Genomic DNA, 56,760 nt, shown 5'->3' with positions numbered 1-56,760 from the left:
TGAGGAATGATTTTTCAGAATTTCCTCGTGCATTGAGAGAGCGACCGACCCTAACTTCAGTTGTTGGTTCAAACCAGGTGTTCTGGAGAGTTAACCAGAAGATAATAGCGCGGAACGCCAGCGTTAAAGATTCTTAGTACGGGAACTACTACTCTGCTTAGTCCGCGAAGGGCGCGCTGCTGGCGGCTTGGCCAACTCGCGGAGACGCGCCGCCTGCTCTCTGCCGGTGACGGGAAGTTTCTGCGGGTCGATGAGTCCGACCTGCGCCAGCAGGCAAGCCTGGTCCCAATAAATGTGTTCGTGGGCGACCTTGCCATTCTCCATTTTCATTACCACCACGTGCGGCAGTTCGACGTATTTCCCGGTGGGCGCAATGCCGGGAAGCATGTATTCGATGACGATGTCGTGGGTGAAGCACAAGATCAGTTCATCGACCACGCAATCGTGGCCGACGGTGCGCGAGATGGGAACGACACGGATATCCGCGGGCATCTTGCCAACGAAAAATCGCCGGTAGAAATCATCAACACCAGCGCGGCCGTAACCGCCCTTGAGCACCGGAACATTGTGCACGTAGGGCTCCTCGGTCATGGTGCGCATGGTGGCATCGACGTCACGGTCTTCAAACTCGCACTTGACGTGCAGATCGAAGACGGAGCCGAGATCCGGTTTGGGGGCCTTCCTGCTGCGTGCCGGCTTCACCACAATTCTCCTTCGAGCGCTTTCGATTTCAGAGCTAGTCCGTGGCCGCGATTTGGTATTGCTCCAGTTTGCCGTCGGGCAGCTCGAAGGTCCATACGCGCAGCGCGCGGTCCGCGAACTTCACCCGGTAGACGCGAAGGACCATGCCGCCGCGCAGCGACTGGTTGGTTTGTGAAAAGTCCTTAGGCGTGCCCAGCGGACCGAGGCTGGAGGCGAAGTCCGCAAGTGCCTGGTCGCTGAAGTACGAGTTAGCGTTATCGGTAAAAAGCGAGCGATTGATCTCGCCCTTCTGTAGCCCGCTGAAAATCTGCTGCGCCTGTTGCAGCGAGCGGGCGGTATCGATGTCCTGAAGAGCAAGCGTGGCCAGCCTTTTGGCGATATCGCCGGAAGCGCCGGCCGCGTCCTGATTGGTAAGCACGACGACAGCAACATCATCGTCCGGGAAAACGGTATTGGTGGCGGTAAATCCGGAAACCTCGCCGCCATGGGTGAGCACGCGGTGTCCGGAGTCGGAGCGCACCGCGACGCCGAGCCCGTACTGCGTGCCCAGGCCGTTAGCGAGCACGGTTTCAGTCTGGAATTGCTGGTAGGAGGCGGCGCTCATCAGCTTGTGTGCCAGCAGCGCGACATCCCATTTGGCGAGATCCTCTGCCGTCATGGCAAGTTCCCCGGCAGCGTACATCCAGCCGCTGCCTTCGTCGGGGGCAACGCGCGCCGGGCCCAGGCCGTAACGCATGTAGCCAACGGGATCGGACGGGCCGAGCTTGTTCTGATCGAAATCGACCACGCTGGTCATCTTCAGAGGGCTGAAAATGTTGTCGCGCAGGAATTCGTAGTAGGGCCTGCGAGTCACCTTTTCGATGATGGCGCCGGCGATGGTGTATCCGGTGTTGCTGTACTGCCAGCGGGTACCGGGTTCGAAGTCAAGGGGCTTGCGGCCCCAAGTCTGCATGATCTTTTCCGCCGTGGTCGGCTTCAACATGGCGGGCATGACATAGTCCTGCGGCCAGAAATCCGAGTAGCCGGAGGTGTGAGTCAGCAACTGGCGGACCGTGACCTGGTAAGCGCGCGTCAGGTTAGGGAAGTATTTGCCGATCGGGTCGTCGAGCGAGATCTTGCCTTGCTCGTGCAAAAGAAGCAGCGCGACGGCGGTGAACTGCTTGCTGATCGATCCGATGCAGTAACGCATGTCGGGACGGGCTGGTGTCGGCGGCTCCAAACGCGCTTCGCCGTAGGCTTTGCTATAGGCGATTTGACCGTCTTTGACGATGGCGACAGATGCGCTGGGCACCCCGCTGGAGGCGAGAATCTCGGTCGCGGCGGCGTCCATCTGGTGGCGAATGTCATCGGGAATCAGCGGGCGCGGCTGCTGGGCATGAGCTGCAAGGAAGGCAAAAACCAGGAAAAACGCGACACGCAGGCGCATGTTGGACTCCGGAAAAACGGGCAGTGTAGCACGGACGATCGGTGGTGACCGCGAAAGCAGCTAGTCGCTGCCGGTGGTGTGCACGGAGGCGGCGCGGGAGGCAGGTTCGGCGGGGGATTCGTTGCGCAAGCTGATAACGCGCCCGCCGGGCCCGAAGCGATAAGGTTCACCGCGCCAGGTGAAGTTGCGGCCGGTAAAGCTGGCCAGCCAGAAGAAGAATCCCAGCAGATCGCGGACGGGATAAAACCAGAGATAGCGCGGGACTTCCGGATCCTGTACCACGCCCCAGCCGACCACCAGCGCTTGCAGCCAGCGGTTCGCCAAGCCCCAGCCGAGCAGCGTAAGTGCAAGCGGCCAGTATCCCCAAGCCGCGGCGACAATGAAGCCCAGCAGCGCGAACGGTGTTGCGAAGGTCAGCCCGTTGCCGATGTGGCCGGCGGGGCGCGAGAAGCGGGTGCTGCGCATCCAGCGGATCTGGCGGCTGATCATGGCGCGGTTCAGCGTGATGTGGTCAATGACCACGTGCGACAGGACCACCCGGTAACCGGCGGCGTCGATGCGGCGGCCGATTTCGTAGTCGTCGGAATGGTAATCGGCGAGCACGCGGATTCCGCCAATGCGCGCGAGTACGTCCTTACGGGTGGCAGTAGTTGGACCGAGGGCGAACTTCATGCCTTCCAGCAGATCGGCGGCGAGCACGCCGGAGGTCAGTTCAACGGAAAATCCGGCCGCTTCAAGCCGGGACCAGATGCCTCCGCTGGGCTTGCCGCGATAGATGCACGTGACCAACCCAACCTGGGGATCGCGTAGCGGTTCGACGATGTTGCGCAGGTAGTCACGCGGCACGCGGACGTCGCTATCGCCGATGACCACGATTTCGTGCTCGGCGGCTGCAATCATCTTGTGCTCGGAATAGACGCGCGGATTCGGCCAGATAGGTTCGCCGGAATAAACGCAGCGCACCTTCACGTTGGGATAGCGCTGGCGCAAGCTGTTGATGACAGCGATGGCAGGATCCTCGGGCGTGCGCGCGCCGAAAATCAGCTCAAACTTGGGATAGTCCTGCTGAAAAATCGATTCCAGATTTTGCTCGAGCATGGGCTCGAGGCCGAATACAGGCTTGATGATGCTGGCGGGAGGCCACTCTTCATCGACGAGCCGCGGAGAGGCTGCCCCAGCGATGCGGGCTCTTGCGCGAAAGCGTAGCGCGGCCACCATGACCAGCACCAGAAAGCCGGTCGAGCTAACAAGCCCCATGATGGCGACGAACAATAGAAACTGAGGCATCACGCGCTGGCCTTATCCTATTCTTCACCGTAACACGGGAGCAACTGGAAGCACTCCGTGAGTAACCCGAGAATTGTAAAGTTTTGTATTGGTAATTGCGAGTGCAGCGTCGTCAAGGGGGTGAGACAACGACTCTGGAAAAGCGAGTTGGCGCTTCCGACCCGCTTAGCTGCTCGCGCTCTTGTCGGCCTGCACCGGGCGGACAATCTGGTTGTAAATCGCCAGGGCCACGGCCGTGATCAGGCCGACAGCTGTGACGGCGAGCCACAGGTTGCGCGGGTGGCCTGTCACTTCCCCGTAGTGATGTGCCAGTTGTCCGCCAAACCATCCACCAACTAGCGATCCAATTCCGATCGGCAAGAACGCAAAGCCCATGTAGGTGCCCTGCTGGCCGGGGGGCGCGAGCCGGGAGATGTATTCGTAATAGCGCGGTGACTGGATGATCTCGCCAAGCGCGAGCACGATCAGCGATAGCACCACGCCCGTGATGCTGGGCCGAAAGGCGAGTATCAGCCACGAGATCGATGTCACCACGGTGCCGAGGATCACCGACGGAAAGGCCGGGATCTTGCGCGTGATGAAGTTCACCGCAATGGTGAAGCAGATGACCACCAGGCCATCGGTGATGAGAATCGCTTCTACGGGCGCGCTGGCGTCGATGTAGTTATGAATATAGCCCGGAAGGCTGATGTATTGCTGCCAGAAGACAACCCAGTAGCCGGTGAACAGAACCAGGAACCACATGAAGCGGCTCATGCCGGCCATGGCAAGAACGAGAACGATGATCCACACCCACCACGGCACCGCCACGCCGGCGAGCGAAGCGCCAACGAGCACGATGGCGACCAGGAGCACCGGCAGCACCAGCTTGTAATTTCCCAGTACAACGCAGAAGTTGTGCGCGACCTCGGCAATCGAGGGCGGAGGAGCTTCGCCGGCCTTGCGCGGATCGCGGAAGAAAATCAGGACTACGAAGAACATGGCGAAGACGCTGAGGGCGGCAACACGGTAGACGTTTTCCACCCCGAGTTGGCGATGCGCCCAGGAGGCCACCAACGGGCCGGCGGCGCCCCCGATATTAACCATCGTGTAATAGATGGAATAGCCGATGGAGCGCACGTTCTCTTTCGAAGCGCGCGCCGTGGTGCCGACCACGCATGGCTTTACCAGCGCCACTCCGAGCGCGGGAAGAATAAGGATGAAGCCGACAAACAGGCCGAGTGGAACGGCGGACCGGACCGGGGCGAGCCAGGGCGCGCCAATGGAGCCGATCAGGAAGTAGGCGGTAGCGAGAATGAAGTAAGCGATGGAGAGGGCGCGGCGGAAGCCCAGACGGTCGGCTGTGGCGCCGCCGAAGATCGCCAGGAACCACACCATGCCGCCGAAAATGCCGGTCAGCGTTCCGGTTTGCTGGGTGGAGAAATTCAATTTCCCTTGCAGGTAGAGGGCGAGCGAGGAAAACGCGCCGTAGTAGGAGAGGCGCTCGAAAATTTCCGTGATGTTGGCGACCCAGAAGGGGCGCTCGAAGCCGGTGCGAATCTCGCGCACGCGCGAAGCGAAGGTCAAATTGGCCTCCTCGTATGACGGGAGTCGGTTGCTGGTCCCTCGGGTACTACCAACTGCAAGTTCCGGCTGCGCGAAAGCGCGCTTCCACCTCGGCGGCAGTGAGGCCGGAAACCCGAATGAGCTTGTTACGGCTGGTCTGGCCCGCGGCTATGGTAATCGAGGAACGCGGCAGCTTCAAAAGATCGGCGAGAAATTCAATGCAAGCGGAATTCGCCCTGCCTTCCAGCGGAGGCGCCGTTAGCGAGAGCTTGAGCGCGTCGCCGAGTTCGCCGGTGATGGCATTCTTCTTCGCGCGCGGATGAAGACGTACGGTGAAGGTGGCGCCGGCTGCAGTGTCGTGCACAACCATGATTTTCTACTTAACCATAAAGGACACAAACGATCACGAAGGAAAATGCGTTCGTACTGCTTCGTGCGTCGTGGCCGGATGCTAGTATGGCGGGTCGAAGGTGAAGGTGATGGCGACAGGCGGCGCGGGGCAGGAAAGCGAACTCGCGAAAGCGGCGCGGGAAGCGTTGGGGCGTGCGGCCCTGGCGGCGGTTGCGCTGGTGGTCGCCGTACTGATCCCGGCGCCGATGTGGGCGAGAATTCTGATCTTCTTCACCATCCTGTTTGTCGCCGGAATGATCATCCGGGTACGCAAAGCGCACCACGCTGCTAACCCAAAAACCAGGTAACCACGAAGGACACAAAGGGGCGCGAAGGCCTGTTTCTCGTTGGTTGCTTCTGTTGTCGGCCGCGCTCACCGGCCTGACCTCGTAACGTAAAACCCCCGGGCCTGCCCAAACTCGAACCATGCCGGGGCACGCGTTCCTTCGTGGTCCACTGTACCCTTCGTGGTTTACGCTTTTGCACGGCCACCGAAGATTGCCGTGCCCAACCGCACACAAGTGGAGCCTTCCTCGACGGCGACTTCAAAGTCGTGCGACATGCCCATGGAAAGCACGTCCATGCGGACGCCAGGAAGATTGCGGCGGGCGATGTTGTCGCGAATTTCACGCAGACGGCGGAAGTAGGGGCGGGCGCTCCGCGGATCGTCGGTGAAAGGCGGAATGGTCATGAGGCCGCGGAATTCAAGGTGATCGAGGCGGGCCGCCGCTTCCAGCAATTCGCCAAAGCCCGTGGAAACCGGATTCAGCCCGCTCTTCGATTCTTCGCTGCCCAGATTCAGTTCGATAAGCACAGGCAGGCGCTTGCGCAGGTGCGCAGCGGCTGCGTTCAATTTGTCGGCGAGGCGAAGCGAATCCACGGAATCTACGGTGGAGAAAATCTCGACCGCCTTGGCGGCCTTGTTGGTCTGCAGATGGCCGATCATGTGAAATTCCGCGCCGTCGAGATCGCGCACCGTGGCAGCCTTTTCCGCAAACTCCTGCACGCGGTTTTCGCCGAACAGACGCTGGCCGGCGTCATGGGCGGCGCGGATGGCGTCAGGACCGAAGGTCTTGGTGACTGCCATCAGCGCGACTTCGTCGGGAGAGCGGCCGGCGCGGCGTGCGGCGGCTGCGATGCGCTCGCGGACGGCGGCGAGGTTTTCTTTGATCGTTAAAATAGGTTTCACGTTTCCAAGTTTCACGTTTCACGCTGCACAATCCGTGAAACTCGAAACGTGAAACGTGAAACCTGTGTTTTCAATCGTCATCACATAATCGCGGTCGGCGGCGCCGGTTCGTCAGGGCTACCGGCATTGGCGAGCGGCAGCTTGATCATGACGCTCACCAGCAGCGCGAGGCCGATCAAGCCGCTGATCCAGGCGTCGCCAATCTTGACGTCGGGCATGGTGTGGCCGGTGCCGACGATGGCCGCAATCACCAGGCCGCAGAGCGCTTCGCCGGCGATCAGGCCGGAGGCGGTGAGCACGCCAGCGTTTTCGACCCGCGCTTTCTGCGCGTCATTCAAGCCGCGGCGATCGCGGAGCAGGTCGGTAATCCAGCGAATGACGCCGCCGACGAAAATGGCGAACGTGGTTTGAAGAGGCAGGTACATGCCAACGGCGAAGAGCATGGGACTCTTCACCTGCACCATGATCAGCGCGAATCCCATGAAGATGCCAACCACGACCAGCGGCCAAGCCATGTTGCCGCCGACAATGCCCTGGCCGAGCATGGCCATCAGGCCAGCTTGCGGGGCGGGCAGGGCGGCGCTGCCAAAGTGATAGGCCTTGTCGAGAATCATCAGCGGGAAGAACAAAACCAGGGAGGCGACGATGACGCCGAACATATCGCCAATCTGCATTCGCGAGGGCGTGCCCCCGAGGATGTGTCCGACCTTGAGGTCCTGGAGCATCTCGCCGGCCACGGCGGACGAGACGCAAACCACCGCCGCCACGCCCAGCACGGCGGCGACCCCTCCGGTTCCACCAACTCCGAGCGCGACCATCAACAGCGCGGCGACCACCAGCGTGCACAGCGTCAAGCCGGAGACAGGATTGTTGGAGGATCCGATCATGCCGCACAGATTTCCGGAAACAGCGGCAAAGAAGAAGCCGAGCACGATCATGACGACCGCGGCGACGATGGCGCCCGTCATCACCTTGCCCCCGGGTATGTTGCCCGCGCCGGAGATAAAGAACCAGTAGAGCGCGATCATGGCCACCAGGACGATGGCAACGCCGAGGAAAACAACCTTGGCGTTCAAGTCCTTTTCGGTGCGGTCGGTGACTTCATGCACGGCGGCGGATTTTTTCAGGTCGGAGATGGCGCGGCTCATGCCCAGGCCGAGTTGCTTGCGCATTCGGAAGAGCGTGAATCCTGCCCCCACCAGCATGCCGCCAACCGCGATCGGGCGAACGATGGCAAACCACATGTTGTTGGCCAAGCCGGCCCAGTCCATGGTGGCTCCCGCGGGCAAACTAGCCTGGATACCAGGCCCGAGGAAGTAGACTAGCAGTGGAACCAGCAGCCCCCAGGCCACCACGCCGCCGGCAAAGTTCAGCGCCGCGAGGCGAGGCCCGATAATGTAGCCGACGCCGAGATAGGCGGGGCTGATGGCGGGCGTGTCAAACGTGGTCATGCCGCCGGTGGCGACGATGGGCGCGGTGGCGGAGCGGCCGACGCGCAGTCCCTGCGCCATGGTCGGAATGCGGACCAGGATGGTGCGCACATACCAGAACAGGTTGATCTGGCTCAGAAAGTACATCACGGCGCCAAATCCCATGTTGGCGAACAGGATTTTTGCGGCCTTGGCGCCTTGTTGCCCGGCTTTATGAATTTCGGAGGCGGCCACCGATTCGGGGAAAGGAAGCTCGGGGTCTTCGACCATCACGCGGCGGAGCAGGGTGACGAACAGGATGCCGAGCAGTCCGCCCAGCACCATCAGCGCCACTGACTGCCAGTATCTTCCGGTGCTGAGCGCGGGATTTCCGGCATCGTCGCGCCAAAGGCCGGCAATCACAAAGGCGGGGATGGTGAACACTGCACCGGCGGCGACGGATTCGCCAATCGACCCAATGGTGCGGGCGATGTTTTCTTCCAGGATAGAGCCTTTCACCAGGCGCAGAACTGCCATGCTGATGACGGCTGCCGGATAAGTGGCGGCAATGGTCATGCCCGCGCGCAAACCGAGGTAGGCGTTCGCCGCGCCAAGGATTCCAGTCATGAGCAGGCCGAGCACGATGGCGCGCCCGGTAAATTCGGACATCTTCATGGTCGGCGGCACGAAGGGCTGGAATTTTTTCGGCGGCGCCTGGTTGATGGTGGTGCTCATGGAGGAATCCTCGATTCAGGGACCCGGGAATGATGGCCGGGCCCGATGACAGCCTGCTGATTCTACGCTGGTCGTAAGCGGGTGGGAAGATTGCAAACCGCACACGCCGCTGACGTCAGGTGTGCTGAAAGCTACTGCGGGCGGCGGTTACGAAACAAGTCCGAGTTGGGCAGTTTTCGTCACCACAGTGCGCGCCAGTAGCTGCACGCGGAACTCCTCAATCCAGCCATCGTCCCAATGGCTATGTCCTGAAAATGAGGCGGCCCCAACTTCGGTAATTGGAGGCCCGTTGCCGCCCGGAGGGCAAGTAGCTATACTAGAGCTGCGGCACGATGGGCCGTCTTGGTCGTTGCGCCGCGAGGAGGGTCGTCTTCAGCAGTAGCGGGGACTCAACCCGGTCGGTCGCGGTACCCAGCCGCAGAGGGCGTTCGTTTGTCTTTTCCTTAGCTGACGGAGCGCTATCCGTCCTGTTTCCTTCACATTGCAGGTTTTGCCAAGCGCCGCTCACGCGCCTGTCGAGGGTGCCAGTCTGCGAAGCTTGTCTGGAGGCCATCCGCCCCAATGAGGCAGCCGTGTGCGCTGCCTGCGGCGAACGGTTGGTCAGCCCGCTGCTGTCGGAGCGCGACGGCTCTCCCTTGTGCCTGCAGTGCATGCAGAACGAGCCGGCTTTCGCCAGGGCCGCAGCCTACGCCAGCTATGACGGCGGCATGCGCGACCTGGTTCACTTGCTGAAGTATGAGCGGGTGCGCCCAGCGGCGAACGTATTGGGCAGAATGCTGGCGGAGGTGGTGGCCGACTTGTCCCAGGCGTTCGCACCGGAGCCGCCGGTGGTGATCGCGGTTCCGCTACACGCGTCGAAGATGCGGGAGCGTGGCTTCAATCAGTCGGAGCTGATCGCGCGGGCCATGCTGAAGCTGAAGCCGGCGGCGCTGGACGTGAAACTGAATACCACCGCATTGGTGCGTAGCCGTGCCACGGTATCGCAGACAGGATTGACGTCGCCGCAACGGCGGGAAAACGTCCGCGGCGCCTTCCACGTGGCTCACCCCCACCAGGTCAGCGGGCGCGACATCTTATTGATTGACGATGTTTTCACCACCGGAACGACGGTCTCGGAATGTGCCCGTGTGCTATGCCGGGCAAGAGCGAAACGGGTTTTTGTCGCGACCGTGGCACGGGTGTTGAAGCCGGAAGCGCAGCGTGTCGATATTTCCGGGATGGAAGATCCGGAGTTCACAGCCGCGGAAGAGTCACCGCGGGTGATGGCGGCGCGCGCGTGAGGAGTCTTTCAGTCGCTCAGTCATTCGTTTTTTCGTGCGGCCGATTGAGAGACTGACAGGCTGAGCGACTTACAACTATGTCAGGCGGCAAAGGACACATTTCGGGACACGCACATCGCAAGCCGATGGTAGATGCGACGCCGGCGCCGGTCTCGGAGAGCAACGGACACGGCGTGATGCACGCGCCGGTGCTGGTGCTGAACGCATCGTACGAGCCCATCAACGTGTGCGCGGCAAGGCGGGCGATCGTGCTCGTGCTGAAGGGCGTCGCCATGACGGAAGAGGAAAACGGCCACTTCCTGCATGCCGCGCGGCTGGCTATCCGCGTGCCTTCGGTGATTCGCCTGCTTGAATACCGCCGCATCCCGCATCAGACGCGGGCGCTGTCACGCAAGAACATCCTGCTGCGCGACCGCAACAGCTGCCAGTACTGTGGCGAACTGCTGGCGTCCAGCGACCTGACACTGGACCACGTAGTGCCGCGCTCGCGCGGGGGATTGTCGACGTGGGAAAACCTGGTGGCGTGCTGCCACAGCTGCAATCGCCGCAAGGGAAACCAGCTTCCCCTGGAAGCGAACATGAAACTCATCCGCGAGCCCCGCGCCTTCAATCTGCATACCAGCCGTCATATCATGCGGCTGCTCGGACACTCCGACGCGAAGTGGAGGAAGTACCTCTTCTATTGATTGCCGAACTGCAGAACGGCAGAATTGCCGAATTGAAAATTCAGCATAAGCTCCGGTGAATCCGCATCAAGCAAACCCGCAATTCGACTCTCAATTTCGACATAGGTAATTTCTTCCAGCTACTCTGGATGATGTTCCTGTCCTTCCTTTTGCCACAAGTGGGTACCGGGATTCCTAACTCGACGAATCGCCACACCCCGTAAATCCTACAGCTCTGGAAGCGTCGTGATGGTTAAAGACTTAGCTTGCAACCCACAAGCTAATGGGTGGAATGGAAACTGCACCGAGAAGGGAGAGCTTCGCCGCGAAACTGCAGGCCTCCGGCGGCGACCACCTTAGATTTAATCAGCCTTACTGGGAGCAACATGGCGGAAACTGTGATGGATCAGATTGTTTCGGAGTTGAAGCGGGCGGGGACGGAGTATTACCCGGATCATGGCGAGTTGCGGGCCGTCCGCGTGGTTGGACACACTCCGAAAAACGATCACTATATCTATGACATCGTGATCGATTTCGCCGAGGGCAGCGAACGGCTGGCGGCCAAGGTGTATCGCGGCAGCAAGTGCGGGCAGCAAGGCGCGCGCGGAATGGCGAAAGTGGAAGCGGGGAACCTGGCGCAGGTCTACTCCGTTTTTCAGAATCGCCGGCTCGCCGGGGTACCGCGGCCGGTCGGGGATTTTACGGAACTCGGCGCGGTGGTGTCGGAAAAGCTCACCGGACTGCCGCTGCAATCCATCATCATGAAGGCGGCGCTGCTTCCCGGCTATGCCGACCGCGGCATCCTGAGCGAGGCGGCGCGGCAGACGGGCGCGTGGCTGAAGAGCTTTCACCGCGCCACCGCCGACATGCCGGAGCCGTTTGAGCCCAGCGGCCTGTTGAAGGATTTGGAAAAGCTGTGCGACAGCTGCCGCGGCGAAGGACTGGACGCCGAGGCCGTTCATACCATCATCTCGGGGACGAAGACGATCCTGTCTCGCAGCAAGAAGGCGCTGCCCTCCTCGGCGGTGCTGTGCGATTTTACTCCGCTGAATGTGATCATCTCCGAAAAAGGCATCGGCTTTTCAGATTTTGCCAAAATGAAGCCTCGCGGCAGCTCCTATCACGATGTCGCGATGTTCCTCGCCTCCGTCGAGGCCCTGGAAAAATATCCCTTCTGCAACCGCATGATCACCGCCGAAGTGCAGGACGAATTCCTCCAGGCCTACGGCGTCACGCAAACCGAACAGGCGATCCTGCGCGTGCTGAAGATGAAGGCGCTGCTCGCCATGTTTGCCCAGGGACGCGGCGTCAAGGAAAGTGCGGTGCGCAAGAAAGTCATGTGGGCCACGGTGATGAAGCGCTTTATCCAGCAGGCTGCGCAGCGTAGCATGGCGCCGGCAGCGTAGAGGACTTAAAGGGGCTAGGGCTAGAAGTTAGAAGCTAGGCTGAAGAACCAAGCGTGCCTCCCCTGGCCCCTTTTCTCCAAGCTTCATTTCGCTTAATCCGGATGTCTCACGCGATACATCCGCAACTTGCCGTCGGAATAAATCAGCACTCCGATCTTGGCCAGGCCGTCGTCGTACTGGCGGGCGTTGTAATTCCATACGTAATCGTAATCCTGCTGGATGTCGCCCCAGTCCGGTGTTTCCGTGTATTCCAAGTCCCAGAAACCGTCGAGCGTGTAGGACTCCTGAGTGATGACCAGCGGGTTGAGACCGCGGAGTTCGAACAGGTACGGCGAAAACCAGTGTTTGCGGATCACGCCGTAAGCCCAGAAGTGCGCGAAGGAGTGAAGCAGGGGATCAGTGTCGGGCTCGGCCTGGACGATGGGCAAAACGCGCACATCCCGCGGCGTGACCGCGAAGGAGCGGGCAAGGCCGGCGAGTTCGGGCTGCGCAGCGCGGTAGTTTTCAACGACGTTGCCCACGCGCAGCAGGAACAGCGCGAGCACGAGCGGGGCCAGGTACCATCCGCGCCGTCCCGGTTTCACGACGGCAAGCAGTACTGCGAAAAGAATCGGGAGCACGCGGAGATCAAGGTCGGCACCGTCGCCGTAGGCCGCCGGCACTCCCCAGTACAGCACGAGCAGAATGATCGAGACCGCGAGCCACATTCGGTTCCAGCGAACTTCGCGGTTACCTACCCAAGCCAGGAGAAAATAAGCGGCGAACGCAGCCAGGGTGAGGTAATCGAGGCGCTCGGAATAACCCTGCATCAGTGCGTGCATGCGGGTGAGCTTCTGGTGCAACGTAAGGAAAACGAGGCCAGACCGCTGCTTCTCGATGACACGAGACGAGAGCAGGTAAAAAGCGGCGCCGGGAGCGAACATGAGCCAGGTCGGGAAGAGAACTTGCCACAGCGGGAGCATGGTCCCGCTGTGCGCTTTCGCTTCGCCCGCTCCAGGTTCGTGCCGGAAATGAGCCATCACGCCATAGCCGGTGACGGCGATGCCGGTAATGGCGAACGCGATCAAGTGCGAGAAAAATAGCGCGGTCACGGCAGCCGTTGCTTGCAGCCAGAGCAGGGGACGCGGACGCGCCAGCCACTTCAGCCAGAGTCCCATCGCCAGGAAGCTGAAGCAGATCGCGACGTAAAAATTCAGGAACGCAAGCAGAAAGAAGATGTTGTGGGTGGCCACAAGTCCCCATAAGGCGACGGAGTCCTGCCCGGGATTGGCCTGCCGCAGAAAAAACCAGGTAGAGAGCGGAAAGGCGAGCAGCATGAGCGACAGGTAGACGCGCCCGGCCAACTCGACTGGCAGAAACCATTGCAAGACGCGCATCGAGACGTCCATCGCCAGATACGGATACAGGCCCCACTTCGCTCCGTACCACTGGTCGAACGGGAAGGACGGGTCGTGGAGATGCGCCAGCACATAGCTGCTGGCAAGATGATTGGGATAATCGAGCAGCGGTGGATATGCCACCACCCAGATGGGAGAGATGACCAGCGCGGCGAGGACCAGCAACGCCAATGTGCCAGCAATCTTCAGCGACATGCGCGTCAAATATAGCTACACAATGGCGAATTGACGATTAGAGATTGGCAAAGGCGGCGGAGCGCTTTCGGCAAAAGAAAAAGCCCGCTCGCGGCGGGCTGAAAATTACAGTCGGGAAATGGAAAGCTACTGCGGCGGCTTCTGCTGCTGCGCCTGCGGCTGTCCGGACCGGGGTTGCTGCTGGCCGCTGGGCTGACCCTGCTGATCGCTCTGGCCTTTCGGCAGCTCCTGGCCTTCATACGTGATCTTCACGTTGGAGCCGAAGCGCTTGTAGTTGGTGTACTTCACGATCTCGCGGATGTGCACATCGCCGCCGGAGAAGTGGAGGTCGTCATCGGCCTTGGTGTAGGTGGGAAACCAATAGCGCCCGTCCACCTGCTCGCGCCAGGTAGTGAAGGCGGGAAACAGGTTTTCGCCACCTTGGCCCCTCTTGCCGGTGCGAATGTCGGGCACGGTCTTGCCCTTGGTCTTCACGATCTGGAAATCGTGGTCGTCCACCCAGATGCGTCCCTGGAAATAGCGCTTGTTTTTCTCAATGTTCTTGGGGGCGATGTCAAAGACATAGCAGTGCAGTTCGTCTTCCTGCTGCTGTCCGGCGTACATGATCTGGTACTCGGGAATCTCGTCGGAGGTGAGCACGAACGGCAGCCGGTGCTGGATGTCGTCCACGTCTTCCCGTGTCATCGATACGCGTTGCAGCGAGGACTGCGGAGCGAAGACGACTTTTTCCTGGCGGCGGCCCTTGTCGTCGAAAGTGACGTCCACCACCTGGTGGTATTCGCCGTCCACGGTGCTGCCGTCCAGCGTTTGCACCTTCACGTCCTGACGGTAGGTGTAGTTATCGCGCGCCTGCTTGAACTCTTTTTCTTTGGCAGCAAAGCGCTGGATGATCTGGTCAACGGTGATGCCGGTTGGCTCTGCCGAGCTCAATTGGCCTTCCTGGGCGAGCACGGGCAGAGTGAACGCAATTGCGAGCAACGAAAACAGAACAAAATGTCGTTTCATACGATTGGGAGAACCCCGGGATCAGCGGAAAAGTTTCGTTTTTGTCCTATTGAAATTAGATGCGCCAGAGCGGCCTCGGGCGCAAATCTGCTGACTCCAGTATAGGCCGTCGGTGATCGAGAGGGCAGCCCCGAAAGAACGTCGCAGGCCACAATTATCCTGAAAGAGAATCCTGGGGGTACCTCCTGATTGCTGATCACCGATTACCGATCACCTGACTGCACCTGCTACACTTTCCGGTTTTCTCCGCTCGATGGAGCGCGCTCGCCCTCGAGCGCAAGCGAGGCCCCTTTTCACTCTGAAAGTTGCCGACGACGCAATGGCATTGGCTTCGTCGACGTGTGCGATCCGCCGGACCCGAGCGTGTGCAGGGTGAAGCTTACAGTTTGTCCGCCGGCAGTGACTTGGATGTCGATGCGCACGGCGCCCCACGCGTCGGGAATCTGGGGCGTGTAGCCGGCCTGGCCCCAGCCATCGGACGAAACTGTGACATCGGAGGTATAGAGCGCCACCGGTTGCCCTCCACGACCGGTCACAACTTCTCCTGCCTGCTGCAGTGATGGGGCGGACTGGGCGCGAAAGACGGCGACGTGAAAATGCACAGCCACGCCGGAGATGGAGTTCGGCGGCGTGTTGCTGTCGGACAGGCGCACCTTTACCGGAAGAAATGTCTCGCCCGGGGTCAAGTACTGCTCGTCGCCGCCGGCCTTCAGCAATTGCACTCCGCCGACGGAGCTGACCGGATAAACATAGAAAATATCGCATGCTGTCTGCGGTGCGACCCCGACGCAGGCGCTGACTCGCACCTCGGACATCAGGTTCACCAAGGTCAGGAAGGAGCGGGCTTCACCCGCGGAATCGGTGGTCAGCGTCGTCGCCGTCAGGGAACCGGAGCCGAGCAGTACCTGAAATTCCACCAGTCGTCCGGAAAGGGCGGCGCCGTTACCGAGGACGCGCGCCAGCAGCGGCACCGAAGCGGTGGTGTTGGCCGCGACATACATCCTCGGCGGCGCCGCGGAGATCAGCAGCGAACCGCTCACCCCGTTGACGGTCGCGGAAACCGACTGTCCATTGGCAATCGCCGCCCTCACCGTCGTCGGCCCGGCGGACTCTACTCGCATCCAGACTTCGGCTTCCCCGATGCCGTCGGTGGCGATAATGCAGGTCGTGGTGTTGCAGGGCAGCAGCGACACTGAAGGCCCGGGCGCGGTGAAAGTGACGGCAGCGCTGGGCACAGGGGCGCCATCGGAGGCAAGAACCCGCACCCGAAACGGGTTTGGGGCTTGAGCGCCGACCGGCACTGGCGGATTGGAACCAACCAGGAGTTGCAGCGAGCTGACGCCGCCTCCACCGTAGGTGATCGCGGCGATGATCGACGCGCTGGCCCCGGTGGCCGAATCGGTGAGAGTGAGATCTTTCACTCCCTCCGGCAGCGCCGGCGCGGAGACGAGCAGTTCGTCCACTGAGTAAGAGAGCACAGCCGCGTCTGCCGTGCCGACTTTCACGCTCATACCCGGAACGAATCCCAGCCCGGTCACGTGCAGGACGGTGCCGGCGGTGGCTTGCGCCGGCGAAACCTCTTTGAGGTAGAGCAGGCGGGCGCGGTAACGGAAGTCGGGACGGCCATCGCCACGACCGTCGGCGATCGCGAGTTTGTAGGTTGCAGCCGCGGAAATCGTGGCTTGGAGCCGCGTGGTGGCGCCGGCGGCGTTGAACCAGGTCTGGGCGGCAAGCGGCGCATCCGACTGCAGCGCATCCGCCGCCCACAATCCGAGTACCGGCAGTGCCTTGGTCGCACCTGGGACACTGGAATCGTCGAGCCCGGTGACGTCCATGGTGAAACTGCGATGGGCGCCGGCGTTCAGCGCGTACCAGTCGTAATCGCCGTAGTAGCCAAGCGTTGCCATCCAGTGACCCGCTCCCGGAATAGACGCGGGCTGGGCAAACGAATGAGGCTCGCTGCTGTCCTGCGGATCGGAGGCGGCGAACTGCAGGACGATGTCCTCAACTGCGTCACTGCCCCGGCTGACAGTCACCACTCTGGGCGCCGCGGTGCCCGATGGCGTCACCTGCGACAGCTTGTAGGGCCCGACTGCCAGCGCGCCGACGTAGGCGGGATTGACCGCTTCGATGGTGAGCTGATATTGCGCGCTGCTGTAGCCTTGGGGAATCTCCAGCCCGGCCAGATCGTAGGAGCCGCGCAGCGCGGGGTCGTCGGAGCCCCAGTGGTCGAAGCGGTCCCCGGTTGCACCGGCGAAACCAGTGACCTGGTTGCCGGCGTTGCCGCGAAAGAGAAAGCCGGAGACCGACGCGGCGCCGAGGGCGTGCGACGGCGTCCCGGTTGTCGGGTCAATATATCGTGCAACGATATTAACGCCCTGCATGCCTGCGCCCGGCATCAAATCCCATGCGGGAAACAGGATGCGGCCACGAATCCGCGCCGTGGTCGTCGCCAGGACGGATTTGCCGGTGAACTGCGAGAGGTTGTCGCTGGTCACAGGATAAAGCCGCGAGATGGCGGCGCGGTCGTCCAGGCGCAACTGGTCGGCGTTGTAAGTGCAGCCGTAGGAGGCGCTGCACAAGCTTCCTGCGGGATGCATGAGCGGATAACCGGCCTGATCGTCGGAGGTGGGAGAGGGCGAGCCGGTGAAGACGTTGTCATTCAACTGCGACCAGTCGAGGCCGAGAGAGCGTCCGATCATGCGCACCAGGGCGTAGCGAAGCAGTGGCAGGTCGGCCGAGGTGTGCGCGCAGCTGCCGTTCAGGATGAGCAGCGCGTGCGCGATGTGGCCGTCCGCGGTGAAACGGTCGGGACCTCCCACGACGCCGTTGTTCACGCAGTTCTGGGAAGCAGTGGCGCCGAGCAGCGCGTCAATCACCTTCCCGTCGGCGTCGTAAACGATGGCGAACGGCTTGGCGGATGTCGGTTGGATGTCGGCCGGGATCGCCAGCACGGTGCCGGAGCGGCTGACATTCGCGCCGCTGACATCTTCGTCCAGTTGGCCCGCTCGCGAGGCGCCCAGCGCTGCAGTAGAAACCGAAGTCCAGCGCGAAAAAGCGTCGGCGACAAACTGGTTCGCCGCCGCTCCGGGCAGGGTTGCGCTGAGATCGCCCTGGTCCGTGTAGTAGGAGATCCGGCCGCCGGACCAGGCGAGCGGAGTGCCGGTCAGTCCTGGACTAAAGCCGGTGCCGGCGACATAGAGCGGGCCGCCGGCGTCGGCGTGCGTGCCGAGCAGCAACAGAAGCGTGAGGAGAAGAACGATGAGGACAGCGCGACTCCGAAACCAGCTACCGCGGAAACACCAGCGGCCCGGCCGGTTCTGCCGGGCGCGGGATGATCGCAAATCCTGGATCGGGTACATCGTCATTCCAGGTTCAGCGCCCGGTGCGTTAAGCGGGAAGGTTTCCTCGCCGGGATCGGCCGGGTGTGCTGGGGCACAGGCGGTGGAAGAGAGTCAGCCGAAATTTCCAGCGCCAATGTAGCCAGCGAAATTGGCGAATCGCCCAACGAGATGCGACCGCGAGCGCCTTCCACCGTGGTGGTCAGGCCGAGTCCCCCGGATGGCGCATAGAGAAACAGCAGCAGGTTTTCGCCGACGCGGTATCGGTCGCCGGAGGTCCACAGCCCGGCCCATTCGCTGATGGTGAGCGATGCGCCGGGCGTGGCGCCGCGCAGGGCATCGCTGACGCGGAAGGTCACGCGCACCACTCCAATGTCGCTGGGAGCGGCAGGCGGGACCGCCTCGATGCGATCGACCGTGCCAGTGAAGACAATGCCGGCCTCGCGCGCCAGCTGTTGCAGCTCCCGATCCTGTGCGCGCGCAGGCGAAGCGAGCCACAGCATGACGAGTAAGAATGGGCCAATATATCGTTTCACGAGTATTAGGGTGCCAGGGCGCTAAACAATTTTGCTACTGCGGAAGTGTAGGAAGCGGCTGCGCCGCATGCAATCCAGCAACGCTCTCGCGAACCAAAACTCGTTCCGAAACGGAATCCCCGTGGTTGCGCAAGAGCAAGTCCAGATAAGCATCGCAGCCTGCTTGGCTGATGTGTGCTTGGAGGTGTCTAGGACAAATCCCGCCCGGCGGCCGAAAGGTGCGCGCCCCCAAGCAGCAGCAGGCCGGAAAGAAAAGCCCAGAAGATCAGCGTCACCGAAATCGAGAACGGCCCGTACACTTCCTGGAAGTTCAGCCAGGGCAGGGCGAGGACATATGCATATTTGGCCAACTCCCAGCACAAGCCGGCGATAAACGCGGCGGGCAGGACGGCGCGCACCGGCACCTTGCCGTTGGGAAGCACCCAGTACACCAGGAAGAAGATGGCGATGCTGGCGGCGCTGGCGAAAACCTTCATCACGATCTGCGAAATGTGGGCGACGATCCACCCCCTCCAGCCATAATACGAAGTCGTGCCCAGCGCGTGCTGCAGCAGCAGGGTGTTGCCGGCGGTGAGCGCGATCGAGATCAGCGCCAGCAACCCGCAGCCGATGGCGAGCAGCAGCGCGACCACCTGGTTCCACAGGTAAGACCGGTTCCTGGCAAATCCCCAGACATGGTTCAGTGCGACCTCCAGCGGCAGGAAAATTCCGGTCGAGCCGATCAGCAGCATGACGACGGAAAAGATCTGGATGCCGCGGCGCGCTCCCGCCATTGCTTTCAGGTTGCGGATAACGAAATCCTGGCTGCTGGGAAGGTAATCGCGCAGCAGCCGGACCACGGTCTCGTACATCATCTGCGAGTGAAAGACGCGGCGCGTCACCACCAGCAAGAGCACGACAAAGGGAAAGAACGACAGGATGGCATTGGCGGCAACCGAGAAGGCGAAGGTGTGGACCTCGGTGCGCATCAGAAATTTCGCCGTCGGCGCCAGCTGCCGAATGACCGGCGGAAGGTTCGCTCCCGGTGGAATCGCGGCACGCGGTGGCGCCCCCATGGCGGCGAGAATTTCCGGTTCCCTGGTGGCGCGCGGTTCGGAGCCCATCGAGCTGGATGCTATCACTAAAATTTAAGATCCTGAGTACCACGGCGCGCCAGACCCCAGTACTCGGTACTCAGATATTCAGTACTCAGGATTGCCAGGCTCGGATTTTTTTGTCGCGGAAATGTAAGTTCCTGTTATTATGCCCTGCCGCCCCGCAAATGGTGCAGTCCCGGCGCGCTCTTGCCGCCGGAACGGCCGGAAACGCGCGGCGCGCTTGTGGATTTGGGTTGATGTGTAGGTGCTTGCAGTCGGATTCGACGCACGAAGAGTTCTGGGCTCCCGAGCTTCGCCGCCCGTCACAGACGAGTGTGGCAACCGGGGGCCTTTTCCTTTGGCGCGGCCTCCCGTTGCCGGCCCGCTCGGCCCTACAACTCCCGCAACGGTGAACGGGCGCCTGATATTCAGTGCGTACCCGCCGCCGCAAGGGAGATTACTCACCTGTGCTGAGGCGAAAGGAGTGCTGCTGTGAGAGAGAAGGGTACTGTGAAATGGTTCAATGGAGCCAAGGGGTACGGCTTCATTCAGCGGTCCACCGGGGAGGATGTGTTCGTGCATTTCTCCGCCATTCAGGAAAACGGTTACCGCACCTTAAATGAGGGCGAGACAGTCGAGTTCGACCTCCTGAAGGGGCCCAAGGGATACCAGGCGGCCAACGTGGTTCGCGGCTAGCTCCATCCCCCCGGGCGGACACCCGGATCTCAACCCTCTCGGCTCGGCCGGGAGGGTTTTTCTTTGCTGGGCCAAACGCCGGCCGGCAGCACAGTACTTTTCCTGATGAAGGTGAACCACGGAATCGCTAAAGACTTCAGGCGCAAGCGGCCAGTGTCACCGGCTGACCGGCTTGCGCCCGAAGCTGTGCCTATGTCAAGGCCTGCAGTTACTTGTTAGCCGTCATGCGGTCATAGATAAATCCGGCTGCGCCTCCGGAGAGGGCGCCTATCGCAGCTCCTCTACCGCCGCCGGCAAGGGCGCCGATGGCCGCACCGGTGCCTGCCGACCCGGCCACGATCAGTGCCGACTTCTCCGTCGAGCGATGCTGCCGGACCGGTTCGCCGTAGGGATCGCGCGCCACCGGGCGGTAGGAATCATTGGCCGTAGCCGAGTAGCTGGCATGGCTGTCAGTGGAATTGTTGTCGGCCGCAGCACGACCCGCGGGCGGCCGCACGTACGGCGACGGGCGATCGTTATTCTGCGCCGGCGCGCCGTTATATGTCGCCGGTTGCATGACCCCGTCCTGGTTCTGCGCCTGCGCAGACGGCGGATTCATCAGCCTGGGTACCGCCCACAATCCAAGCGCCGATACCAAGACGGCGGTGATCACTGAGGAAACAATCGCCGTGCGTACCACTGTGGACTTCATCTCTTCCTCCCCGGCTGAGCCGGAGCCCAGCCGCACACGGAAGGAATGATTGCAGGAGCGTCTCCAACCGTAATGTGCTGAAAAAAAAGCTTGTTTTCCCTTCAGCGAGCTTCCGTTTCATGTAAATTATGCCATGTAGTAAGTAATTACTTACATAGAGAGTTGTATCTGAGTCCATACCTGTGTCAGAGGCATTGCGGTTCTACAATCCTCTGAATGAAATGAACAACATCGTTCAGTGGTTTCGGGATTTCCGCGACTACGCCACGGAGGTATGGCAGGCCGAGTGGGTGCCGCTGTCGCAGGCCAAAGCCATCGGATGGATGCTCTTCTTCGTGTGTTTTTTGTGGTACGCGATCGGCAAGCAAGGCGGCGACTTCCTCGTTCTCGATTCAGGTAACGCAGTCGTGCACGAAGGAGGACACGCACTGTTCGGACACTTCGGAAGCTTTCTCGGGGTGGCGGGCGGAACCATCCTGCAACTGTTGGTGCCATTGTTGCTCGCGCTTGCTTTTCTGGTGCGGCGGCAAGCGGTGGGGTATGCATTGTTCCTGCTGATCGTTTTCGAAAACCTGCTCTACGTCGCCAAGTACATGTCGGATGCGCGGGCGCGCGCGCTGATGTATATCGCGATTGGAGTGGGGTCATTCAGCGGCGATGAAATGCAAGATCCCGGCATGCATGACTGGTACAACCTGTTCTCGCGTTTTGGCGTGCTGCAATACGACACGCGCATTGCCGCGGTGGTCTTCAAGATAGCGTGGGCGGGCATAATCGCAACCGTGCTCTGGTTCGCGTGCCGCTGTTACGCCAGCTGGCGCGCGGGATGGCAATAAGAATTACCGGGCGTAGCGCCATCGTTACTCTCGGGGCGTGCCGCGGCTGACGTACACTTCTGCCACTTTCACGTCGAAGCAAAGTTGCGAGGGAGCGTTGGAATGAAGCAAACGGAGAGCGCGAAGCTGCGGGCCGGCATTGAGCTGTTTGTCGTCAGCGCGCTTGTCCTGTTCCTGGAACTGGCGTGCATTCGGTGGTTCCCGGCTCACGTCATCTTCCTGACGTTCTTCACCAACATGGTGCTGCTGGCGTCCTTCCTCGGAATGTCGGTCGGCTGCCTGATGGCCGGACGCAAGGAAGATCTGATCGTGTGGACGGCGCCGTTGCTGGCGGCGTCGATGCTGGCAGCGCACTTTGTCGAGGAATGGCGATATACCTACGCGGCGTTTGTGAACGTCGGCCACCAGCGCTCGCCGCAAATGGTGTTCTTTGGCACCGAATACAGCGCCGCCGATCCGGGCCAGTTCGTCATCCCGATTGAAGTGGTGGGCGCGTTTTTCTTCCTCGTGATCGCGCTGGCTATGCTGGGCCCCGGCCAGGAATTGGGCCGCGCCCTGAAGCGCGTTCCCGGACGGGTGCAGGCATACACGATTAATATCGGCGCCAGCATCGCGGGCATTCTGCTGTTCGCCACCTGTTCCTTCCTGCAACTTCCGCCGTTGTATTGGTTCGTGCTGGTGATTGCGGGAGTGGCATTTTGCCTGCGGGCGAACGCCAACACGCATGCCCTCGGCAAGACTGCATTGTCGGTGGCGGGATCTGCAGGAGTGCTGTACTGCGCTTTTCTTACCTCCGGCATTCCGCGGCCAACTTCGCCGAATGTGACCGAGCATTACTGGTCGCCCTACTACCGGGTTGACTTCCTACGCGGCAATATCAACGTGAACCTGATTGGCCATCAATTCTTCGTGCCGCGGGAAAAATCCGGCGACGAGAGCGCCGCGTATGCCTATTCGGTTCCCTACCTGTTGCGTCGCGATAGCGGCGGCGCGCCATTCAAGGACGTGCTCATCATCGGCGCCGGCTCCGGGAACGACGTCAGCCGCGCTTTACAGTGGGGCGCCGAGCACGTGGACGCGGTCGAGATCGATCCTCGGATCTACCGCATCGGCAAGGAACGCCATCCCGACCGGCCCTATGATGATCCGCGCGTGACCGTCCACCTGGACGACGGACGCCAGTTCTTGCGCACGGCGACTCGGCAATACGACTTGATCGTTTTCGCGCTGGTGGATTCGCTGGTGTTGCACAGCGGCTACAGCAACATTCGGCTGGAGAGCTACCTGTTTACGGCAGAATCCATGGCCGACGTGCGCGCGCGCCTTAAGCCCGGCGGCGATTTCGTCATGTACAACTACTTCCGCCAGGGCTGGATCGTGGACCGCCTGTTTCAATCGGTCACGACGGTCTTTCACGAGCAGCCGCTGGTCCTGCCGCTGCCTTACGTGGAACGCGTGACGCCTGATTTCAGTGGCGGTTTCACCATCCTGATCGCGGGAAACACGGGCGCCATCCGCTCTGCGTTCGGCCGCAGCCCGCGTTACTGGATGCGCGCGCGCGAGGCGCCGACGCAGGCCAGCCCCAACGGTTTCTCCATTGCCAATGCAAATGAGCAGAATTATGTCGGTCTCGGACTGGCGACAGTAGAACCAGCAGTCCCGCAGCGCATCGCGACCGATACATGGCCATTCCTGTATCTACGGTCGCCCATGATTCCAACCATGAACGTGCGCTCCGCGCTGATGATGGCGCTGCTGGCGTTAGGCCTGATCTGGGCCGGCGGCGGCCACAGCAGCATAGCCGGGGGGCAGGGCGGGTTCTCCTGGCGCTTGTTCTTTCTGGGCGCGGGCTTCATGCTGATTGAATGCAAGGCGGTGGTGCAGATGGCGCTGCTGTTCGGCGGCACGTGGATGGTGAACACCATCGTGTTCCTCGCCGTTCTTGTCATGATCCTGGCGTCCAACCTGTATGTGCTGTACGCGCGTCCACGCTTGCTGACGCCGTACTACGTTTTCCTGATTGTGTCGCTCGCCTTGAACGCGGTGGTCCCGCTGGGCGCTTTTTGGGGCGCTTCTCCACCATTGCAGTTGGCTGGTCCTTGCCTGCTGGTGTTTGCGCCGGTGCTTTTCGCGGGCGTGATCTTTGCCGTGACTTTTGGCCAGAGCCGGCAACCGGACCGCGACTTCGGCGCGAATATCGCGGGAGCCATGTTGGGTGGCCTGAGCGAATACAGTTCCATGCTAATTGGGTTTAAGTATTTGAGCCTGGTCGCCGTGGCGTATTACCTCGCGTCGGCAATTTTCGGCTGGGGACAACCGGAACCGTCGTTCGCCGAGCGCCGCGAGACCAATGCGGTCGAGGTGCGGGAGGCGCTGGTCGAGTCTTAGTCCCTGATCTTCTTCAGCGCCCAGCGGGCGTGCTCGGCGACCATGACATCATCCTCCTCCGCCATTTTTTCCAGCGTCGGCACGAATCGCCGATCCCTGCTGTTGCCCATGGCGACGGCGACATTGCGGCGTAGCCCCGCGTACTTGGCACGCTTTACCGGCGAGCCGCGAAACGTCTCGCGAAATTCTTGTTCATTCATTGCCGCCAGCCATTCCAGCGCGGGGTTCACCAACTCTTCGCGGGGCGCGAACTCGGGCGCGGTGGAAGCTGGCGCGCGGCGGTTCCATGGGCAGACGTCTTGGCAAATGTCGCAGCCAAATACATGACGGCCCATCCCCGCGCGCAGCTCTTCCGCAATTTCTCCGCGCTTCTCGATGGTCAGGTAGGCAATGCAGCGCGTCGCGTTCATCTGGTAGGGAGCGATGAAGGCGTCCGTCGGGCAAGCGTCGATGCAGCGCGTGCAGGTGCCGCAGCAATCGGGGGCGGGCAGGGAAGGCTCCAGTTCCAGTGAAGTCAATATCACGCCCAGGAAAATCCACGAGCCAATGCGCTGGTTGATGATGCAAGTATTCTTGCCCTGCCATCCCACGCCGGCATACTTGGCCCAGACGCGCTCCAGCAAAGGTCCGGTATCCACGTAGCAGCGCGTCTCCGCTTCCGGCGCATGTTCTTTCAGTTTCGATTCCACCGCGCGCAGCCGACGAAGAACGCTGTTGTGGTAGTCCTCGTCGGTCCAGGCGTAACGGGAGATCCAGCCGAAGTTAGCCGATGGCTGATGATCGTCAGTCGATGGCAGGTCCACCGACCGTGGTGCGTCAGCGTTGTAGTTGATCGCACAGACGATCACCGAGCGCGCCCAGGGAGCAACATCGGCGAGCGAGGCGCGCTTCAGTTCGCCGGATTCGCCGCGACTTTCCAGGTAACGCATCTCCCCGCCGTGGCCGGAAGCGATCCAGCCCGGAAAGTAATCGAGTTCCGCGAAGCGGCTGACAGCAGCGACTCCGCTGAGGTCGAAGCCGGCATTGGCGGCGGCGCGCTGGACCAGGCCGGTAATGGAGACAACGGAGGGCACTCAGACTTATGGTATCGCGCTTCGTCGGACGAAGTTACTTTGGTACACAGGAACCTATCCTCCCGCCCCTAATTGCATGGTAGGTTTGGATTACCGGCCGGGTACGTGGGGCCGAAACGTCGTTGACCCATGTTTCGGATCGAACTAGGATTCCACCGAAATGGGGCGCCTCGTTATGCGCCCATGGACGGAATAATGACGGATCGAGTGGTCGGAAAGATTTTGGCGTGCCTGTTGGCAGTACTGCTGCCGTCGGCGGCCATGTCTGCCGAAACGCAAGCTGCCATGCTCTACACCTCCAACCCAGTTAAGGTCAACGGGATCGGAGCAGAACGCTCGTCGGCGGTTTTCGCCGGCGACCGTATCGAGACACCCGCGAATACGACCGTGACCCTTACCGCCGCGGGTAGCACGGTCATGGTCGGGCCGGTGTCGTCGCTGGTGTACGAAGGCGAAGCGCTGCGTCTGGGCTCGGGATCAACCGTGGTTACCACCGAGAAGGGAATGAAGACGCAAGTGCAGCGGCTGGTGATTTCGCCGGCGGCTGCGCAACAGCGTTCCAGCTATGGAGTGATTCGCAGCGATGGCCAGGTGATGATCGCGGCGTTCCATGGTTCGGTGAAAATTCTCGACGGCGCCAGCGAAAAAATCGTGGCCGACGGTGATACGGCTAGCATCCCGGACCCCGAAACCTCCGAGCAAGGCGGTGCGCAACCCGCCGCCACGACCGGCCGGATTGGCAACCACAAAATGTCGACCGCTGCCTTGCTGTTACTCCTCATTGGCGCCGCCGCGGCCGCCGGAATAATCGTTTACGAGACCACCAAGACGCCGGTCAGCGGCCACTAAGCCGCTCCGACAGTCAAAGTTCACCGACCCGGGCGTGCAGCCCGGGTTTGTTTTTGTAAGCATAATTTCAGGCTTTTGCGGCCTTGGGCTTGACGAGCGCATCTATAATCAAGTGCGTGGTTTCCGACCGCGTGGGGCCTTCAGGAATACCCAGGCCCTCGTGGCGATTCCCGGGTAGACACTCGGGATCAGGGTGCAGGTGGGAACGCCGGCGCCTCCCGTGCCCGCCGCTGAGCGGGTCATTTGGAAAGGAAACGCCTTCCAGTGGACAGCGACCTGCTGTCACGTGAGTCGTCCGTCAAACTCAGTTCTGAGTTTCCGTTTTCGCCCAGTGATGTCGGAGCGCGGAAGCGACCATGGCGGCAATTGCTGAACTCGCGCAGGGTACCAGGCTCAGGGACAAATACGGCCGCGCCATTACCGACCTGCGCATTGCCATCACCGACCGCTGCAACTACAAATGCGTGTACTGCCGCACCGGCAATCAAGGCGCGCTCTATGCCGAACTGCCGATTGCCGATTACCTGCGCATTGCGCGCCTGTTTACCTCGTTGGGGATCACCAAGGTGCGCATTACCGGCGGCGAACCGCTGCTGCGCCACGGCATTGTGGATTTCGTCAAGGATCTGTCGCGGCTGCGCACCTTGGACCGTGAGCCTCTCGACATCGCGATCACGACCAACGGCCACCTGCTGGCCGAGATGGCGGAGCCGCTGAAAGACGCCGGGCTGCGCCGGGTGACGGTCAGCATGGACGCCGTGGACGCGGAGCGCTTTGCGCGAATCACGCGTGTGCCCAACGGCTTTGAAGCCGTGCTTGCGGGTGTGCGCAAGGCACGGCAGATCGGGCTGGAGCCGGTGAAGGTCAACTGTGTTCTACTGCGCGGCTTCAATGATGACCAGATTCCCGCCTTCGGCAAGTTTGCGCGCGAGGAAGGCATCGTGCTGCGCTTCATCGAATTCATGCCGCTGGAAGAAGACCGGGTTTGGTCACCCGAGATCGTCGTGCGCCTGGAAGAAATCTTGCAGCGCATGGCGGAATTCCGGCCGCTGGTGGAAATTCCCCACCAGCCCAGCGAGACCGCCCGGCGCTACCGCTTTGACGATGGTATCGGCGAAATCGGTATTATCGCTCCCGTGTCCCACCCGTTTTGTGGGCATTGCAGTCGCGTGCGGGTAACTTCAGACGGAAAAATCCGCACCTGCCTGTTCTCCGTTTTCGATCATGATCTTGGCGGAATGATGCGCCGCGGCGCCTCTGACGACGATATGGTGGCCTTCATTCGCGGCGTCATCCAGCACAAGGAAGCGCGGCACCACATCGGGGAAGCGGACTTCGTTCCGGCCTCCCGGACGATGGTCCATATCGGGGGATAGCATCTCAAACTGCGACGCTAAGTGATTCTTCTTATCCAATCCAGCTTGCTTACGGTGCTAAGCTCGTCAGAGGCTAGTTGTGCCGTTCCGGATTTTCTTTCGGATGGATTGGGATTAAGCGAATTTTCTGTGCTCCAGCGGGACCCAAGTCGGGTTAAAGTATTCCTACACCGACAACAGGAGTCGAAACAGAACCGGAAATTCCCCTATGAAAAATATCTACGACGTTCTTCGCCAAAAAGAAGCCGAGATTCAACAATTGCAGAAGGACATCGAAGCTTTGCGCACGGCGGCGCGCTTGTTGGCTGACGAAAACGAAGCGGACAGTTCGGGTTCGCGTACCTCCTCGGGTACGGTGGCAAGCCCGCGCGTGTCGGCGTCGGCCGTGGCTGCTGCCGTAAAGCCGGCGGACACGCTCAGCCCTTCGATTGGCATCCGGCAGTTTCCCTAAGGCGCAGCGAAAAATTCGCAAGCAGGGTAATCACGGATGGGCAGCTCACCAGCGGGACCCGTACAACCACCCAAGTTCTCCGGCACGAATGACCGTCGTCTGGCGGAGCGGCGCAATGTCGTCGATTCGTACCTGGTAACGGTTGATCTTGCGTTCCAGAGCGGCGCTTTACTGCTCGATCTCAGCGAAACTGGCATGGGCGTGCAGGCGCTTTCCAGCGCGCCCATCGGCGCTACCACTTCCTTGCATTTCGAACTGCCGGAAACCGACGGACGCGTGGAAGCCGTGGGCCGGATCGCCTGGAACGATAGCTCCGGCCGACTGGGAATCCGTTTCGAGGAACTCGCGGAACTGGCTCGTGCACAGTTGGCGCAGTGGCTCTCCTCTGAGCGCAAGCCATCGGTGGCTGGCGGACCCAATGTCGCGATGCCAGGCTGGCCTCCGCCGCGCGCGCGCGACGAGATTGCTGCCCTGCGTCGCGACTTGATCTCGGCGAAGCTGGAAGGCGACGCGGCGCTGGCCCTGGTCGTGGAACGCGTGCGCAACGTCACCCGTGCTACCGGGGCGGCGCTGGCGATCGAGGACGGTGACAGCATCCTCTGCCGTGCCAGCAGCGGCAACGCACCTCCGGTGGGAGCCCGGATGGACCCCAATTCAGGGCTGTCGGGCGAATGTGTGCGCACCGGAGAAATCGTGCGTTGCGAGGACACTGAAACCGATCCCCGCGCTGACCGGATCGTCTGCCGCAAGCTCGAGCTCAGATCCATTGTCATTGTGCCGATTCGCATCCACGGACGTCCGGCGGGGGTCCTGGAGGCGTTTTCTTCGCGCGCCCATGGTTTTCACAGCAGCGACGTGCTGCTGCTGCGGCGAATTTCGGACCTGGCGGCGGGAATCGCCGTCCGTCAGCCAGAGATGCCGTCCGCCTTCTCCGGCCCGCAGGCGCTGATGGCGGCAACCTCCGTCGACATGTTATTGGCGGAGGAGCCGCTCGCTGTCGACGACTTCGCGGACGGCCAGTCGCCGTTGATGATGGAAGATATTTTTGGCGAAGGCCCCAGCTCTGCATCGTCCGCTGAGCTGGAGCCGATGGTATCGGAACAAGAAGGCCTGCCGCCTGAGTCGCCGCTGGAAATCGCTCCTGCTGAATGGCGCGCCGAAACGTTGCCGGTGGAGATGCAGTCCGAATTTTCAGACAGTTCCGCTGCCGCGGAGAACCCGGTCCCCCCGGAAGCAATAAGTCCGGCCGCAACCCTACCGGCGGGGCAAGTCGAGTCACCCGCCGACAGTACGATATTGGAAGCGCCGGCGCCGGATGCGCCGGGACTCGCTGCAGAAGAGAATCCCCTCGCAGAGGTCGCGGCTGCGGAACCTTCAGCACCACCAGCTATCCAAGCAGAAGTAGAAGTTCCGGTGCGGCCTGTTGTTCAGATGCCGGCACCGCGTCCCATCAGCGTTCCCGCCCCCACGATCATTGAGGATGTCATGTCGCGATCATCCCCTGCTCCAGCAGTCATGGGAGCCATGGGCGCGGTGGCGGCAGCTCCGGCAAGGCAGCGCATGGTGCCCCTCGATATCGAAGAGGAGCAGCAGCAGAGCGGCATCGGCTTGGTGAGCTCTGTGGCCCGGGAAGATAGGTTCGAGAGCGCGCTGCAAAAACCGTCGCCATGGCGGCTGCGCATCGCCGGGGCGGCAATTTTACTGGGTGTCCTGTTGGTCGGCGGGTGGCAGGTTTGGCGCGCGATTGCGCCCCCGCGAGGCACGCCGATGGACAGCGAAAACAAACCGAAACCGGCTGTGTCTTCGCCCTCGATTGCTTCCGCTGCTGTCGTTGAGACCGCCAACCCTGCGTCCTTCGTCCCTAACACGGTGGGTCCCGTTCCCGCCGCCAGGCCAGCGGCGCCGGAACCCCCGGCCAAATTGAACCGGCCCGTGCCTGGCAAGACGACAACGACCTCGCCGGCGAACACTACGGTCAAGAGCGTTGCCTCTCCCGCCCCGTCGATTACCCCGGTCGAAGTCCCCAGAAACGAGACCGTCGAAGCGCCTGCAATGGGCGAGGTCGCCCCACGTTCGCCGAACTCTTCCACCCTTGCGAACTTGCTGAAGACCCCGGTGCCGGCGCCCAGGCTGGAGCGGCGGGTGGTTTCCGAGATGACTGGCGGCAGGCTTTTGAAGCGCTTCGAACCTGTTTATCCAGGGAGGGCAACCGGCCTTAACGGTGAAGTCGTGTTAAAGGCCATCATCGACAAGGACGGAAAAGTCTCCAGGGTGCAGGTTGTCCGCGGCAACGCCATCCTCGCGCAAGCGGCTGCTGTGGCTGTAAGACGCTGGCGCTATGAGCCCTTCCGGTTGAACGGTGTTCCCATCGAGATGGAGAACACCATCGTTGTCAATTTCAAAGGCCCGGGGGGACGATAACCCGGTTCTGACCGAACCCTGGCCGATCCTGACGGTGAGTGGGTTTTTGTCTTGCACCCGCACCTCCCACGATGCACAATTGAAGATTGCACGCCCCGCGGGTGCTTGCGCTGAAGGCTGAACCTTTTTGCCCGACGCAAACATCTGTAAGGGTAGGCAAGAAACAACCAGCGGCTTCAACAACCCCGTAGGTCGGGCCTGAGTGGCAGTGGATCTACTGGAGCCGGAGGATGCTTTCAACAACCCCGTTCCACGCGGTCAACGCGCGGGACTGAAAGCGAGTTCGAAAGTGGCAACAGCAATTGCTTCCAGCTGCAGGCTGGATAATTATCTTGTCCTGCCCGATATCTCGATGGATAAGCGCATCGGCGCCGCCAAGCAGGCGCTCGGCGAAGATTGCGTGGTCCTCGGACACCATTACCAGCGCGACGAAGTCTTCCGCTTCGCCGACTACACCGGGGATTCCTACCGGCTTTCCAAGATGGCGGCGCAAGCGCGTGGCCAGTTCATCGTTTTCTGCGGCGTGCACTTCATGGCGGAAAGCGCCGACGTGCTCAGCCGTAATGACCAGGTGGTCGTTCTGCCTGATCTCAATGCTGGATGCTCCATGGCTGACATGGCCGAAATTACGCAGGTGGAAGATTGCTGGGAGCAACTGGTCGCGCTGGGCGTGACCACCGATGCGGGCCGGGGCATTACGCCGATTACCTATATGAATTCGACCGCCGCCATCAAGGCCTTTTGCGGCGAGCGCGGCGGTCTGGTCTGCACCTCGTCCAACGCGCGCGGCGCATTCGACTGGGGCCGCGCCAAGAACGAGAAAATTCTTTTTCTCCCGGACCAGCATCTGGGCCGCAACACCGCCTTTAGCATGGGTATTCCGCTCGGCGATATGGTGGTATGGGACCCATTTCTGCCACAAGGCGGGCTAAGCAAGGATCGGCTTCGCGCCGCCAAGGTCATTTTGTGGAAGGGCCACTGCTCGGTTCACCAGCGCTTCCTGCCCGAGCACGTCGATAAAGTTCGCGCCAAGTATCCCGACATCAAGGTTATCGTGCATCCGGAGTGCCGCCTGGAAGTCTGCCAGAAGGCTGACGGCATTGGCTCGACCGAGAAGCTGATCAAGATGGTGGAGCAGGCCCCGGCGGGATCCAAGTTCGCGATCGGCACGGAAATTCACCTTGTCAACCGGCTCGCCAAACAGGTCGCGCCGGACAAGACGGTGATTACGCTCGACGATTCCGGCTGCCTCTGCACCACTATGTTTCGCATCTCGCCACAGCACCTGTGCTGGGCGCTCGAAAGCCTGGTGGACGGCATCGTCGTGAACCGTATCCAGGTCAAAGACGAGGTCAAGTACTGGGCCCGGGTGGCGCTGGACCGGATGCTGGAAATCCAGTAATTGCGGAATTGCCGAACTGCGGAATCGCCGAAACTGTTCCGCAATGATTCAGTAAAAGAAAAGCCCGGCCGATTCTGACCGGGCCAAGTCTGCAATTCGGCAATCTCTTCACGCTCCCTGCGGCTTTCCTTTTCCCGCCCCCGCCTTGGAGCCTTTGTCCACCGTGCTGATGCACTGTTCCAGAATGTCCAGCCCGATGTCCGCCTGCTCCTTGCTGATGATGAGCGGCGGGCAGATGCGGAGGGAGTTTTCCCCCGCGCCCAGGAACAGGCAGCCGCGCTCGAAGGCCAGTTCGACCACTTTGTCGCGCGCCGGTCCCGCGGGCGATTTGCTCTGCTTGTTGGTGACCAGTTCCACGCCGATCATCAACCCGCGTCCGCGGACGTCTCCCACCAGGTCGTACTTCTGCGGCCAGAGGCTGATGCGCTGCATGATGTGGCGTCCGACGGCATCGGCGTTGGCGATGCCCTCGCGTTCCAGCACGTTCATGGTCGCCAGCGCGGCGGCGATGCATACCGGGTTTCCGCCGAAGGTGGAGGCGTGCGAGCCCGGCACCCAGTCCATGATCTCCTTGCGCGTAACGATTGCGCTCAACGGCATGCCGGAGGCAATTCCCTTGGCAATGCAGACGATGTCCGGCTCCACTCCCGCGTGCTGGATCGCCCACCACTTACCGCTTCGTCCCGAGCCGCACTGCACTTCGTCGGCAACCAGCAGGATGCCGTGCTCGTCGCAGATGCGGCGCAGTTCTTTCAGAAACTCCGGCGGCGCGACAATGTATCCGCCCTCGCCCTGGATCGGCTCAACAAAAATCGCGGCGACCTCTTCCGGCGGCAGCGTCGTTTTCAGTACCTTCTGCTCGATGAAGCGCGCGCACTCCACCGCGTATTCCTCTGCATCCGAGCCTTGAGGTCGTCGATACAAGTTCGGGTAGGGAACGTGCGTGACGCCCGGCATCAGCGGGAAGAAACGGCGGCGCTGCTGCACCTTCGACGACGTTAACGACAGCGCTCCCATGGTGCGGCCGTGGAACGCGCCATAGAAGGCGATGATGTTCTGCCGCTTGGTGTGATAGCGCGACAGCTTGATGGCGGCCTCGATTGCCTCCGCGCCGGAATTGCCGAAATAGCAGCGGTGAGGCCCCCTCATCGGCGCCACTTTCGAGAGCCGCTCGGCGAAGGTGACCATGTTCTCGTAGTAGAAATCGGTGCCCGACATGTGGATCAGTTCTGCCGCCTGCTGCTGTATGGCGGCGACCACCTCGGGATGGCAATGGCCGGTCGAGGTGACCGCGATGCCGGCGGCAAAATCCAGGAACTCGTTGCCGTCAACATCCTCGATGACAACACCGCGGCCGCGCTTGGCGACCAGCGGATAAGAGCGCGTGTATGAAGGCGAGATGTACGTCTTATCGCCTTCCAGTACCCGGCGCGCGTTCGGCCCAGGTAACTGAGTGCGAATATGGGGTCCTGCGGGAATGGTGACTGTGCTCGACATGACTTCCTCCGAGGAATGCCGGGCCATTGACGGCGACGGCGCAAGAACCATGCAGCGTGCCAACCCGCAAACTATGCGGGCAGGAGTACCGGGGGCGGAGGAGAGTCGCTTAGTCGCCGCCGAACAAGCTGGGGCGGGAGCGGGAAGGGACAAAGTTCAGCCCGGCGCGCGGACGGGTCAGGATGAGCCGCAAGCGGCAAGGCGGCGCGGCCTCGATTTTTCCGTGATGCAGCGGGCGCGACATACTGAAACCTGCTGCCATTATAGCCCCGTGCCCACCGAAACCGGCCCACCAAAAGACATGGTTCGGTGGAACGACGGTAACCGGTTTACACCGGCGGCCCGGTCGGCGCTCCCGAAGGCTTCAGCTTGGGCATGTTCTGGCAAAGGTGCACTAGTGCAGCGGTCTGCCGCTTTCGTCATCTGTTATCGTAAGTTCCATCCCCCTATGTCCGAGTCGCGCCAGCACGGCTTTCGCGTCATCTTTGCGTTCGCGCTGGTGTATGTGTTCTGGGGCTCGACCTACCTCGGCATCGGCATCGCCGTAGAACACATTCCGCCGCTGCTGATGACCGGCACGCGCTTCCTGATTGCCGGTCTGCTGATGCTGGCCTGGTGCGCGGTGAGCGGAAGGAAAATTCGCGTCACGCTCGCGGAAGCTGTAAAGCTCGGTGTGATAGGCGCGCTGCTTCTGACCTTCGCTAACCCCATCCTGGCGCATGCCGAAGAGGTCGTCCCTACCGGGCTTTCGGCGCTCATCGTGTCCATGACGCCGCTCTGGTTCCTGCTGATCGATACCTGGATATTTCGCGGGGACCGTATCTCCCGGCGCGGTGTCGCCGGCCTGCTGCTCGGCATTGCCGGGATCGTGGTGCTGCTATGGCCGAAGCTGCGCGAGATGTCCTCCAATCCACTGGATCGCCGCGTCCTGCTGGCGGCGCTCACGCTGCCCATCGCCTCTTTCACCTGGGCCTTGGGGTCGGCCCTGTCCAAGCGCTGGCAGCACGGCATTGATGCCTTTTCCGCCACCGGATGGCAAATGGCAATCGCCGGCGCCCTTAACCTCACACTGGCGTTTGCGCTCGGCGATCCGGCGCGCGCGCAGTGGACGGCCTCAGGAATCGGCGCCATTGCCTACCTGGTCGTGTTCGGTTCCTGGGTGGGTTACAGCGCCTATATCTGGCTTCTGCAAAACGTCCCCATGCCGAAGGTGGCTACCTACGCGTATGTCAATCCCGTAGTGGCTGTCTTTCTCGGCTGGGTGGTGTTGCACGAGACCGTGGACGTCTACATTCTGGCTGGCTCGGTGATTATCGTTGCCGCCGTCGCGCTGGTCACCAGCGCCAAGGTGAAGGCCAAAACCGGCGCCGATCCCAAGATGGCGGAACTGCCGGCGGTGGAAGGGACCGGCGACTGAATGTCCCTGTCACCATCCCCCGCGCTGTTTGTTGCAACGCAAATACCGCGCATAGTACTGAAGTAATACCCCGCACCCCAGTTGTCACCTTGTGGGGCCTCTCCCCGCTTTGGTACTTTCCAGCTACAGGACCCAAACTCCGGTCGCATGGCGTAATCCGTCCGCCCCCGGCGTGGTGTAGTGGTGCTGACGTCAGGAGAAACGATGCTGCAACAGATCGCGCTCGTCGTTGACGACTCCATGCTGATCCGGCACACCGTCTGCAGATTCCTGGAGGAGCGCGGGTTCTCGGTTACCTCGGCGACCAACGGCGCGGAAGCGATGCAGATCCTCGCCACCGTGCTTCCCGACCTGATCGTGACCGACCTAATGATGCCCAAGATGACTGGTAGTGAGCTGATTACCGCGGTCAAGGCCGATGCCCGCATGGCGCGCATTCCCATCGTGGTGCTGGCCGGGCGCAGCAGCGTGCGAGAAATGCAGCCCGAGGGTCGCGCCGACTACGTCATCTACAAGGATATCGACATCGATCAGCAGCTCACCAGGGCGCTGGATGCGACCATGGGGTCCGCGGCCGTCAACTAGCGCAGTTGCAAACCCGCCTCGGCCGAAAGCTCAGGCTCGGCAAACTCACCCGCCACAAATTTTGGATACGCCGCTGCCGCAATCATCGCCGCATTGTCGGTGGACAGCGGACGAGAAGGGAAGAAGACCGGCAAGCCCTGCTGTGCCGCCTGCTCCTCAAAGCGCCGGCGCAGCTCGCTGTTGGCGGCGACGCCCCCGGTGACAAACAATGTCTCGGCATCGTACTCGCGCGCTGCGGCTAGAGTTTTATCCACAAGGTCGCCGACGACTGCTGCTTGGAACGACGCTACCACGTCGAGCGTCGTGGGATCGCTGTAGCGCAGGATGTCGGCAGTGGTGGGTTTGGAAAGGGCGGCCAGTGCAGCGCTGCGCGCCTGGATCACGCGTTCCATCTTGTGCGTTTCCACGTAGCGCAGCACCGCCGTCTTGATGCCGCTGAACGAAAAGTCGAATGTCGCGCGGCTCTCCACTGTAGCCCGGCCGCCCTCGGCCGGGTCCACCCGATCTTTCCGATCCCTGTGTTTGATCTGCGCAAATGTGAACTTCACTGCCTTGGGGCTTCCGTGTGCGGCAAGCTGGTCAATGATCGGCCCGCCGGGATAGCCGAGCCCCAGCAGCTTGGCGACCTTGTCGAAAGCCTCGCCGGCAGCGTCGTCACGCGTGTGCCCAATGTTCCCGTAGGTCCAGCTTTCGCCCCGCTGCTCGGCCAGGTACAGGTGCGTGTGCCCGCCGGAAACCACCAGCGCGAGCACCGGGAAGCGCATTTCGCGATTGCCTTTCTGGCGCTCCTCCAGCAGTACGGCGTGGATGTGTCCTTCCAGGTGATTGACCGCGATCAGCGGCTTGTCGAGCGCATACGCCAGCGCCTTGGCGAAGCTGATGCCGACCAGCAGCGCGCCCGCCAGTCCCGGACCGCGCGTGACCGCGATGGCGTCGATCGCCTGGTAATCCCGCCCGGCTTCCGCCAGCGCCGTCCGCACTACCGGAATGATGGCGCGCAGGTGTTCGCGCGACGCCAGTTCCGGCACCACGCCGCCGTACGGGCGGTGCGTTGCGATCTGCGAGAGCACGACGTTGGAAATCACCTGCTCACCCGAGCGCACCACCGCCGCCGCCGTCTCGTCGCAGGAGCTCTCAATTCCCAGGATGTAGGCGTCAGGCATATCTCTATACTAGCAACTAGCTCTTGGCTGTTAGCCATTAGCTTTTTGGACAGAAGAGCCAAAAGCTAAGAGCCAAAAGCTAATGCCTGCTTCCGCCAAAGCCGCTGCCGTCGGAATTATTCGCACGCTGCGCGAGCACGGGTACCAGGGTTATCTGGTCGGCGGATGTGTGCGCGACCTGTTGCTCGGCCGCGAGCCCGCTGACTACGACGTCTCCACCGACGCACACCCTGACGATGTCATGCGCATCTTTCCCCAAACCTGGGCCGTGGGCGCGCAGTTCGGCGTAGTGTTGGTTCCGGTCGATTCGGTTAACCACGGAACGCGCTCGTCTTCGAACGCGGCTCCCATCTGCCAACCACTAGCCACCAACCACCCGACAATTGAGGTCGCCACCTTCCGTTCCGACGGCCTCTACACCGACGGCCGCCATCCCGACGAGGTCACCTACACCCGCGATCCCCGTGAAGACGTGCGCCGCCGCGACTTCACCATCAACGGCCTGCTGCTCGACCCGGTCACCAACCAGGTGCTCGATTACGTCAACGGCCAGGATGATTTGCGGAACCAGATCATCCGCACCATCGGGTTGCCGGAACAGCGCTTTGCTGAAGATAAGCTGAGGATGCTGCGCGCAGTGCGTTTTGCCGCGCGCTTTGGCTACCACATCGATGACGCTACCATGCGTGCCATTCGCCGGTTGGCGCCGCAAGTTTCGCAAGTCAGCCGCGAACGTGTGCGCGATGAGCTTACCAAGATGCTCACCGAGGGCCGCGCCCGCCGCGCCTTCGAGCTGCTGGATGAATCCGGCTTGCTGCACGAAGTCCTGCCCGAAGTGGAGAAGATGAAGGGCGTGGAGCAGCCGCCGCAGTTTCATCCCGAGGGTGACGTGTGGATTCACACCCTGCTCATGCTGGAAAAGCTGCCGCCGGCCGCTTCGCGCACGCTCGGCTGGGGCGCATTGCTACACGATGTGGGCAAGCCGCCCACGTTCCGCGTCGCGCCTGACCGCATCCGCTTCGACAATCACGTCGAGGTCGGCGTCGCCATGGCTGGGGAAATTGCGCGCCGGCTACGCATGTCCAACGACGATGCAGAGCAGATTGCCGCCCTCGTCGGCCAGCACATGCGCTTTGCCGATGCGCTCAAGATGAAACCCTCAACCCTGAAGCGCTTTATGCGCCAGTCTGAATTCGGCGAGCACCTGGAAATGCACCGTATCGATTGCCTCGCTAGTCACGGTGATCTCGGTATCTACGAATTCCTGCGGCTGAAGATTGAACAGACGCCGCCGGAACAGATTCGTCCGCGCCCGCTTCTGACCGGACACGATCTGCTGGAAATGGGGTACCGGCCGGGGCCGCGATTCCGCGAAATTCTTTCCACCGTCGAGGACGGCCAGTTGGAAGGGACCATCACCACTCGCGAGCAGGCGGTGGAATTCGTGCGGGGGCACTTTCAAAACGAGCGCGGCGCCTGATCGATCCTGCCCTCACTGATTCCGGATACCGAAAACCAGAAGGCAGAAACCAGAAACCAGAAGCCAGAAGCCAGAAGCCAGAAGCCAGAAACTCGAAACTCCCTAGTGAGGTACCAGCCAGGAATAGATCACGACCGCGAGCATCACCAGCACTCCGAACGTGATGTAGTCCCAGATGCGGGTTTCGTTCAGTGGCGTCTGTACGTGCTGTGTGCGGCTGATTGGCATGGCCCACCCCCATACTCATGGTGGCCCACCTGCCCATCGGCGGCAATGTTACGCCGGGCCGAGGCACGGTATCGGACGCGCATTGTCCGGAGGTAACGCAAAAGCAGCGGTTTCCGGCTAACAGCTAATGGCCAGGAGCAAATCGCTGAAATAAAAAAGGCACGGCGCGAACCGTGCCATCACCTCGGCGCGTCCTCTAGGCCGTTTCTCCCCCAAGTCACGGCGTATCGAACGCTCCGATTCAAGTTCCAAGGTCTACTGCGGTGCGAGCCAGAGATACGTCAGTGCCACTACGACCAGGAGCACGGCCACGGTCAGGAAATCCCATATCTTGGTCTCCATCATTCCGGCCAGCCCCTGCGGCCTCTGCGCATCCTTCATGACTCACCCCGAAACGCATCCTAGCGTGCCTAAAGAATCCCGCAAATTACGCCGGTAATCTTCCGCAGGTGACGAGTGGTAGAATCCCAAATTCATCGCCCGCAAGGAGGCTCACATGGACCGCGCGCGCGAAGGATTGCAGAAGATCGTGGTCGATGCCATCCGCCGCGCCCCGGCGGCGGAGGCCCCGATTCTTGGCTGGCCGCTGGCCTGCGGAGCCACGGTCGCGGCACGCACTCGCGCCCTCAACTACGCCGACGGCGTGCTCAGGGTCGAGGTGCCCGACGCCCTCTGGCGCTCCGAACTGGTCTCGCTTGTTCCCAGGTATCTCGCCACCCTCAACCAGTTCGCCAAGGTCAAGCGGATCGAGTTTGTGACCGTCAAGGAATCTGCCAAAGCCATGAACAATTTGTCCGGCAACCGGCGGTCGCAGAGCGCATGAGCGACGACCGACAACCGATCACTGAAAACGATGTTGTTTATGTCGCTGAGCTTGCCAACCTGGAGCTTACGGCAGACGAGCGCGCGCGCATGGTCAAAGACCTGAACTCCATTCTCGATTATGTCGCGCGCCTCAACGAGCTGGACACGGCTAACGTAGAGCCCATGGCCCAAACTTCCGACCGCTACGGCATTGACCAGGGCAAGATCGGCACTGCGCGCTTTGCCTATGCCATGCGCGATGACAAGACCGGTCCCTCCTTGCCGCGCGAGGTGATCATGGAGAACGCACCGGAGAGCGACGGCACATTTTTCAAAGTGCCCAAAGTGATTGAGAAGTAGCTGTCAGCCATCGGCTCTCAGCTGGTTTGTGAAAGAACTCGGTCTCAACATGGCGAGCCAGCCCGGACTGCTTTAGGAAGGGCACGGCTTCATCCGCGCCGCATTGGGTCTGAGAAGGAGCGGCTTCAGCCGCTGAGGTCAAACGCCACACGAATATGGCGCACTATTCCTGACCATGGATATTGACCTTCTCACCGTCGCCTCCGCCCGCACCGCCGTTCTCGAGCGGCAGACCAGCGCGGTTGCGCTGGCCGAGAGCTTCTACAAGAAAATCGCCTCTGCCGACGAAAAGATCTGCGCCTTCCTCACCCTCACCCGCGAGCGCGCACTGGAAAAGGCCGCGCACATTGACGCCATCGCCGACCGCGGCGATCCCCTGCCTCCGCTGGCCGGCGTGCCCATCGCAATCAAGGACGTAATGATGATGCGCGGCGTGCGCTCCACTGCCGGCTCGAAAATCCTGGGCAACTTCGTCTCCCCTTACGACTGTACTGCGGTGGCGCGTCTGGAAGTTGCCGGCGCGGTGGTGCTCGGCAAGACCAACTGCGATGAGTTCGCCATGGGCTCCTCCAACGAGAACTCCGGCTACTACCCGGTTCATAACCCGCGCGATCTCGCGCGCGTTCCTGGCGGATCGTCGGGAGGTTCGGCGGCGGCAGTGGCTTCCTGCATGGCCATTGCCGCGCTCGGCTCCGACACCGGTGGCTCGATTCGCCAGCCAGCATCCTTCTGCGGCGTCGTCGGCCTGATGCCAACGTACGGCCGCGTCTCGCGCTACGGTCTCATCGCTTTTGCCTCCTCGCTTGACCATATCGGTCCGCTCACCAAGACGGTGAAAGACGCCGCCATCCTGCTGCGCCACATCGCCGGGCGCGATCCGCTGGATTCCACTTCCGCCCCCATGCCGGTACCCGATTACGAGCAGGAAATTGGCAAGCCGATACAAGGACTTCGGCTTGGCGTACCCAAAGAATATTTCGGGGAAGGCCTCGATCCCGAAGTGCGCGCCGCCGTGGAAGCTGCCATCCAGAAGATGGCGCAGATCGGCTGCGAGGTCGTGCCCATCTCGTTGCCGCACACCCGCTACGCCATCCCGACTTACTACGTGATCGCCACCGCGGAAGCTTCCTCCAACCTCGCCCGCTTCGATGGCGTGCGCTACGGCTTCCGCTCGACGCAGGCGCGCACGCTCTCGGAAATGTACCGCCTCTCCCGCGACCAGGGCTTCGGCGCCGAGGTCAAACGCCGCATCCTGCTCGGCACCTACGTTCTCAGCGCCGGCTACTACGACGCCTATTACCTCAAGGCCCAGCGCGTCCGCACTCTTCTCACGCGAGATTTCGAGCAGGCCTTCCAGAGCGTGGACGCCATCGTTACGCCAACCTCGCCCACTCCTGCGTTCAAGCTCGGCGAAAAATCCGACGACCCACTCGCCATGTACCTTGCCGACATCTACACCGTGACCGCCGACCTGGCCGGCGTGCCCGGCATCAGCGTGCCCTGCGGCGAATCGAAGGACCGCCTGCCCATCGGCCTGCAGATTCTCGGCCGCCACTTCGACGAAACCACGCTGATCCGCCTCGCGCACGCCTACGAGCACGCGCGGCTTCAGGCCTGATCCACGATTCGCGAATCAGGCATTCTCTATGGCAGACCGTATTTGCGAACACGACGAGGTGTAAAAAATACCAACTCCTGCCTGGTAACCATCCCAATGGGCTTTGCCCAACTTAAGCATGTTCAGCTACTTACGTACCTCGGTGTCTTGGCCCTCCCCCTGCTTTGTAGATATCCCAGACGGAGGCAGGATGACAAAAACCAAGTTCTTGGCTTCATTAGCAATATGCGCCGCATTGGCCACCGGTACCGCCCTGGCCCGCGACAATGACCACGATCGCGATAAAGCGGGATCCGGAACTCACAACATCGTTGGCGATCGCGATCGCGATCACGACCGTGACCGTGCGCGCGATCACTGGCGCGATCAGCGTCGGGAGCACGAGCGTCTCGAAGCCCGTGAGCGCGAACGTCGCAACCATCACCAAAACGCGATGCTCCGCCGCAACGGGCAACCGCGCGGTTGGTCGGAAGGTCACAAAACCGGTTGGAAAAATTGTGATGTTCCGCCGGGTCAGCCGAAGAAAGCGGATTGCGCTCCGGTCGTCACTCATCGAGCGCGGCCAGTCCACACCGGCTACCGCGATCACGACGGTGACCGCCACTAACAGTGATAACCCTCGGCGTTCTTATCGGCCGGCAGAGTATGGTTCTGCCGGCCACTTTCATTGAACCCTACGACTGTGCCAACTCTGCTGCCCGGACTAGCGCCTGCGCTTTGTTGAGCGACTCTTCGAACTCGCGCTCGGGTACGGAATCCGCCACGATCCCCGCGCCTGCCTGGACGTAGGCCTTGCGTCCCTTCAGCAGCATGGTCCGAATAGCGATGCAGGAATCCAGGTTGCCCGCGAAGTCCGCGTACAGCACCGAGCCTCCGTACACCCCCCGCCGCATGGGTTCCAGTTCTTCGATGATCTCCATCGCCCGCACCTTGGGCGCGCCGGTCAGCGTGCCCGCGGGAAAACACGCCGCGAATGCATCGAGGGCGTCGAGATTGCCGCGCAGTTTCCCTTCAATCGCGGAAACCAGGTGCATGACGTGCGAGTAGCGCTCCACGTACATCAGGTCGCGCACCCGCACCGAGCCGTACTCGCTGACCCGGCCCAGGTCGTTGCGCCCCAGGTCCACCAGCATCACGTGTTCGGCGCGCTCTTTTTCATCCTGGCGCAGCTTCTCTTCCAGCCGAAGGTCTTCCTGCTCGTCGGCGCCGCGCGGCAGCGTGCCTGCGATCGGCCGGTAGTCGAGCTTTCTGCCCGCCACCCGCACCAGCATCTCCGGTGACGAGCCCAGCACCGTCATCTCGCCTAGCCGCAGAAAATACATGTATGGCGACGGATTCACCGTGCGCAGCGAGCGGTAAATGTCGAAGGCAGCGGCGCCGGGATCAAACGCCAGACGCTGCGACAGCACCACTTGGAAGACGTCGCCGGCGGCGATGTACTCCTTGGCCCGCCGCACACCTCGCAGGAAGTCCGCTCGCGTCGTCGCGGATTTGGGCTGGATCCTCTTCTCGGCGGAGGCCGACGTAGCCGCCAACTTCCGGCGCGCCACTCCTTGCGCCAGCTTCCGCTCCAGTTGCGCGATGTCGCGGGCGGCGCGATCGTAGGCCCGGCGCGGGTCTTCGCTCGATACATCTGCGGACGCGATGATGTGGATCTGGTGCCGCACATGGTCGAAGGCCAGCACCCGGTCGAAAAACATCAGCACGCAGTCGGGAACGTGCAGATCGTCCTTGGCTTTTTCCGGCAGGCGTTCGAAGCTCCGCACCGCGTCGTAAGCAAAATATCCAACTGCGCCCGCGGTGAACGGCGGCAGCCCGGGCACGTTGGCGGGCACGTGCCGGCGTAACAACTCGCGTAGCACGCTTACTGCCCCGCCCTGCCTTTGTTCGCGCCCTCGCCCGCGCTCCAGCACCACGTCGTCCCCTCGTCCGATCAGCCGCATGTACGGACGCGCTCCCAGGAACGTGTAGCGTCCCACCTTTTCCCCGCCTTCCACCGATTCCAGCAGGAACGCGTGCGGTTCCTTGGCGGCAACATTCAGGAACGCCGATACGGGCGTCAGCAAGTCGGCGCTGACCGACTTCACCACCGGCACCAGGCTGGCGGTCTTTGCCAGCCGCAAGAATTCCGGCAACTCGGGGCGGAGCATGAGTTTGGTCACAGCTTCGGCTCAGGACGAGAGCTGCGATTATACGGTGCCGTGAGCTGGGGCCTCTCCTCCTTGCCGCCGCTCCTCCCCGCAACTGCTTCTATTTACCACTTCTATTTACTACTTCGGAACTGCGCCTTTTGTGACCCGGGGGGTGCCGCTGCCGTTGAAAACTGGCTTATACTTGCGGTACTGCGCGATTTTTAGGGGTTTCGAGCGAAACCGCACGTCGTCCTATGGCCTGACGCCGGCCGGGATGTTTGTCGAACGCGCAGCGGAGGCGCATGCACGTGAAATTCTGGGGCGTGCGGGGCTCCACCCCGACACCCCAGCCGGAGAACATGCGGTACGGGGGCAATACCTCGTGTGTCGAGGTCCGTGTCAACGGCAGCGTGTATGTCTTCGATTGCGGTACCGGTTTTCGCAACCTGGGAAAATCTTTAAGCAGCGAATACGACGGCAAGCCCATCCACGCCCACATCTTCATCTCTCATTTTCATTGGGACCACATCCAAGGCATCCCTTTCTTCGGCCCGCTCTACGAAAGCAAGGACAATTACTTCTTCTTTCACTCCTCCAGCCGCAGTCGTGGTCTGCAGCGCGCCATCGAAGAGCAGATGGCCGACCCGTATTTTCCCGTCGACATGACGGAAATGGCCGCCCACCGCAATTTTTATGACATCGAGGAAGACCGTATCGCCTTCGACGATGCGGTGGTGCAATCCATGTGGCTGAATCATCCCCAGGGCTGCCTCGGCTTCCGCCTTGAAACCAAGGAAGGCACGCTGGTTTACGCCACCGACAATGAACCCGGCCATCCCATCTTCGACAAGAATGTGCGCCGGCTGGCCCAAGGCGCCGATATCCTCATCTACGACGCCCAGTATTTGCCCGAAGAATACGAAGCCAAAAAGCGCGGATGGGGTCACAGTCACTGGCGCGAAGCCATCAACGTCGTGATGGAAAGCGGTAGCAAGGAACTCGTCCTCTTCCACCACGATCCCGACCATAGCGACGAGTGCATCGACTCCATCGTCAGGACGGCCCGCGATCATTATCCCAAGGTGCGCGCCGCCGCCGAAGGCATGGAAATCCAGCTCTGACACGCCTGGCCCGCTCCCCGCGCCAAGCCCAATCCCACAAATTCCGACCTTTTTTATCGCCATTCCGTAACCGTTTAGGGCGCTTCGACTTACACTCCGCCCCGCCATTGCCCCGTTCCCTGTTTTGTGTTGCTTTCAGCCGCCTGCGGCGTCTAAAATATATGTACGACCAAAATGGTCGGAATTAGAGGGACGGGCCTAGCGTGCTCAAGCTGACCAAGAAGGCCGATTACGGCCTGATCGCCATGCGTTACCTGGCGGAGAACGGGGTTTCCGCCGCTAGCGCCAAGGATATAGCCGAGGCGCATGGCATTCCGCCCGAACTGCTGGCCAAGATCCTGCAAAAGCTGGTCAAGGCTCGGCTGTTGACCTCGCACCATGGTACCAACGGCGGTTACATGCTGGCGCGCGAAGCGCGCGCAATTTCCGCCCTCGAGGTCATCAGGGCCATTGAAGGCCCGCTCTTTCTGACTTCCTGCGTTACCACTCGCGGCGAGTGTGGACACACCAGCCGCTGCACGGTCCGCGAGCCCCTGCGCAAGGTCAGCCAGAGCATTGAAGAGGTTTTGAGCAAGATCACCATCGGCGACATGGGGGACGGCGCAACGTCAACCGTGACACCGGAAGAATTAGTGACGTTAACGTAGCTGTCAGCTATCAGCAATCAGCTCTCAGCCAAACGGTGTTGCTGATAACTGAAAGCTGGCAGCTGAGAGCCTGCAGACGGAGAATTCGATGAGCAACGAGCAGACGACAAACAACGGGCATGGCGAAGTGAAGCTGCCCATTTACATGGACAATCACGCCACCACCCCGATTGATCCCCGGGTTCTGGAAGAGATGCTGCCTTACTTCACCGACAAGTTCGGCAACGCCGCCAGCCGCAACCACGTGTTCGGCTGGGTCGCGGAAGAGGGCGTGGAGCAGGCGCGCGAACGCATTGCCAAGCTGGTCGGCGCCACCACCAAGGAAATTATTTTCACCTCCGGCGCCACGGAGAGCGACAACCTCGCCATCAAGGGCGTCGCCGAGATGTACCGCGAGAAGGGCAACCACATCATCACCGCCGTCACCGAGCACAAGGCGGTTCTGGACACCTGCAAGCGCCTGGAGAAGTACGGCTTCCGCGTCACGTATCTTCCCGTGATGAAGGACGGCCGGGTTGACATGGATGATCTCAAGCGCGCCATGGACGACAAGACCATCCTGGTCACGCTGATGGCGGCCAACAACGAGATCGGCGTGCTGCAGCCCATTGCGGAGATCGGCAAGCTCTGTCACGAGCGCGGCGTGCTCTTTCACAGCGACGCCACCCAGGCCGTCGGCAAAATTCCCATCGACGTGCAGAAGATGGGCATCGATCTTCTCTCCATCTCCGGCCACAAGATGTACGGCCCCAAGGGCGTCGGCGCGCTCTACGTTCGCCGCAAGAACCCGCGCGTGCAGGTGTCGCCGATCATTGACGGCGGCGGCCACGAGCGCGGCATGCGCAGCGGAACGCTCAATGTCCCCGGCATCGTCGGCCTCGGCAAGGCCTGCTCTCTCTGTCACGAGGAGATGCCGCAGGAAAGCAAGCGCCTCTCCGGCCTGCGCGATCGCCTTAAGGAAAAGATCATGGGCAATTTGGACGAGGTGTTCATCAACGGTTCCATCGAGCACCGCCTGCCCAATAACCTGAATATCAGCTTCGCTTACGTGGAAGGCGAGTCGCTGCTGATGGGCATCAACGACATCGCGGTTTCCAGCGGTTCGGCCTGCACCTCCGCGACCCTGGAGCCATCTTATGTATTGAAGGCTCTGGGAACCGGCGACGACCTGGCGCATAGCTCCATTCGTTTCGGCATCGGCCGCTTCAACACCGAGGCCGAAGTGGACTACGTGGCCGAGCGCGTCATCGACGTCGTCAAGCGGCTGCGCGAGCTCTCGCCGCTCTACGAGATGGCCAAGGAAGGCATCGATCTCAAGACCGTGAGCTGGGCCGCGGAAGGGTAAACAAGTCTGCCAGTCGTCTGATCGACTGAGAGACGGACACGAGTTTTCGAGTTTAGGAGAAGGTTAAAAAATGGCATACAGCGATAAGGTACTGGACCACTACACTAACCCGCGCAACGTCGGTTCCATGGACAAGAGCAGTCAGACGGTCGGCACCGGCCTGGTGGGCGCCCCCGAATGCGGCGACGTCATGAAGCTGCAGATCAAGGTCAACCCCGAGACCAAGGTCATCGAGGACGCCAAGTTCAAGACGTTCGGTTGCGGATCGGCGATCGCTTCCTCTTCGCTGGCCACCGAGTGGGTCAAGGGCAAGACCGTGGACGAGGCGCTCGCTATCAAGAATACGGACATCGTTCGCGAGCTCTCGCTGCCTCCGGTCAAGATCCACTGCTCGGTGTTGGCCGAGGACGCTATCCGCGCCGCCATCGGTGATTGGAAAAAGAAGAACGGCGTTGCCGTGGGCCATGCCCCGGCCGAGGCGCACGCGCCGATGGCGAAAGCGGGCGACTAACAACGTCGCTGGTTGTTGGCCGATAGGCGATGGCAATTCGGCCCAACGACAAACGAATAAGAGCCCGCTATCATGGCAACTATGACCGACAAACCGGCAGACCAGGCGACCTCGGCAGCGGTGTCGCTGGACGGTGGGCAACAGCCCTCCCCGCCGGGGCAGAAGCTTGCTGCGCCGCCCGCCAAGGGCATCCAGGTTACTGAGCGCGCGTTGGCCAAGATTAAAGTCGCCATGGCGAAGGAAGGCATTTCGCCCGAGCAGGGCGGGTTGCGTCTGGGCGTGCAGGGCGGCGGGTGCTCCGGGTTGACGTACAACATCCGTTTCGACACGCAGCCGCGAGAGCGCGATCGCATCTTCCAGTTTGGCGATGTGCGTGTCTTCGTCGATCCCAAATCGTTCATCTACCTGCACGGCATGACCCTGGATTACCAGGAGACGCTGATGCAGCAGAGCTTCGTGTTCGTCAATCCGAACGCGAGCAAGTCCTGCGGTTGCGGGACCTCGTTTTCGTAGGGCGTGGGAGGAATTGCCGAGCACTTGGCAGTCAGTCGTCAGCATTCAGCCCTGCAGAGCAAGACCGCTTGACTGGCTTAATGCTGACTGCTGAATGCTGAGTGCTTTTGAATTATGGCAACCGGAAACAAACCCGAATCCGCGCTCCAGCTCATCGACCAGGGCAAGATCACGCACGCCTGCTGGTCCTGCGGCGACATGCGCGCGGCACACTTCTGCAATTCCTGCGGCAAGCTGCAGCCCGCTTTGCCCACGGACTATTTCACTTTCTTCGGCCTGCCCCGCAAGCTGAGCCTCGACACATCCGTGCTGGAGCGCGAGTTCTACGTGCTCAGCCGCAAGCTGCACCCCGATGTCTACGCCCATGCCACCGGCCAGGAGCAGCACTGGAGCCTGGAGAAGAGTTCGCAGCTCAACGACGCCTACCGCACTCTGCGCGATCCCATCGCGCGCACCGAGTACCTGCTCAAGCTCGAAGGCGTTCAGTTGGAGGAGCAGTCGAAGGCGGCCACTGACAAGGCGCGCCAGACCGGCGAGGAAAAGAAGCAGGTCATTCCCCCGGAACTGCTGGAAGAAGTTTTCGAATTGAACATGCAACTGGAAGAAGCGCGCATGAACAAGAAGATGGGTGATCGCGACGCCGATCTGCTGCGCGAGGTGGAAAGCACGCGCAACGATCTCCAGGCCAAGCATGATGCGCTCATGGACGAATTGCGCGGCTACTGGAATGAATGGGACGCGCTTCCTGGGGACGCATCCCAGGCGCAGCGCAAGCCGGTGCGCGACAAGATGATCAGCCTGCTGAATCGCCGTTCCTACATCAGGAACTTGGTGCGCGACGTCAACGAAGTTTTGGAGCAGTAGCACTCAGCATTCAGCGGTCTGCCGCATGTTTCGAGAGCTGAATGCTGATTGCTAAAAGTTAAGAGAGCAGATGCCTGAAGAACGTGTCGTTGGAATCGATCTCGGAACCACGAACTCGCTGGTGGCCTTCATGGGGCCGGATGGCGCGCCCCAGGTCATCCCCGGCGAAGACGGGCTGAACCTTGTCCCCTCGCTGGTGGCGCTGGATCCCAAGGGCCAGATCATCGTCGGCAATCCTGCGCGCAAGTACCTTATTGAGACGTCCGAGCGCGCCGTGTACTCGATTAAGCGCCTGATGGGACGCGGCGTTGAAGACATCCAGGAAGAATTGAAGCTGTTCCCCTTCCGTCTCGCCGAGGACCTCCAGCCCGGCGAGGTCCTGCGCATCAAGCTCGCCGAAAAGGATTACACGCCGCCGGAAATCTCCGCTTTCATCCTGCGCCAGCTCAAGCGCAACGCCGAACGCTTCTTCGGCGCGCCGGTAAAGAAGGCGGTCATCACCGTTCCCGCCTACTTCAACGACGCCCAGCGCCAGGCGACAAAGGATGCCGGCCGCATCGCCGGGCTGGAGGTCCTCCGCCTGGTCAACGAGCCCACGGCCGCCGCGCTCGCTTACGGTCTCGACCAGCAGCGTAATGGCGTGGTCGCGGTTTACGATTTCGGCGGCGGCACCTTCGACGTCTCCATCCTGCGCCTGCACGACGGAATTTTTGAAGTCATATCCACCGCCGGTGACACCCATCTCGGCGGCGACGACATCGACAACCTGCTCATCACCATCGCGCTCGACGATATCCGCGGCGACATGGGCCTGGACTACCGTCGTAATGCCGAAGTCGTGCAGGCGGTTCGCAAATCCGTGATTGACGCCAAGATTGCGCTCTCGGCGAACGATAAAACCACGATTGAGGTCGATCTGCCGGAAGGCAAGAAGTACCAGCGCGAAATCACGCGGGAGCAGTTTGAAGGCCTCATCGAGCCCATTCTCCAGCGCACCGTCGGTCCGGTGAAGCAGGCAATCCGTGATGCCGGTCTCGCCCCGCAGCAGATTAACGAGGTGGCTCTGGTCGGCGGCTCAACTCGCATTCCGCGCGTGCGCGCCATTGTCACGGAACTGTTCCAGCGCCAGCCTCACTCGGAGCTGAATCCTGACGAAGTAGTTGCTCTCGGGGCCGCGGTGCAGGCCAACATCCTCGGCGGCGGTTCTGAAGCCACCAAGGACATGCTTCTGCTCGACGTCACCCCGTTGTCGCTCGGCATTGAGGCGCTCGGCGGCGTGGTCGCCAAAATCATCCACCGTAACTCGACCATACCGGCGTCAGCCACTGAGCACTTCACCACCGGCGTCGAAGGCCAGACCAACGTCGCGATTCACGTCTTGCAAGGCGAGCGCGAGTTGGCCAAGGACAACCGTTCTCTCGCCCGTTTCGATCTGAAGGGCATTCCGCCCATGCCCGCCGGCCTGCCCCGCATCGAAGTGCGCTTCCTCATCGACGCCAACGGCATTCTGCACGTTTCAGCGCGCGAGCAGCGCAGCGGCAAGGAAGCCGAAATTTCCGTGCAGCCCAGCTACGGCCTAACCGATGATCAGGTCGAGAGCATGATCCTGGAGTCCTTCGATTACGCCGAGGAGGATTTCCGCCAGCGCCAGGTCATCGAGGCCCGCAACGAGGCCGGCACCATCCTGGCCGCGCTCGACAAGGGCAAACAAAGTCCGGCGTGGAATCAGCTCACCTCCGATGAGCGCAAGCAGATCGCGAAGCAGGAAAAGGCCCTGCGCGCCGTGCTCGAGCAGGATGACCACCACGCCATCCGCAATGCCATCGACGCGCTCAACCAGGGAACCATGCGCCTCGCCGAGCTGATGATGGATTCGGCGGTGGCTTCCGCCCTCAAGGGCAAGTCCATGGACGATGCCAACGTCGGCGAGGGTCCCGCATCGCCGCATCCGATCGCGCCGGCGGAAATCGAGAGCGGGGACTAGATTGCTGAGGATTTATGGCTGAAGAAAAATCGCAAGGAACTGGAGCCGCAACCGTGGACGCACCCGGCCCCAACACCGTTCGCGTCACCTTTTTGCCGGAAGGCAAAACCGTCGAATTCGAGCACGGCAAGCTGCCCTACAAGGACCACGGCAAGCCGGAATCGCTGCTCGACGTGGCGCTCAACCACAAGGTGTTTCTCGATCACGCCTGCGGCGGCAACTGCGCCTGCACCACCTGCCACGTACAGGTGATCAAGGGGGCCGAACTGCTCAGTGAAATGGACGACGATGAGGCCGACCGCCTCGACATGGCCGCCGACCTGCAGCTCAATTCGCGCCTCGGCTGCCAGTGCGTCATCGCCAAACCGGGCGAGATCGTTGTCCGGGTTCCCGAGTGGAACCGCAACTACATCTCGGAACACCCGGAAGAAGAACACTGAGGGAATTTGAAATTTCAAATCTTAAAATTTCAAATTGCAGTAACTGGGAGTGATCCTATGCCAACCGATCTCCACTGGGACGACGCCGAAGATATCGGCCTCCTGCTTGCCGATAAGTTTCCCGACATCAATCCGCTCGAGGTGCGGTTCACCGAACTGCACCGCATGATTACCGAGCTGCCCACCTTCGTTGACGATCCCCAGAAGTCCAACGAAGGCAAGCTGGAAGCCATTCAGATGGCCTGGAACGAGGAGTACGAAGACCGCCACGCCGCCTGACCAAACACTCCACAGCCCGGCATAAGCCTGCCCTGAGCGAAGCCTAAGGGTGTGAGCCGGGTAGCAATTCCAGATTGTGTCGTCACGAGCCCTACTCACCGAGCGCAGCGAGAGAGCGAGCGCGTCGAGAGACCTCGTGTTTTCTCGGTACCCCGAAGGAACGCCGCTCCCATAGCGAGGACCGCCTGAATTCCCTTGGTCCGCAGGATGCGGTCCTGTAATTCTTGATTGACGAAATCATCTTGGAATCAACTACTTACAATCTCAGTACGGATGGCGTAGCAACCCCATCCCGGTATTCAGCACCTCATCTGCTGAACGCAGAGATTTTGTGGAGTCGAGGTGCTTATGCTCTGGTTGATATTTGCGATCCTGCTGATTGCATGGATCTTGGGCCTGGTAGGGACTTACACGATTGGCGCCTGGCTTTGGCTCTTGCTGGTGGCCGCCATCATCGTGCTCATTATTCAGCTGGCGACCGGTCGCCGTGTAGCCTGAACTGCTGTATTGTTGGATGCGCACGTTCTGGCGGGCTAAATTCCCGTCCGAGGTAACAAAAACGCCCACAGGTTCGCCGTGGGCGTCGTTGTTTCCCACCAGTTCCTAGCTCCTAACTACCAGCTACTCTTCTCAGCGTGCCGCGGTCGCCGGTTCCGGCGTTGCCGGCTGCGTTTCCACGCTGGCATCGCGCAGGAACTTCGCTGCCTCTTCCGGCGGCGTGGGATTGATGTAGAAGCCGGTGCCCCACTCAAATCCCGCTGTCTTGGTCAACTTCGGCATGAACTCGATGTGCCAGTGGTAATGATCGTTGAACGGGTCCTGGCATGGCGAGGTGTGGACCACAAGGTTGTAGGCCGGATTGTCCAGCACGTTGTGCGCCTTGGCCAGCAGGCTCTTGAGCGCCCGCGCCAGGTCTTCGAACATCGCCGACGACGAGTTCTCGAATGCCGATTCATGCCGCTTCGGCAGGATCCAGGTCTCGAACGGAAAACGCGGCGCGTACGGCGCCAGGGTGACGAACTGCTCGTTCTCCCCCACGATCCGGGTCCCGTTTTCCAGCTCCTGCCGGATCACGTCGCAGAAGACGCACCGTTCCTTGTAGATGTAATACTGCTTGGCGCCTTCCAACTCCTCTACCACTTGCTTGGGCAGAATCGGCAGCGCGATCAGTTGCGAGTGCGGATGCTCCAGCGACGCTCCCGCCGCCTCCCCGTGGTTCTTGAAAATCAAGATGTACTTGAAGCGCTTGTCCTGTTTCAGGTCGAGGATGCGGTCTCGGAATGCCCACAGCGTGTCCTCAATGCGCTTGGCCGGCATGGTGGCCAGGCTGGCGGCGTGGTCGGGTGTCTCGATGATGACCTCGTGCGCCCCTACTCCGTTCATCCGGTCGAACATTCCCTCCGCCCGCCGGTTCAGGTTGCCCTCGATCCCCAGCGCCGGAAACTTGTTCGGCACCACCCGCACCGACCATCCCGGCGAGTCCTTCGCCGGCGGTCCTCCGTTATGGCTCGGTCGATACGCCAGTATTTCCGGCGGTGTCTTGCTTTCGTTGCCGTAGCAGAATGGGCAAAACCCGCCCTTCAGCTTGTTCTGCTCGCGCGCGAAGTCCGTGGGACGCTTGGCGCGATCGGTCGAGATAATTACCCAACGGCCAACCACAGGATCTTTTCTAAGTTCTGGCAATGAGGACTCCCCTCCCGACAACGCTGTACACACATATTAAGGCATTGGGAATGCATTTTTGAATAGGGTGATGTGCGGAGTTTTCTCGCTGGCTTCGTAATAGACGCTGATAATGTCGAAGCGTGCCTCTGGATTGCCCTTGATGTGGTGCAGGAAGTCGCGCGCCACTGCCCCAAGATCGCGGCGTTTCTGCCCATCCACCGCCGCCTCCGCCGGCGCCACCTGGTGCGTCGTTCGCGACTTTACTTCCACGAAGCAGAGCACGTCACCGTCCCAGCCCACCAGGTCGAGTTCGCCCCGATGCCGCAGCGAGCGCCAGTTGCGCGCCACCATCACGTAGCCGAGCCGCCGCAAGTAGAAATAGGCATCGTCCTCGCCCCGCTGCCCGGTCCGCAGGTGCTCCGGCCGTTCCCCGGGATTGTCCCGTTTCAGCGCGCCGGCAGCACGATCCAGCACCCGCGCTGCCGCTTCCACCAATCTTCCCGTCATCGCCTGCCGACGTTAACAAAAAGACCCCGGCGCCGTCAGTGACGTGGCTTCGCTTGCACCGATTCACGACGGCTTCCCGATTTGGGTGAAGCTCGGCGGGATTGACCGGCGAGTGATTTCAAACGCCGTTGACGCTAGGGTCAACTTCCAGCATGTCACGCCCGTCGCCTACTAAAATGCGGCAATGTCGTTAACGGGAATCACATCGCTGAGCCCGGGCAAGTTATCATTCAGCGCGCATAGAAATACTGACAACACCCTGACGTCCGGTTGGTGAACTATGAAGTGCCTCGCCGTTGTAATTGTTGTTGTGATGGTCAGTGCGGCCATTACCGCGCAGACGAACTCATTGCTGATCGAAGACATGACGTGGACCGAAGTGCGTGATGCCATCGCCGCCGGCAAGACTACGGCAATCTACTACGCCGGCAGCACTGAGCAAAACGGGCCCGGTATGGCGCTCGGAAAGCACAATTTTATTGCTCACTACCTCGCAACAAAAATCGCCGCGCAGCTCGGCAATGCTCTGGTCTATCCAACCATGCCTTTTGCCCCTACCGGAGATTGGGGCCACACTGGGGCGGGCGTCATCGATGCCACCAAGAAGGACGGCCACATGCGGTATGCCGGCAGCGTGAATCTTTCGCCAGAGACCTTCGGCGCGGTGGCCCATGATGTCGCGCTCAGCGCGATCTCGGCCGGTTTCAAGAACGTCGTCCTGCTATGCGATCATGGCGGTCAGACCCAGATCCAGCTGGCCAAGGTTGCGGAAGAGATGAACAAGGAGTGGGCGCCTCACGGCATCCACGTCTATTACATCCCGGACTCGTACTTCAAAGAAAAGGAGCTCATGAAAGACTACGCCAAGAAGCACGGTTGGCCCGTCGATTCGCACGCAGGCACCGACGACACCTCGGAGCTTCGGTACATCGACAAAATGGTAAACGGGAAGTCTTCCCGATGGATCCGTGCGGACAAACTGATCAAGGGGCATGAGGGCGATGGCACCGGGGTCGATGGCGATCAGACGAAGAGCACGGTTGATTTGGGCAAAATGTTTACCGACGCCAAGGTTTCTTTTGCGGTAACTCAAATCAAGCAGCTGATCGCCACCGGCAAGTAGGTGATGGCGATCCAGCCCAATTCGATGTCATTCTGCACTCGCGGTTCGCATCGCGCAGTCACGACACACGGAGGTTGCCCTCGTCAGCCCTTGCTTGCCGAAAGAACGCAGAGTGAAGAACACGAACGGCACGCCCTAAATCCGCGTCACCAGCGACAGTTCCTCCACCGACACCGAACGGGCACCGGGAATGTTCGCCACGAAGCTGCGTATCTTTCTTGCCTGTGCGGGCGCGTCAATCTCGCCCTTGATCGAGATCGACCCGCCTTGGGCCGTAATCTCGAGCTGCAGGTCGCAAGTATCCGGGTTCATCGCCAGGTTCGCTTTCACGCAGCTCGACAGCGCAAGATTGTCCAGATCGCGCTGCGTTTCCGCCGTCGTCTGGAAACAACTTGATTTGGCCAACTCGCAGATGACGTCGCATGCCTCAATCAGCGTCATCTGCTCCAGGTTGAGCACCAAGTCGTACAGCGACGCGTCGGTCCAATCCGCGCCGTAGAGAAAGCGCGTCCATTTGCGGCGGTCTTCATCCATGCGTTCGATGTACTCGATCGCCTCCTTGCGGCTGCAGTCGCGGCGGTATTGCACCATGGAGACGCGGAAGTCCATCGGCGCAATGATGCGCGTGCGCAGCACGTGCGGGCCCTTGCCCAGCAGCAGGTGCCCGGCCAGCCCGTCGTAGACGACGTTGCCGCTGCGAACCTCCTCGGTCAGGGCCGCTTGGATGAACGCGAGATACAAGTACTTGGTGTGTTGCGACTGGCCGAAAAAGGTGGGGGGCTTTTCTATCGCGGTGCGCAGGTCTTCTTGCGATATGCCCCACTGCGCCGCCTTGTCGATGAGCTGGTCGCGGTCAATGCAGCGATATCCGAGCCTGCGCGATACCGCTTTCGCCAGCATCCTGCCGCCGCTGAACGTTCCCTGGGAAATCGTGATGATGGCCATTGGCCGCCTCCTTCGCCCGCTCGCCGGGGCGCTCAGCACTTGGGTATCACGTTGCTGCCGGGAATGCGGTGATGGACCTCACCCGTGCGCGTGCGGGTCGGCGAGCCTGCCTGCTGCGTCATGAACACCAGAAAAGCCGCCCTGGTGGGGCGGCTCCGCGGACAACTGGACAAACTCTTAGCCTTATTTCTTGATGCTTGAACTTGCGGTGGCCACACATTGCCATTTGCCGCCGGATGTCTTCACCCAGGTGTCGGTAAAGCGCTCGTTCAGATCAAAAGATTTTCCCGCAGGATCGGTCCCCTTGGCCTTAAAAGATCCGATGGCAACGGCGCTGTCGCCATAGGCCGTCACCTTCACATCGCCGTAGTCGATGCTGCTGTATTTTGTCGCCTTCTCTTCTTGCAGAAAGTCGGCTTTGCCCCTGACTCTGCCTTCCGCCGAGGTAGCTACGAACTTGTCGGCCAGGCTCGGAGCGATCAAATCAGGATTGTTTGCCTTTTGCGACTGAAGCCATTTTTGCTCCAGGTCGGCTATTGCCTGCTCAGTCCCGCCGCTCTTGCCGGCTTGCGGCCATGCCGCGGTTGCCAGCAGGAGCAGTCCGAGGAAACACAAGGTTCTCTTCAAGCATCCCTCCTTGGCTGCTTTGCATTTTGAAAACTTTCTTGCGGTGTTTGCGGGCCGGATGCTAGCACGCCGGCGATCAGCAGCACAAACCGTACCCACCGTTGTGGAGCGACGGAATTTATGCCGTCGAATTACTGGCCGCGAACCGCGGAATCAATTCCGCCGCTACACATAATTTTTCGTGGGTGGCCCGCATTTGCGAGCCCCGCGAGCTAATGTGGGGAAGTTCTTAACCACTTTCCGAATTCTTGCCCTTAGCCAATTTGGGGTGTAGTATTCGCGCTCGTCTCATCATCCGCATGCATAGATCCGCTCGCCCCGTTGTTTGCAGGTCTAATTGGAGGAGGTACGAATGAAGAACACCTTTCTGCTTCTATGCTTGATGTGCCTGGTTTCAAGCGTCGCGCTGGCCCAGGGAAAGACCAATGTGCAGTGGAAGTGCGACAAGCCTACTGATCAGCACAGCATCAACGTCGGCGACAAGCCCGGCCACGCCTATGCTATCGAGCAGATCAACTGTACTGCCCTCAAAGGCGACATCGCCGGAAACAAGATAAAGTCCGGTGTTGGCACCGAGTTTCTCTACATCACGGGCGATAAGGCGACCGGCCATGGTGAATTCGTCGAAAGCATGGCCAACGGCGACAAGAACGTCTACAAGTATGAATTCTCCGGCACCATGAAGAACGGGGCCTTCCAGTCCGGGACCAACAAATGGTCTCTCATCGAGGGTGGCGGAAAGATGAAGGGCGGCAAGGCCAGCGGCACCTGCAATGCCAAGGGCAATCCCGACCAATCTACGTCCTTCGACTGCATGGGAACCTACACCCCTTCCACGACCTAACGTGTGACTGCACCCCTACGCTCTACGGCGCGGGGGTGCTTCGCTGTCTTGGGGAAGGCCGTGCAGGGCTACAAAACATTAAACGTTGGCTCGTGGCGCCAATTCGCGAGCCCATCTAGATAGTGTGGGAAAAGCTCAGGAAGATTCACCGCAGAAATTAGAAGGGCCGTGACATTGGTTATGGTCTAGCCGCCGACTCCTGCGAGGGAGTCAACGACGTGGACGCATGTACCGTCACAGCCCCTGATGCGATCGCCGCTTTCGCGGTACCGAACCCCAACGGAACCTCGCAGT

General features: G+C 61.2%; 55 protein-coding genes and 1 riboswitch. Of the genes, 30 read left to right on the top strand and 25 right to left on the bottom strand.

Annotated features, from left to right (window positions below; genetic code table 11):
- Positions 1–123: 123 nt before the first annotated feature.
- The 5 genes from VFI82_01210 to VFI82_01190 form a co-directional block, all read right to left on the bottom strand.
- Positions 124–702 (bottom strand): nuclear transport factor 2 family protein, encoded by a 579-nt coding sequence (locus VFI82_01210; protein HET7183273.1) that lies wholly within the window; start codon positions 700–702, stop codon positions 124–126.
- A 34-nt stretch (positions 703–736) separates the two neighbouring features.
- Entirely contained in the window at positions 737–2,128 is a 1,392-nt protein-coding gene (locus tag VFI82_01205) for a serine hydrolase domain-containing protein (GenBank protein HET7183272.1), read from the bottom strand.
- Between the two features lie 60 nt (positions 2,129–2,188).
- Positions 2,189–3,415, bottom strand: a complete 1,227-nt coding sequence (gene hpnI / locus VFI82_01200; protein ID HET7183271.1) for a bacteriohopanetetrol glucosamine biosynthesis glycosyltransferase HpnI — start codon at positions 3,413–3,415, stop codon at positions 2,189–2,191.
- Between the two features lie 165 nt (positions 3,416–3,580).
- On the bottom strand, positions 3,581–4,981 hold the full coding sequence (locus tag VFI82_01195) for an MFS transporter (protein HET7183270.1): 1,401 nt from the start codon (positions 4,979–4,981) through the stop codon (positions 3,581–3,583).
- A 46-nt stretch (positions 4,982–5,027) separates the two neighbouring features.
- Entirely contained in the window at positions 5,028–5,330 is a 303-nt protein-coding gene (locus VFI82_01190) for a DUF167 domain-containing protein (GenBank protein ID HET7183269.1), read from the bottom strand.
- Between the two features lie 109 nt (positions 5,331–5,439).
- Between VFI82_01190 and VFI82_01185 the strand changes: the two genes are divergently transcribed.
- Positions 5,440–5,658 (top strand): hypothetical protein, encoded by a 219-nt coding sequence (locus VFI82_01185; GenBank protein HET7183268.1) that lies wholly within the window; start codon positions 5,440–5,442, stop codon positions 5,656–5,658.
- Between the two features lie 164 nt (positions 5,659–5,822).
- Here VFI82_01185 and VFI82_01180 read toward each other — a convergent pair whose 3' ends face one another.
- The gene (locus VFI82_01180) at positions 5,823–6,539 is read right to left on the bottom strand and encodes a YggS family pyridoxal phosphate-dependent enzyme (GenBank protein HET7183267.1); all 717 of its coding nucleotides are present in this window, start codon (positions 6,537–6,539) and stop codon (positions 5,823–5,825) included.
- Positions 6,540–6,619: 80 nt separating this feature from the next.
- Positions 6,620–8,683: an oligopeptide transporter, OPT family gene (locus tag VFI82_01175; GenBank protein ID HET7183266.1), complete on the bottom strand. Its 2,064-nt coding sequence runs from the start codon at positions 8,681–8,683 to the stop codon at positions 6,620–6,622.
- A gap of 332 nt (positions 8,684–9,015) precedes the next feature.
- Here VFI82_01175 and VFI82_01170 point away from each other — a divergent pair, with 332 nt between their 5' ends.
- From VFI82_01170 to VFI82_01160, 3 genes are all read left to right on the top strand, one after another.
- Positions 9,016–9,963: a ComF family protein gene (locus VFI82_01170; GenBank protein HET7183265.1), complete on the top strand. Its 948-nt coding sequence runs from the start codon at positions 9,016–9,018 to the stop codon at positions 9,961–9,963.
- A 125-nt stretch (positions 9,964–10,088) separates the two neighbouring features.
- Positions 10,089–10,649, top strand: a complete 561-nt coding sequence (locus VFI82_01165) for an HNH endonuclease (GenBank protein ID HET7183264.1) — start codon at positions 10,089–10,091, stop codon at positions 10,647–10,649.
- 380 nt (positions 10,650–11,029) lie between these two features.
- Positions 11,030–12,034 (top strand): phosphotransferase, encoded by a 1,005-nt coding sequence (locus tag VFI82_01160; GenBank protein ID HET7183263.1) that lies wholly within the window; start codon positions 11,030–11,032, stop codon positions 12,032–12,034.
- A gap of 92 nt (positions 12,035–12,126) precedes the next feature.
- Here VFI82_01160 and VFI82_01155 read toward each other — a convergent pair whose 3' ends face one another.
- The 5 genes from VFI82_01155 to VFI82_01135 all read right to left on the bottom strand — a co-directional run bounded on the left by VFI82_01155 (position 12,127) and on the right by VFI82_01135 (position 19,611).
- Complete coding sequence (locus VFI82_01155; GenBank protein HET7183262.1) at positions 12,127–13,626, bottom strand: hypothetical protein; 1,500 nt, start codon at positions 13,624–13,626, stop codon at positions 12,127–12,129.
- Positions 13,627–13,752: 126 nt separating this feature from the next.
- Entirely contained in the window at positions 13,753–14,631 is an 879-nt protein-coding gene (locus tag VFI82_01150) for a hypothetical protein (GenBank protein HET7183261.1), read from the bottom strand.
- 293 nt (positions 14,632–14,924) lie between these two features.
- A complete protein-coding gene (locus VFI82_01145; protein HET7183260.1) occupies positions 14,925–17,999 on the bottom strand; it encodes an IPT/TIG domain-containing protein in 3,075 nt (1,024 codons plus the stop codon).
- On the bottom strand, positions 17,996–18,508 hold the full coding sequence (locus tag VFI82_01140; protein HET7183259.1) for a hypothetical protein: 513 nt from the start codon (positions 18,506–18,508) through the stop codon (positions 17,996–17,998). Before VFI82_01140 ends, VFI82_01145 begins: the two co-directional genes overlap by 4 nt.
- A gap of 188 nt (positions 18,509–18,696) precedes the next feature.
- Positions 18,697–19,611 carry a YihY/virulence factor BrkB family protein gene (locus VFI82_01135; GenBank protein HET7183258.1) on the bottom strand — a complete coding sequence of 305 codons (915 nt, stop codon included), beginning with the start codon at positions 19,609–19,611 and terminating at the stop codon, positions 18,697–18,699.
- Between the two features lie 465 nt (positions 19,612–20,076).
- On the opposite strand from VFI82_01135, the gene VFI82_01130 reads away from it, so the two are divergent.
- The gene (locus VFI82_01130) at positions 20,077–20,280 is read left to right on the top strand and encodes a cold-shock protein (protein HET7183257.1); all 204 of its coding nucleotides are present in this window, start codon (positions 20,077–20,079) and stop codon (positions 20,278–20,280) included.
- 208 nt (positions 20,281–20,488) lie between these two features.
- Here VFI82_01130 and VFI82_01125 read toward each other — a convergent pair whose 3' ends face one another.
- Positions 20,489–20,971: a hypothetical protein gene (locus VFI82_01125; protein ID HET7183256.1), complete on the bottom strand. Its 483-nt coding sequence runs from the start codon at positions 20,969–20,971 to the stop codon at positions 20,489–20,491.
- Positions 20,972–21,192: 221 nt separating this feature from the next.
- Between VFI82_01125 and VFI82_01120 the strand changes: the two genes are divergently transcribed.
- Both VFI82_01120 and VFI82_01115 read left to right on the top strand, forming a co-directional pair.
- Positions 21,193–21,807 carry a hypothetical protein gene (locus VFI82_01120; GenBank protein ID HET7183255.1) on the top strand — a complete coding sequence of 205 codons (615 nt, stop codon included), beginning with the start codon at positions 21,193–21,195 and terminating at the stop codon, positions 21,805–21,807.
- Positions 21,808–21,909: 102 nt separating this feature from the next.
- Positions 21,910–24,195 carry a hypothetical protein gene (locus tag VFI82_01115; GenBank protein ID HET7183254.1) on the top strand — a complete coding sequence of 762 codons (2,286 nt, stop codon included), beginning with the start codon at positions 21,910–21,912 and terminating at the stop codon, positions 24,193–24,195.
- Here the strand turns inward: VFI82_01115 and queG are convergent.
- Positions 24,192–25,268, bottom strand: a complete 1,077-nt coding sequence (gene queG, locus VFI82_01110) for a tRNA epoxyqueuosine(34) reductase QueG (protein HET7183253.1) — start codon at positions 25,266–25,268, stop codon at positions 24,192–24,194. The genes VFI82_01115 and queG overlap by 4 nt on opposite strands.
- Positions 25,269–25,463: 195 nt before the next feature.
- On the opposite strand from queG, the gene VFI82_01105 reads away from it, so the two are divergent.
- The 5 genes from VFI82_01105 to nadA all read left to right on the top strand — a co-directional run bounded on the left by VFI82_01105 (position 25,464) and on the right by nadA (position 31,767).
- Positions 25,464–26,117: a hypothetical protein gene (locus tag VFI82_01105; protein HET7183252.1), complete on the top strand. Its 654-nt coding sequence runs from the start codon at positions 25,464–25,466 to the stop codon at positions 26,115–26,117.
- Between the two features lie 109 nt (positions 26,118–26,226).
- Positions 26,227–26,387, top strand: a riboswitch (molybdenum cofactor riboswitch).
- Between the two features lie 86 nt (positions 26,388–26,473).
- The gene (gene moaA, locus VFI82_01100) at positions 26,474–27,493 is read left to right on the top strand and encodes a GTP 3',8-cyclase MoaA (GenBank protein HET7183251.1); all 1,020 of its coding nucleotides are present in this window, start codon (positions 26,474–26,476) and stop codon (positions 27,491–27,493) included.
- A gap of 208 nt (positions 27,494–27,701) precedes the next feature.
- Positions 27,702–27,944: a hypothetical protein gene (locus tag VFI82_01095; GenBank protein ID HET7183250.1), complete on the top strand. Its 243-nt coding sequence runs from the start codon at positions 27,702–27,704 to the stop codon at positions 27,942–27,944.
- A 36-nt stretch (positions 27,945–27,980) separates the two neighbouring features.
- The gene (locus VFI82_01090; GenBank protein ID HET7183249.1) at positions 27,981–30,365 is read left to right on the top strand and encodes a TonB family protein; all 2,385 of its coding nucleotides are present in this window, start codon (positions 27,981–27,983) and stop codon (positions 30,363–30,365) included.
- A gap of 289 nt (positions 30,366–30,654) precedes the next feature.
- The gene (gene nadA / locus VFI82_01085) at positions 30,655–31,767 is read left to right on the top strand and encodes a quinolinate synthase NadA (GenBank protein ID HET7183248.1); all 1,113 of its coding nucleotides are present in this window, start codon (positions 30,655–30,657) and stop codon (positions 31,765–31,767) included.
- Positions 31,768–31,875: 108 nt separating this feature from the next.
- Here nadA and VFI82_01080 read toward each other — a convergent pair whose 3' ends face one another.
- Positions 31,876–33,264 carry an acetyl ornithine aminotransferase family protein gene (locus tag VFI82_01080; protein HET7183247.1) on the bottom strand — a complete coding sequence of 463 codons (1,389 nt, stop codon included), beginning with the start codon at positions 33,262–33,264 and terminating at the stop codon, positions 31,876–31,878.
- Positions 33,265–33,373: 109 nt separating this feature from the next.
- The gene (locus tag VFI82_01075; protein ID HET7183246.1) at positions 33,374–33,508 is read right to left on the bottom strand and encodes a hypothetical protein; all 135 of its coding nucleotides are present in this window, start codon (positions 33,506–33,508) and stop codon (positions 33,374–33,376) included.
- Between the two features lie 204 nt (positions 33,509–33,712).
- Here VFI82_01075 and VFI82_01070 point away from each other — a divergent pair, with 204 nt between their 5' ends.
- Together VFI82_01070 and VFI82_01065 are read left to right on the top strand one after the other, a co-directional pair.
- Positions 33,713–34,681: an EamA family transporter gene (locus tag VFI82_01070; GenBank protein HET7183245.1), complete on the top strand. Its 969-nt coding sequence runs from the start codon at positions 33,713–33,715 to the stop codon at positions 34,679–34,681.
- Between the two features lie 204 nt (positions 34,682–34,885).
- Positions 34,886–35,266: a response regulator gene (locus tag VFI82_01065; protein HET7183244.1), complete on the top strand. Its 381-nt coding sequence runs from the start codon at positions 34,886–34,888 to the stop codon at positions 35,264–35,266.
- Here VFI82_01065 and tsaD read toward each other — a convergent pair.
- Positions 35,263–36,429, bottom strand: a complete 1,167-nt coding sequence (gene tsaD, locus VFI82_01060; protein HET7183243.1) for a tRNA (adenosine(37)-N6)-threonylcarbamoyltransferase complex transferase subunit TsaD — start codon at positions 36,427–36,429, stop codon at positions 35,263–35,265. The genes VFI82_01065 and tsaD overlap by 4 nt on opposite strands.
- 82 nt (positions 36,430–36,511) lie before the next feature.
- Here tsaD and VFI82_01055 point away from each other — a divergent pair, with 82 nt between their 5' ends.
- Positions 36,512–37,909, top strand: a complete 1,398-nt coding sequence (locus tag VFI82_01055; protein HET7183242.1) for a CCA tRNA nucleotidyltransferase — start codon at positions 36,512–36,514, stop codon at positions 37,907–37,909.
- Between the two features lie 102 nt (positions 37,910–38,011).
- On the opposite strand, the gene VFI82_01050 is transcribed toward VFI82_01055, so the two are convergent.
- On the bottom strand, positions 38,012–38,137 hold the full coding sequence (locus VFI82_01050) for a hypothetical protein (protein ID HET7183241.1): 126 nt from the start codon (positions 38,135–38,137) through the stop codon (positions 38,012–38,014).
- Positions 38,138–38,392: 255 nt separating this feature from the next.
- Positions 38,393–38,518, bottom strand: coding sequence for a hypothetical protein (locus tag VFI82_01045; GenBank protein ID HET7183240.1), 126 nt, complete (start codon positions 38,516–38,518; stop codon positions 38,393–38,395).
- Between the two features lie 115 nt (positions 38,519–38,633).
- Here VFI82_01045 and VFI82_01040 point away from each other — a divergent pair, with 115 nt between their 5' ends.
- From VFI82_01040 to gatA, 3 genes are all read left to right on the top strand, one after another.
- On the top strand, positions 38,634–38,960 hold the full coding sequence (locus tag VFI82_01040; protein ID HET7183239.1) for a DUF721 domain-containing protein: 327 nt from the start codon (positions 38,634–38,636) through the stop codon (positions 38,958–38,960).
- Entirely contained in the window at positions 38,957–39,301 is a 345-nt protein-coding gene (gatC, locus tag VFI82_01035; GenBank protein ID HET7183238.1) for an Asp-tRNA(Asn)/Glu-tRNA(Gln) amidotransferase subunit GatC, read from the top strand. The genes VFI82_01040 and gatC overlap by 4 nt, the downstream gene beginning before the upstream one ends.
- A 175-nt stretch (positions 39,302–39,476) precedes the next feature.
- Positions 39,477–40,919, top strand: a complete 1,443-nt coding sequence (gene gatA / locus VFI82_01030) for an Asp-tRNA(Asn)/Glu-tRNA(Gln) amidotransferase subunit GatA (protein ID HET7183237.1) — start codon at positions 39,477–39,479, stop codon at positions 40,917–40,919.
- 217 nt (positions 40,920–41,136) lie between these two features.
- On the opposite strand, the gene VFI82_01025 is transcribed toward gatA, so the two are convergent.
- Together VFI82_01025 and trpE are read right to left on the bottom strand one after the other, a co-directional pair.
- Positions 41,137–41,523, bottom strand: a complete 387-nt coding sequence (locus VFI82_01025) for a hypothetical protein (protein HET7183236.1) — start codon at positions 41,521–41,523, stop codon at positions 41,137–41,139.
- Between the two features lie 70 nt (positions 41,524–41,593).
- On the bottom strand, positions 41,594–43,081 hold the full coding sequence (trpE, locus tag VFI82_01020; GenBank protein ID HET7183235.1) for an anthranilate synthase component I: 1,488 nt from the start codon (positions 43,079–43,081) through the stop codon (positions 41,594–41,596).
- 272 nt (positions 43,082–43,353) lie between these two features.
- Here trpE and VFI82_01015 point away from each other — a divergent pair, with 272 nt between their 5' ends.
- The 10 genes from VFI82_01015 to VFI82_00970 all read left to right on the top strand — a co-directional run bounded on the left by VFI82_01015 (position 43,354) and on the right by VFI82_00970 (position 51,253).
- Positions 43,354–44,172, top strand: coding sequence for an MBL fold metallo-hydrolase (locus tag VFI82_01015; protein ID HET7183234.1), 819 nt, complete (start codon positions 43,354–43,356; stop codon positions 44,170–44,172).
- Between the two features lie 203 nt (positions 44,173–44,375).
- On the top strand, positions 44,376–44,819 hold the full coding sequence (locus VFI82_01010; GenBank protein HET7183233.1) for an Rrf2 family transcriptional regulator: 444 nt from the start codon (positions 44,376–44,378) through the stop codon (positions 44,817–44,819).
- Positions 44,820–44,907: 88 nt separating this feature from the next.
- Positions 44,908–46,164 carry an IscS subfamily cysteine desulfurase gene (locus VFI82_01005; GenBank protein ID HET7183232.1) on the top strand — a complete coding sequence of 419 codons (1,257 nt, stop codon included), beginning with the start codon at positions 44,908–44,910 and terminating at the stop codon, positions 46,162–46,164.
- Between the two features lie 70 nt (positions 46,165–46,234).
- Positions 46,235–46,675 carry a Fe-S cluster assembly scaffold IscU gene (gene iscU, locus VFI82_01000; protein HET7183231.1) on the top strand — a complete coding sequence of 147 codons (441 nt, stop codon included), beginning with the start codon at positions 46,235–46,237 and terminating at the stop codon, positions 46,673–46,675.
- A 72-nt stretch (positions 46,676–46,747) separates the two neighbouring features.
- Positions 46,748–47,188 (top strand): iron-sulfur cluster assembly accessory protein, encoded by a 441-nt coding sequence (locus VFI82_00995; GenBank protein ID HET7183230.1) that lies wholly within the window; start codon positions 46,748–46,750, stop codon positions 47,186–47,188.
- A 114-nt stretch (positions 47,189–47,302) separates the two neighbouring features.
- Positions 47,303–48,052: a Fe-S protein assembly co-chaperone HscB gene (hscB, locus tag VFI82_00990; protein ID HET7183229.1), complete on the top strand. Its 750-nt coding sequence runs from the start codon at positions 47,303–47,305 to the stop codon at positions 48,050–48,052.
- A gap of 70 nt (positions 48,053–48,122) precedes the next feature.
- Positions 48,123–50,036: a Fe-S protein assembly chaperone HscA gene (gene hscA, locus VFI82_00985; protein ID HET7183228.1), complete on the top strand. Its 1,914-nt coding sequence runs from the start codon at positions 48,123–48,125 to the stop codon at positions 50,034–50,036.
- A gap of 14 nt (positions 50,037–50,050) precedes the next feature.
- Positions 50,051–50,476, top strand: a complete 426-nt coding sequence (locus tag VFI82_00980; GenBank protein HET7183227.1) for a 2Fe-2S iron-sulfur cluster-binding protein — start codon at positions 50,051–50,053, stop codon at positions 50,474–50,476.
- A 57-nt stretch (positions 50,477–50,533) separates the two neighbouring features.
- Entirely contained in the window at positions 50,534–50,755 is a 222-nt protein-coding gene (gene iscX / locus VFI82_00975; GenBank protein HET7183226.1) for a Fe-S cluster assembly protein IscX, read from the top strand.
- A gap of 348 nt (positions 50,756–51,103) precedes the next feature.
- A complete protein-coding gene (locus VFI82_00970; GenBank protein HET7183225.1) occupies positions 51,104–51,253 on the top strand; it encodes a lmo0937 family membrane protein in 150 nt (49 codons plus the stop codon).
- A gap of 132 nt (positions 51,254–51,385) precedes the next feature.
- On the opposite strand, the gene galT is transcribed toward VFI82_00970, so the two are convergent.
- Together galT and VFI82_00960 are read right to left on the bottom strand one after the other, a co-directional pair.
- Positions 51,386–52,438: a galactose-1-phosphate uridylyltransferase gene (gene galT / locus VFI82_00965; GenBank protein HET7183224.1), complete on the bottom strand. Its 1,053-nt coding sequence runs from the start codon at positions 52,436–52,438 to the stop codon at positions 51,386–51,388.
- Between the two features lie 36 nt (positions 52,439–52,474).
- Positions 52,475–52,927 (bottom strand): YraN family protein, encoded by a 453-nt coding sequence (locus VFI82_00960; protein ID HET7183223.1) that lies wholly within the window; start codon positions 52,925–52,927, stop codon positions 52,475–52,477.
- Between the two features lie 280 nt (positions 52,928–53,207).
- On the opposite strand from VFI82_00960, the gene VFI82_00955 reads away from it, so the two are divergent.
- The gene (locus tag VFI82_00955; protein HET7183222.1) at positions 53,208–54,050 is read left to right on the top strand and encodes a creatininase family protein; all 843 of its coding nucleotides are present in this window, start codon (positions 53,208–53,210) and stop codon (positions 54,048–54,050) included.
- Positions 54,051–54,185: 135 nt separating this feature from the next.
- Here VFI82_00955 and VFI82_00950 read toward each other — a convergent pair whose 3' ends face one another.
- Together VFI82_00950 and VFI82_00945 are read right to left on the bottom strand one after the other, a co-directional pair.
- Positions 54,186–54,995, bottom strand: coding sequence for a cytidylate kinase-like family protein (locus VFI82_00950; GenBank protein HET7183221.1), 810 nt, complete (start codon positions 54,993–54,995; stop codon positions 54,186–54,188).
- A 183-nt stretch (positions 54,996–55,178) separates the two neighbouring features.
- Entirely contained in the window at positions 55,179–55,622 is a 444-nt protein-coding gene (locus VFI82_00945; GenBank protein HET7183220.1) for a nuclear transport factor 2 family protein, read from the bottom strand.
- A gap of 352 nt (positions 55,623–55,974) precedes the next feature.
- Between VFI82_00945 and VFI82_00940 the strand changes: the two genes are divergently transcribed.
- A complete protein-coding gene (locus tag VFI82_00940; GenBank protein HET7183219.1) occupies positions 55,975–56,466 on the top strand; it encodes a hypothetical protein in 492 nt (163 codons plus the stop codon).
- Positions 56,467–56,760: the final 294 nt, after the last annotated feature.

The organism is Terriglobales bacterium (assembly GCA_035691485.1).
Taxonomy (GTDB): Bacteria; Acidobacteriota; Terriglobia; order Terriglobales; family Acidobacteriaceae; genus JAIQGF01.
Note: the sequence above shows the minus strand (reverse complement) of the source record. Positions and strands in the feature narration are given on the sequence as shown.

Excerpts from the sequence above, each read along its gene's own strand:
- VFI82_01205 (HET7183272.1), bottom strand. The coding sequence starts at position 2,128 with ATGCGCCTGCGTGTCGCGTTTTTCCTGGTTTTTGCCTTCCTTGCAGCT.
- hpnI (HET7183271.1), bottom strand. The coding sequence starts at position 3,415 with ATGCCTCAGTTTCTATTGTTCGTCGCCATCATGGGGCTTGTTAGCTCG.
- VFI82_01190 (HET7183269.1), bottom strand. The coding sequence starts at position 5,330 with ATGGTTGTGCACGACACTGCAGCCGGCGCCACCTTCACCGTACGTCTT.
- VFI82_01185 (HET7183268.1), top strand. The coding sequence starts at position 5,440 with ATGGCGACAGGCGGCGCGGGGCAGGAAAGCGAACTCGCGAAAGCGGCG.
- VFI82_01175 (HET7183266.1), bottom strand. The coding sequence starts at position 8,683 with ATGAGCACCACCATCAACCAGGCGCCGCCGAAAAAATTCCAGCCCTTC.
- VFI82_01170 (HET7183265.1), top strand. The coding sequence starts at position 9,016 with ATGGGCCGTCTTGGTCGTTGCGCCGCGAGGAGGGTCGTCTTCAGCAGT.
- VFI82_01165 (HET7183264.1), top strand. The coding sequence starts at position 10,089 with ATGGTAGATGCGACGCCGGCGCCGGTCTCGGAGAGCAACGGACACGGC.
- VFI82_01160 (HET7183263.1), top strand. The coding sequence starts at position 11,030 with ATGGATCAGATTGTTTCGGAGTTGAAGCGGGCGGGGACGGAGTATTAC.
- VFI82_01155 (HET7183262.1), bottom strand. The coding sequence starts at position 13,626 with ATGTCGCTGAAGATTGCTGGCACATTGGCGTTGCTGGTCCTCGCCGCG.
- VFI82_01150 (HET7183261.1), bottom strand. The coding sequence starts at position 14,631 with ATGAAACGACATTTTGTTCTGTTTTCGTTGCTCGCAATTGCGTTCACT.
- VFI82_01145 (HET7183260.1), bottom strand. The coding sequence starts at position 17,999 with ATGACGATGTACCCGATCCAGGATTTGCGATCATCCCGCGCCCGGCAG.
- VFI82_01135 (HET7183258.1), bottom strand. The coding sequence starts at position 19,611 with ATGGGCTCCGAACCGCGCGCCACCAGGGAACCGGAAATTCTCGCCGCC.
- VFI82_01125 (HET7183256.1), bottom strand. The coding sequence starts at position 20,971 with ATGAAGTCCACAGTGGTACGCACGGCGATTGTTTCCTCAGTGATCACC.
- VFI82_01120 (HET7183255.1), top strand. The coding sequence starts at position 21,193 with ATGAACAACATCGTTCAGTGGTTTCGGGATTTCCGCGACTACGCCACG.
- VFI82_01115 (HET7183254.1), top strand. The coding sequence starts at position 21,910 with ATGAAGCAAACGGAGAGCGCGAAGCTGCGGGCCGGCATTGAGCTGTTT.
- VFI82_01105 (HET7183252.1), top strand. The coding sequence starts at position 25,464 with ATGACGGATCGAGTGGTCGGAAAGATTTTGGCGTGCCTGTTGGCAGTA.
- moaA (HET7183251.1), top strand. The coding sequence starts at position 26,474 with ATGGCGGCAATTGCTGAACTCGCGCAGGGTACCAGGCTCAGGGACAAA.
- VFI82_01095 (HET7183250.1), top strand. The coding sequence starts at position 27,702 with ATGAAAAATATCTACGACGTTCTTCGCCAAAAAGAAGCCGAGATTCAA.
- VFI82_01090 (HET7183249.1), top strand. The coding sequence starts at position 27,981 with ATGGGCAGCTCACCAGCGGGACCCGTACAACCACCCAAGTTCTCCGGC.
- VFI82_01080 (HET7183247.1), bottom strand. The coding sequence starts at position 33,264 with ATGTCGAGCACAGTCACCATTCCCGCAGGACCCCATATTCGCACTCAG.
- VFI82_01075 (HET7183246.1), bottom strand. The coding sequence starts at position 33,508 with ATGTCGCGCCCGCTGCATCACGGAAAAATCGAGGCCGCGCCGCCTTGC.
- VFI82_01070 (HET7183245.1), top strand. The coding sequence starts at position 33,713 with ATGTCCGAGTCGCGCCAGCACGGCTTTCGCGTCATCTTTGCGTTCGCG.
- VFI82_01065 (HET7183244.1), top strand. The coding sequence starts at position 34,886 with ATGCTGCAACAGATCGCGCTCGTCGTTGACGACTCCATGCTGATCCGG.
- tsaD (HET7183243.1), bottom strand. The coding sequence starts at position 36,429 with ATGCCTGACGCCTACATCCTGGGAATTGAGAGCTCCTGCGACGAGACG.
- VFI82_01055 (HET7183242.1), top strand. The coding sequence starts at position 36,512 with ATGCCTGCTTCCGCCAAAGCCGCTGCCGTCGGAATTATTCGCACGCTG.
- VFI82_01050 (HET7183241.1), bottom strand. The coding sequence starts at position 38,137 with ATGCCAATCAGCCGCACACAGCACGTACAGACGCCACTGAACGAAACC.
- VFI82_01045 (HET7183240.1), bottom strand. The coding sequence starts at position 38,518 with ATGAAGGATGCGCAGAGGCCGCAGGGGCTGGCCGGAATGATGGAGACC.
- VFI82_01040 (HET7183239.1), top strand. The coding sequence starts at position 38,634 with ATGGACCGCGCGCGCGAAGGATTGCAGAAGATCGTGGTCGATGCCATC.
- gatC (HET7183238.1), top strand. The coding sequence starts at position 38,957 with ATGAGCGACGACCGACAACCGATCACTGAAAACGATGTTGTTTATGTC.
- gatA (HET7183237.1), top strand. The coding sequence starts at position 39,477 with ATGGATATTGACCTTCTCACCGTCGCCTCCGCCCGCACCGCCGTTCTC.
- VFI82_01015 (HET7183234.1), top strand. The coding sequence starts at position 43,354 with ATGCACGTGAAATTCTGGGGCGTGCGGGGCTCCACCCCGACACCCCAG.
- VFI82_01005 (HET7183232.1), top strand. The coding sequence starts at position 44,908 with ATGAGCAACGAGCAGACGACAAACAACGGGCATGGCGAAGTGAAGCTG.
- iscU (HET7183231.1), top strand. The coding sequence starts at position 46,235 with ATGGCATACAGCGATAAGGTACTGGACCACTACACTAACCCGCGCAAC.
- VFI82_00995 (HET7183230.1), top strand. The coding sequence starts at position 46,748 with ATGGCAACTATGACCGACAAACCGGCAGACCAGGCGACCTCGGCAGCG.
- hscB (HET7183229.1), top strand. The coding sequence starts at position 47,303 with ATGGCAACCGGAAACAAACCCGAATCCGCGCTCCAGCTCATCGACCAG.
- hscA (HET7183228.1), top strand. The coding sequence starts at position 48,123 with ATGCCTGAAGAACGTGTCGTTGGAATCGATCTCGGAACCACGAACTCG.
- VFI82_00980 (HET7183227.1), top strand. The coding sequence starts at position 50,051 with ATGGCTGAAGAAAAATCGCAAGGAACTGGAGCCGCAACCGTGGACGCA.
- iscX (HET7183226.1), top strand. The coding sequence starts at position 50,534 with ATGCCAACCGATCTCCACTGGGACGACGCCGAAGATATCGGCCTCCTG.
- VFI82_00970 (HET7183225.1), top strand. The coding sequence starts at position 51,104 with ATGCTCTGGTTGATATTTGCGATCCTGCTGATTGCATGGATCTTGGGC.
- VFI82_00960 (HET7183223.1), bottom strand. The coding sequence starts at position 52,927 with ATGACGGGAAGATTGGTGGAAGCGGCAGCGCGGGTGCTGGATCGTGCT.
- VFI82_00955 (HET7183222.1), top strand. The coding sequence starts at position 53,208 with ATGAAGTGCCTCGCCGTTGTAATTGTTGTTGTGATGGTCAGTGCGGCC.
- VFI82_00950 (HET7183221.1), bottom strand. The coding sequence starts at position 54,995 with ATGGCCATCATCACGATTTCCCAGGGAACGTTCAGCGGCGGCAGGATG.
- VFI82_00940 (HET7183219.1), top strand. The coding sequence starts at position 55,975 with ATGAAGAACACCTTTCTGCTTCTATGCTTGATGTGCCTGGTTTCAAGC.